Raw genomic sequence first — 56,517 nt, 5'->3', positions numbered from 1 at the left:
CCGCCCCCGACAGGCAGTGCTGGAGTCGGCACGTGGACAGCATCCCCGCCAACCGGCGGCTCTGGAACCAGATCAGCAGCGCCTACCAGCGCGAACACGACCCGCAGATCGGGGCCACCCCCCGGCTGTGGGGCATGTACTCCATCCCCGACGCGCACCTGAACGCCCTGGGCGACGTCACCGGCAAACGCGTCCTCGAACTGGGCTGCGGCGCCGGCCAGTGGTCCAGGGCGCTCGCCGCCGAGGGTGCCACTGTGGTGGGGCTCGACCTGTCCGAAGCGCAACTCGCCGCAGCGAGCCGCGCGATGGGAGCGGCCAGCTATCCGCTGGTGCAAGGCGCCGCCGAACGACTCCCCTTTGCTGCCGACAGCTTCGACCTGGTGTTCTGCGACTTCGGTGGGCTCAGCTGGGCACCCCCGCACCTGGCCGTCCCGCAGGCCGCGCGCGTCTTGCGCCCAGGCGGGCGCCTGGTGTTCAACGTCGCCAGCCCATGGTTCGAAGTCTGCTACGACGAAGCCGCCAGCCGCGTGACCACGACGCTGCAGAAGGAATACTTCGGGCTGAACACCATTGCCGAAGACGGCGACGCGACCAGCTATCAGCAAACCTACGGCGACTGGGTCAGGGTCCTGCGCGGCGCGGGACTCGTCATCGACGACCTCATCGAGCCGCGGCCCGAACCCGGAACACCCAACGGCTACAACGAAACCGACCCACCCGACTGGGCACACCGCTGGCCGGCGGAACTGCTCTGGGTAACCCACAAACCGTAAGTTCCGCCGCGCCAAGACGTGAAGGCATCCCCTCGCCGGGCAGGCCTAAGGGACCGCTGATCTCGCAGTGGCGCCTCGCTGACGACCAACTCTCGTCGACGGGACGCACGCCTTTTGCACCTCACGCTGCGGCCGTCAGCCGCCCCCGGAGTGACGGTTAGCGTTGATCGGGATCTCGTAGACGACCTCGCAATGCGCGGCGGGCACCACAATGTCCGCCGTCTCCACAGGGCGCCCCTGGTCGCTGTAGTACGTCCGCCGGATGTGCGTCACGAGCGCGGCCTTCTGGATGCCCAGGAGTGAAGCCTCCTCGGAGGTCGCATGCCTCGGCTCCGGCTGCTCCACGGCGTGGCTGACCGTGACCCCGATGGCCGCCATCCGGTTCACGACCCCCGCCCCGGCGTGCGGCCCTCCCTCGGGGAGTACGACGAGAGTGCCGGCGGTGAGGTCGTACGGCTCCCAACTCGTCGAAAGCTGCACCGACCTGCCGTCGGCCAGGAACTCGTACGACGTCCTGACGCAGAGGTCGCCCTCGGCAATGCCGAGCCGCGCCGCGATCTCCGCCGGAGCCGGCACCTTGGCCTCGGTACGGCTCTCCCAATCCCCTTGCCTGCCCAAAGCCTTCATGTCTGCTCGGAACGGCGACCCGTTAGGCCACTCGGCATCTGCCCCATCTCGGCCCGGAGGTGACGCGGTGAGGAGTTCGGCTTCCAGCGTCACGCCGGCGCCCGACATCGAGGCCAGGGGGCAGCGCAGGGATGACGACACGGGACGAACTGAGACTGCTCCCATGGGCGGGGCCTGACGGAAAGCCGTGCTACCTGAGCACCGATGACCAAGGCGGATACGTGTCGCGCCTGGCGGACCACATCGAGGCGTTCCAGCACGGGATGGCATCACAACTGCTGGAGCACGCACGTCAGGTACTCGACGACGACACCGAAGACCTGGAGGTGTTGCGCCTTCTCGCCTCCCAGTTGACCAGCGCCCTGCGGGACGTGCTGCGCGTAGCGACCAGTCGCGGACGCAGACCTGCCGCGCCTGGGCACCCCTAGGTGACTGAGCGGCAGCGTGCGTAGTACGGCGGGGAGCCTCGCAGACGGTCCGGGGCTCCCTGTTCTGGTCCGGCATGCACTTGGCACGCCCGTGTGGGGCTGGGCTTGGTGACCACCCCTCTCGGAGTTCGATCCGAGCCTGCTCCGGAGGCCATCATCGACGGGTGCGACGACCGGACAGGGGTGCTGGTGTACGCCCTCGTCCGGCGTTGTTGATGTCAGCCGTGGATGTCAGAAGCCTTCTGATCCGTAGCTCTGCAGAGATTGGTCAACGACGGTCACAGAGGTCGCCGCGAGGCCCGTCAGAGGCACTGCCGGTCATGGTCAGTTGCTGTGGTTGCTGTACTGCGCTGCTGTACTGCAGCCGCCGAACTCCTGCCTGATCTTCTAGGCACCCGTGTTTGCCACGAGTCAGACGTAATCGGCGAAGGCTCGCCGCACCGAGCCTGATAGACGGTCTGGGGCCACCCACCTCGTGATCTGACAGTGGCGGGTGATAGCTATGTGCCCCATGGACACCGAGCACGCTCGCCCCGAAGACCTGGCCATGCTCCGGGCGGCCTTTGACACCGGGGAGCCCCTGGGCTGGGAGGCAGTCCGCGCCTTCGAGACGGAACACGGAATCACGTTGCCCGAGCCCTACCGGACCTGCGTCGCGGAGATAGCCGACGGCTGCAGCTTCGGCCCGCCCGACTACGGCCTGGTGCCGCTGGCCGAGCTACCCGATGACTGGGGCGACGACCGCCCGGTCCGTGAGCTGGCCAAGCCGTTCCCGCTCACGGAGATGTGGCTGTGGGAAGAGGACGATATACCGGACGACGAACTGGGTCCGACGCTGGATCCCGTCTTCGACCACGGGTCGATCGTGCTGGGCACTGACGGCTGCGGCATGTACTGGCACTTGATCGTCGCAGGCCCCCACCGTGGACACGTCTGGAACATCTGCGGCGAGGGTGCCGGACCGTTTGGGTCCGAGTTCGGTTTCACCACCGGCGAGCCCGGCTTCGCCGGCTGGGTCCGTCACTGGGTCGAGGGCAAGCCCTGGTCTGATGCAATGTGACCTTGGATGGCGGTGTGCCACTCCGTTGCTCCGTTGGCAGCATCAGCTTGGGAAGCTGCGAGCATTTGGAGGCGCTTGCAGCGCTGACCTGGGCAGACGGCTGACCTGTGGCTTCATCGGCGGGTGTAGCTTTCACCGTAAATCCCCGCTGTTCCCCGCCAGTTCTGGTGCGGTTGTGGTGCGTGCACTCGTCATCCATGCTCCGGGGCCACCTACCGCTTCTGCGCGCTGTAGCGCTTCATCGGCGCAGTGATCCGTGCGTGGTCCGCCTGGCCGTTGAGCTCCACCACGAGATCGTCAGGACACAACTCGTAGAGATCGCCCCACCATCGACGTCGACGGTTGTCCCAGATCCGGTAACCACCCGGTACGCCCCGGGCGACGTATCGTCTCCTGCTCACGGTCCCCCGTTCCCGGCACAACCGCTGTCCGTCGGCGAGTCACCCCTGACGCGTGACCATACGCGGGCTGCGGCCAACCCGGCGAGGCAGTATGCAGCTGCTGACCCACACGCTATCCAACTGTGCTGGTGGGGTGTTGGTGTGCGTGCGGGAGCGTTCACCTGGGTTCATGGGCGGGTGGTCGGAGTGCGGGAGTGGGCCGCTGGTCTCGCCTGAACGTCCGTGAACGGCGGTGAATGAGACGGAAACTGAGACGGTGGCGACCGGCCGGGTACGTGCTCCTGCCCTGGTGAGCGCTCAAAGGTGACTCGCCACCTCGGCCTCGGTTCGACGTCGGGGCGAGCCGTACCGCCCGAGATGTGCCCATGGCCTGTCCTCCGCCACCTGACACGAGATCTTTGCTGGCCCGAAAAATCGAACACATGCTTGAATTTGGCCATGCGACCGTTTCCCGACGACCTAGCCCAGGCGCAGCAGGAGTGGAGTGCCACCTACCAGCAGCTTGCCGAGCGGCCCGCCCGTAGCGAGTTGCGCAGGCGTCTGTACCGGCTGTCGGCTCAGCTGTTCTTTCATCCCTACTGGCAGCAGCAGCGCCCGGGCCCTGCGGCGTGGCGGGAACTGCGTGATCTGGGACGCTCGGACGGGGACGTGAGTGAGCGGCTTCATCGATGACGCGCTGGAATGTGGGGCCGCATGCGCCGGATGATCCTGAAGGCATGTCCGACGCGATTCGCGTGGTCGTGCATCCGCCGTCTCCCACGGGGGGTCGGCGCGTACGCGTGGACGGCGAGACCCTCGGCCTGGCCCACAGCGTGGTCGACGTCGCGGAGTTTCTGCGCCGGGCCGGGCTGGAGATCGACCCGGCGGAGGTGGCAGGGACCCCGTGGATCGACTGGCGCGGAGTAGGGCCGGAACGCTGGAGCCCGGAGACGTGATGCCTTGCGCGGATCGCGCCGGGGCCATCACCTTCTGATCCGTAGTTCCACAGAGATCGGTCAATGAGGGACATAGAGGCTGCCATACGGTCCCTCAGGGTTGCTGTGGGTCATGGTCGGTTGCTGAGGTTGCTGTACTCCGCTGCTGTGCCATGTCACCGATCCACTCGGGACTCCGTCTGGCGGCTCCCCGGTTGCTGCCCGGCGTACGCCGGCTCGGGAGGCGATCAGGGCGGGTACTTGCCGGCGCCTCGCGTCGCTGACGCGGGTGGATAGTGACAGCCTGACAAGGGGAGGCACATCGTTTTCACACTTGTCCGGGGGGAGAGGAGCAGCGGCATGGCGAAGCCGGCTGATGACCTGCGGACGCTGAGTCGCGAGGCCTATGTCCATCTGTATCCGCTGGTGACGATGGACGTCACGCGTGAGCAGTGCGTAAGCGTTCCGGCGGATGTCAAACCCGGCTTCGGACCGCCGAACCAGTTCCACCACATCCGCGAATTCCCGTCCGCGGACTTCCGTATCGTGGTGCGCCCGAACTTCGACACACTGTATTCGGCGTCCTGGCTGGACCTGACCGGCGGACCGGTGGACGTGTCCATCGACGACACGGGAGACAGGTATTTCTTGATGCCGATGCTCGACACGTGGACCGATGTGTTCGCCGTGCCGGGCAAACGCACCACGGGTACCGGCACCCAGAGCTACACCCTTATTGCACCCGGTGAACAGGTGCGGGTGTACGCACACCTGATGCCGTCGAGCCAGGAGCGTAATCGTCGCGCCGTTGACATGATTTTGGCGCAGGATCATTGAGCCTGCGAGGGGTTGCCACTGATGCCGACTGATGGGCTTGCCGCCCCAGCTTCCCGCTCTCGGCGACGTGCCATAACTGCCTGCGTGTAGTCGGTGGGCGGCGGCAGTACGTCACCCCGAAGGAAGGCACCGAGGCACGCTATCCCCTCAAATGGAGCGCTGAAAGCGCCCTGCCGACGATCGCGGTACGTGCCTTCAGTTCCTTGAAAGGCCAACATACTTGCTACCAGGATGTCGCCAATACGCTCAGCCAGCGCGCGATCCGGAAGCCTAGGAAGTGCCAGCAAGATGCGGTTGTGGTGTTCGTTCGCTTGTAAACGATAGGGGCTCACGACGCCTTCCGGCGCATCCTGGTCCGGATAGCTCCTGGCTAGTTCGTGAAGCGAAACGAACTCACGGGAGATCGCCTCGACGGTTTCCCCAACAAGCCGTTCTCGCTGCTCTCTGCGGGCTATAGCTTGCTGGCTGCGCTGGGCGACTAGCGTTGCTGCTATTGATCCTCCTGCACCCACAAGTGCGCCAGCGAAGCCGGCTACGGCACCCACCCACACCGCTGCATCCACGGGAACATCCTGGCTGATGAACCGTCATCGGGCACCGGCATTCGACGAACCGGCTCGGTCGACGGCCCGCAGACGGCCCAGCGCCCTACACCAGGCCCCCTACCGGTGCGAAACGCGCAGGTGGCGGGCCTGTTCGCATATGGTCACTGCCAGTTCTCCGGGCTTGGGCATGGTTCTCCCGGTGTCTCAGATCCACTGGTGCGGCCCGCGACCGAAGATTCACGAGGCCGTGACGGCCGGTTCGGTCTCCTGCCGGCGCGGCCCGTGTGCTCCGTCAGGTAGTGGCGGTGGCGCGGATGGCCGCGATGTCGAACTGGAGGCGGACCTTCTCGCTCACCATGGCGCCGCCCTCGGCGAGCCTGGCGTTGTAGGTCAGGCCCCAGTCGGAACGGTCGATCGTGGTGGTGCCGTCGAAGCCGACGCGCTCGTAACCGAACGGGTCCGTCACATGGCCGATGTAGGTGAGCTCCAGGTCGACGGGGCGGGTGGTGTCCTTGATGGTGAGGTCACCGGTCATGCGGTAGACGTCCCTGCCCACGAGGTGCACAGCGGTACTGGTGAAGATCATCCGCGGGTAGGTCGCGGAGTCCAGGAAGTCGCGACCGACCAGGTGCGCGTCGCGTTGCTCGACACCGGTGTCGACGCTGGCGGTGAACAGAGCGATGTCGGCACGGGAGCGGGCCGGGTCGCGGCCGTCGAAGTAGAGGCGGCTGTCGTACTGCGTGAAGGCGCCGCGCACCGTCGTCACCATGGCGTGCCGCACGGAGAACCCGATCCTGCTGTGCGCGGGGTCGATCATCCACTCGCCGGTGAGGGCCTGCAGGGCGGGATCGGGCAGAACGCCGGCACCCGTATGCGCCGGAGCGGCGGGGCTCAGCGGGGCACCGGGGGCCACGGGCGCGGCGGGAGCCGCCGCGCGTCGGAGTGGAGAGCTGCGGCCGAAAAGGTTCATGACGCATGTAGTTATGTCAGGGCGACCGGCGCCCGCAAGGGCTGGTCAGGAAACCCGACCCTTCATCGGCAGACCTTCACAGGTGGGCCCATCTGCCGGGTGTCGACGCGACAGAGGGGCCCGCCGTCCGTGGACGACGAGCCCCTCTGTCCGGACAGCGCAGGTCAGGCCGACCCGACGAAGATCACCATCAGCAGCCACACCACCGGTGCCGTCGGCAGCAAGGAGTCGAGGCGGTCCATGATGCCCCCGTGACCCGGCAGCAGCGTGCCCATGTCCTTGATGCCCAGGTCTCGTTTGATCATGGACTCGCCGAGGTCGCCGAGGGTGGCGCTGGCCGCGACCGCGAGCCCCAGCAGCAACCCCTGCCACCAGGAGCCGCCGTCGATCAGGAACTGCATGCACAGGGCGCCCGCCCCCATCGCGAAGGTGACCGCCCCCACGAGACCCTCGCGGGTCTTGCCGGGACTGATGCGCGGGGCCAGCTTGTGCCGGCCGAAGCGCCAGCCGACGGCGTACGCACCCGTGTCGCTGACGACCGTCAGGAGCAGGAAGGTCAGCACGCGCTGCGGGCCGTCGTGGGCCGTGAGCATCATGGCGACGAACGTGGCCAGGAACGGCACGTAGAAGGCTGCGAAGACGCCTGCCGTGACGTCCCGGAGGTAGCCGTCCGGCGGTTCCGTCATGCGCCACACCAGGGCCGCGAGCGCGGTCAGCGCCATCGCCACCCAGGCTCCCTCGGCGCCCCGCACATACCCGGCGACGACCATCGCCGCGCCGCCGACCGCGAGCGGCACCAGCGGCGCCTTGATGCCCTTGCGTTCCTCCAGCCGCTTCGTCAGCTCCCACAGGCCCACCACGACGGCCACCGCTACGACACCGACGAACACGGCCTTGACGATGAACAACGAGGCGACGATCACGACGCCGAGCCCGACGCCGACCCCTATGGCCGCACCCAGGTCACGGCCCGCACTCTTCTTCTGAGGTGCGGGTGCCGGCTGCGGGGCGTCGGGCATGGGCTCCGTATTCTGCGGCGCCACCCACGGGGACGGCACCTGCGGCGTCTCGTCGCGGAACAAGGGGCCGCGTCGACGGGCGGCGACCCCCCGGTCGTCATCCTGGTCTCCGCCGGGCGCGGGTACCTCGGGCACGATGGGCATGGGGCGAGTCTGCTGGGCGTCATGCGCATCGTACGCGGGACCCGCCGGGCCGACGCCCTGGCCAGGCCCCTGCTCGGTGGGCCCCCAGTACCCGGCCTGTGGCGGCGCCCCCCAGGAAGAGTCGTTCATCAGACCTCGAGGAGCTCCGCTTCCTTGTGCTTGAGCAGCTCGTCCACCTGCGCGACGTACTTCGCGGTGGTGTCGTCGAGCTCCTTCTCCGCACGGCGGCCCTCGTCCTCGCCGACCTCGCCGTCCTTGACGAGCTTGTCGATGGCGTCCTTCGCCTTGCGGCGCACGGAGCGGATCGAGACCTTGGCGTCCTCGCCCTTGCCCTTGGCGACCTTGATGTACTCGCGGCGCCGCTCCTCGGTGAGCTCGGGGAACACCACACGGATGATGTTGCCGTCATTGCTCGGGTTGACGCCCAGGTCGGAGTCGCGGATCGCCTGCTCGATGTTGCGCAGCGCGCTCTTGTCGAACGGCGTCACCACGGCCATACGCGGTTCCGGCACCGAGAACGAGGCCAGCTGGTTGATCGGCGTCGGTGCGCCGTAGTAGTCGGCCACGATCTTGTTGAACATCGCCGGGTGCGCACGACCGGTGCGGATCGCGGCGAAGTCCTCCTTGGCGACCACGACGGCCTTCTCCATCTTCTCCTCGGCCTCGAGGAGGGTCTCTTCGATCACCACTTGCTCCTGCGTGTCTTGAGTAGGCCCGGCAACGGTCCTCATCGGTCTGCGGCCGGCTGCGTCGCGTCTTCTTCCTGCACGGTTCCCGACCGGCAGGACATTGTCCATCCCCCGGTCAGGGTCCCTCGCCCGGACGGGGTTCACCCCCGACGGGTCTGCCTCCGGTCACTCCCGGCCGCCTTGGTCACCCACGAGTGTGCCGATCTTCTCACCCTTGACGGCCCGGGCGATATTGCCCTCCGCCAGCAACTCGAAGACGAGGATGGGCAGCTTGTTGTCCCGGCACAGCGTGATCGCGGTCATGTCGGCGACCTTCAGGTCGCGGGTGATGACCTCGCCGTAGCTGAGCGAGTCGAACTTGACGGCCTCGGGGTTGGTCTTGGGGTCGGAGTCGTAGACGCCGTCCACACCGTTCTTACCCATCAGCAGCGCCTCGGCGTCGATCTCGAGGGCGCGCTGGGCGGCGGTCGTGTCGGTGGAGAAGTACGGCATGCCCATACCGGCACCGAAGATGACCACGCGGCCCTTCTCCAGGTGACGCACGGCGCGCAGCGGGATGTAGGGCTCGGCGACCTGGCCCATGGTGATGGCGGTCTGCACGCGCGAGTCGATGCCCTCCTTCTCCAGGAAGTCCTGGAGGGCGAGGCAGTTCATGACCGTGCCCAGCATGCCCATGTAGTCGGAGCGGGCCCGGTCCATGCCTCGCTGCTGGAGTTCCGCGCCGCGGAAGAAGTTGCCGCCGCCGATGACGACGGCGATCTGGGATCCGTCGCGCACCACGGCGGCGATCTCCCGGGCGATGGCGTGCACCACGTCCGGGTCGACGCCCAGTCCGGTGCCGCCGGAGAACGCCTCTCCGGACAGCTTCAGCAGGAACCGGCCGCGAACTTTGCCGTCGTCGCTCTTCTCGGCCTTGGTGGTCATGGAGATCTCCTCGTGGTGCACATACGAAGAAGGCCATTGCCGGTGGGGCGTGTTTCGCATCCCATGCGCGGCAATGGCCTCCTCGTCAGATCTGCTGTCGTCCGCCACACGCGTGTGCGGGTCGGCCTACGCGAGTGCGCAGACGACTGCTTTCGACCCTACCGGGGTCGCGCGTCGATCGCGGTCCGGACTCAGATGCCGACCTTGATGCGCGTGAAGCGCTTCAGGGTGACACCGGCCTCTTCCAGGACCTTCTGGACGGACTTCTTGTTGTCCAGCGCGTAGGGCTGGCCGAGCAGCGTGGCGTCCTTGAAGAAGCCGTTGAGGCGACCCTCGACGATCTTCGGCAGGGCGGCCTCGGGCTTGCCCTCGGCGCGGGTGGTCTCCTCGGCGATGCGGCGCTCGGACTCCACGACCTCGGCCGGGACGTCCTCCTTGGAGAGGTACTTCGGCGCGAAGGCGGCGATGTGCTGGGCGACGCCCTTGGCGACCTCGGCGTTCGGCTTGTCGAGCTCGACGAGCACACCGATCTGGAACGGCAGGTCGGGCATCGTGCGGTGCATGTACGCCAACACGTAGCCGTCGGCGAACTGCGCGAAACGGTCGAGGACGATCTTCTCGCCGAGGTTGGCGTTGGCCTCGTCGACGAACGCCTGCACGGTCTTGCCGGGCTCGATCTCGGAGGCGAGCAGGGCCTCGAGGTCGGCCGGGGAGGTCTTGGCGACGTGCTCGGCGATCGCCTGGGCGACGGCCTGGAACTTCTCGCCCTTGGCGACGAAGTCGGTCTCGCACTTCAGCTCGACGAGGACACCGGAGGAGTTGTCGTCGGCGATGATGGAGACCACGGCGCCGTTCTCGGCGGAGCGGCCCTCGCGCTTGGCGACGCCCTTCTGGCCCTTGATGCGGAGCGCCTCGACGGCCTTGTCGACGTTGCCCTCGGCCTCGTCCAGCGCCTTCTTGCAGTCCATCATGCCGGCGCCGGTGAGCTCACGGAGCTTCTTGACGTCGGCGGCGGTGTAGTTCGCCATGATTCTGTGAATCTCTTCTCGGAGTTCGAAGTCTCGAAGCGGCAGCCGCCGACCCGGGGGCGGGCGGCCACCGAAGATCTACGGGCTACGTAGATCTGCTGCCGGTGAAGATCCGCCGATGCGGATCCGTCGGCCTGAAGCAGATCCAAGGGCTTGCGGATGAACGGCGGGTGGCGCACACGGCGCCGCCCGCCCTCACATCAGCCGAACGGCCCTGAAGTTCAGGCCTGCTCGCCCTCGGCAGCCGGAGCCTCGGCGGCCGGAGCCTCGGCAGCCGGAGCCTCGGCCGGCTTCTCGGCCTCGGCGGCGGGGGCCTCCTCGGCCTTCTTCTCGCCCTCGAGCAGGTCACGCTCCCACTCGGCGAGCGGCTCGCCGGCGGCCTTCTCGCCCTTGCCCTCGGCGGCCACGCCGGAACGGGCGATGAGGCCCTCGGCGACCGCGTCGGCGATCACACGGGTGAGCAGGGTGACGGAGCGGATCGCGTCGTCGTTGCCCGGGATCTTGTAGTCGACCTCGTCGGGGTCGCAGTTGGTGTCGAGGATGGCGACGACCGGGATGTTGAGCTTCCGGGCCTCACCGACCGCGATGTGCTCCTTCTTGGTGTCCACGATCCAGACGGCGCTCGGCACCTTCTGCATCTCGCGGATACCGCCGAGGGTCTTCTCCAGCTTGGCCTTCTCGCGGGAGAGGACGAGGAGCTCCTTCTTGGTCAGACCGGAGGACGCGACGTCCTCGAAGTCGATCTGCTCCAGCTCCTTCAGGCGCTGCAGACGCTTGTAGACGGTCGAGAAGTTGGTGAGCATGCCACCCAGCCAGCGCTGGTTGACGTACGGCATGCCGACGCGGGTGGCCTGCTCGGCGATGGCCTCCTGCGCCTGCTTCTTCGTGCCGACGAACATGACCGTGCCGCCGTGGGCGACGGTCTCCTTGACGAACTCGTAGGCGCGGTCGATGTACGACAGCGACTGGAGCAGGTCGATGATGTAGATGCCGTTGCGCTCGGTGAAGATGAAGCGCTTCATCTTCGGGTTCCAGCGACGGGTCTGGTGACCGAAGTGGACGCCGCTCTCCAGCAGCTCCCGCATCGTGACGACGGCCATGGCCGTTCTCCTTGTGTTTTCTCGGTTGTCCCTGACGCCCGCGTGCGCCGTGCCGCGAAGGACCGAGGAGGCGCTGACACCGGCCCCTGAGGGCCCGTTGTCGGGGCGTGCGAAGTCGACCCGGTGACCCGGATCGCCACAAGAAGTGTACGGGACCGCCGGGGCAGCGGGTGACGCCGCTGTCCACAACCGGGCAGTTGTCCACAGGTTCCGGCAGGCCCGGCCCGTCGTCCGGCACGGTACTCCCATGCGAACGAAACGATCTGTGCGGACATGGCCGACGGCACTGCTACTGGTCACGGCGGCGGTCCCGGCCTCGGCGGCGTGGGCGGGCGGCTGGCCTTCCGCGGCGGTGCCGACGCCGCCCGCGGACCGTCGACAGCGGTGCCTGCGGCGGCCCGGGGACCCTCGCCGGGCGCGCCCGCGCCGGACCCCGGCGGTTCGGTGCCGACCGTGGGCCGGCTGTGGCCGGTGGGTGTGCGCCCCACGGTGGTACGGGGCTGGGAACCCCCGGCGACTCCGTACGGCCCGGGCCACCGCGGCGTGGACCTCGCGGCAGCCGCGGGCGATCCGGTACGGACGGTCGCCGCCGGCCGGGTGACGTTCGCGGGCCGGGTGGCGGGACGGGGCGTGGTCTCGGTCGACCTGACGGGCACCGGCGACCCACCCCTGCGCACGACGTACGAGCCGGTGCGCGCGTCGGTACGGGAAGGGGACGAGGTGGCCCCGGGCGACGTCCTGGGCGTGCTGGAACCGTCGACGGCCCACTGCCCGGGCCCCTGCCTGCACTGGGGCCTGCGCCGAGGGGACACGTACCTGGACCCGCTGTCGCTCCTGCCACCGTGGCTCCTGCGCGCGGGGCCGTCTCGGTTGCTGCCTGTGGAGGGGGTGCCTGTGCCGGAATCGGTGCCTGTGCCGGAATCCGTGTCTGTGTCGGTGCCGTAGGCGGGGCTGTGGGCGGGGGCTTGGGAGGTGGGGGTGGGCGGGGGGGGGGGGGGGGAGGGGGAGGGGAGGGGGAGGGCCCCAAGAGGTGAAATTCAGCCCCGAACGCCGCGCAGCGCCATCGCCACCGCAACCTCCGTGATCGCCGCCGGATCCTCCGCCGCGCCCAGTTCGATCCGCCGTACCGCCGCGTCGACCACACCTTGGAGCAGCATCGCGGCCAGTCGGGGTTCGCGGTGGCCCATGTCGCGCAGGGCTTCGACGATCATCGCGACGAGCCCGCCGTGCGCCGCCCTGATCCTCTCGCGGGCTCCGGCGTCGAGTTCGCTGGCCGAGATGGCCACCACGGCCCGGTGCCGCCGGTCCCCCACGAGCGCGAGCTGCCGTCGTACGTACGCTTCGATCTTGGCCTCGGGGCCTTCAGCCGACGCCATCGCGGCCTCGACCTCCGCGGCCCATACGGGGAAGTCGACCGCGCAGAGTTCCTCGACGACGGCCGCGCGGGAGCGGAAGTACTCGTAGACGGAGGAGCGGGCGAGGCCCGTGCGCTCGGCGAGGGCCGGGAAGGTCAGTGCCTCCGTGCCTCCCTCGGACAGCAGGGACCGTGCCGCGTCCAGCAGGGCGGCTCGCTGCATCGACCGGTGCTCGGCCACGGAGGCCGCTCGAATCCTTGGCACGTCCCCCACTGTACGGACGGACCGTCGGCGACGGCAGTCACTCGGGTCACACGCGCCGTTGACGGGTTCGCGCCTCAGCGGCCGAAGGCGGCCAGCTTGGCGCGCAGCTGCAGGACCGACTTCGTGTGGATCTGGCTCACCCGGCTCTCGGTCACGCCGAGCACGTTGCCGATCTCGGCGAGGGTGAGCCCCTCGTAGTAGTAGAGCGTGACCACGGTCTTCTCCCGCTCGGGCAGCGTGTTGATGGCTCGGGCCAGGAATCTCCGCAGTTCCCGGTCCTCGGCCACCTCGACCGGGTTGTCGGCGGCGGTGTCCTCCAGCGTGTCCATGAAGCTCAGCCCGTCGCCGTCCTCACCGCCCACGTGCAGCAGTTCCTCCAGGGCCACCACGTTCGCGAGTGACAACTGGCTGAAGACGGCATGGAGCTCTTCCACGCCGATGCCCATCTCCGCGGCCACCTCCGCCTCGGTCGGGGTCCGCCTCAGGCGCGCCTCCAGGGTCGCGTACGCCCGCTCCACGCTGCGTGCCTTCTGCCGTACCGATCGTGGGATCCAGTCCAGCGCCCGCAGTTCGTCGATCATGGCGCCCCGGATCCGGGTGATCGCGTACGTCTCGAACTTGATCTCCCGGTCGATGTCGAACTTCTCGATCGCGTCGATCAGCCCGAAGACCCCCGATGACACGAAGTCGGCCTGGTCCACGTTGGCCGGCAGGCCCACGCTCACCCGGCCGGCCACGTACTTCACCAGCGGTGAGTAGTGCAGGATCAGCTGCTCCCGCAACCGCTCGTCCCCCGTCTCCTTGTACGACCGCCACAACTCGTCGAGTGTCGAGGGAGCGGGCGGGCGCACGCTGCCGCCGTCACGGGCGGCTGGGGGATGCGCCGCCCGGTCGGACCCGGAGGTGTGCTGGGGCATTCGTTGCCTTGTGCCGTTCTGCCGTGAACTGGTGATGCCTGGGTGGGCTGTCGGTCTGGTGTCGAGATGGCCTGTCTGAGTCGGAACCTCGTGAGCGTAGCGTGACTGTGGTGTCGCAGTGTGCGAAGGGCAACGGATCACCCGTGCGCGAACGGGCCGTGTGGGGCGGTTGCCGCGGGTGCCGTGGTAGCCCCCTGTGATCGCCGGAAAGGGTCAACTGCGGGAAACGCCAAGGCTGTCGGGGGTCGCCCGGACGGCCGACACACGCTCGGTCAGCATCAGAGGTGATCTTGTCGACCGGCTGTGATGGCCTGGCGTGTCAACTTCCAGCCATCGCCGTGTCGTTCGACGAATCCAAGTGATCGGAGTTCGTACAGTCTCCCGATCGCGTCGTCCTGGGTCGTCAGAGCGCCGCGGGCGATCTCGGCCGCGGACGCGGTGCCGCGTGCGGGCAGGGCGGCCAGGATCCGTCGGGCGGCGGGTTCCAGCAGGTCGCGGGGCAGGACGGGGCCCCGTCGGTCCGGGGCCAGTGCCCCCATGTCACCGACCAGTTCCACGACGTCGGCTGCGTCGGTGACGAGTAGGGCTTCGCCGCGCAGCAGTTCGTGCACTCCGGCCGAGAGTCCGCTGGTGACGGGGCCGGGGACGCCCATGACGAAGCGGCCGAGCCGCCCGGCGGCACGCGCGGTGACCAGGGAGCCGCTGCGGTGGGCGGCCTCGACGACGACGGTGCCGCGGGTGAGTGCGGCGATGACCCGATTGCGGACGATGAACCGGCTCGGTGTCGGGTGTTCCCCGGGCGGCAGTTCCCCCACGACCAGCCCCTGGTCCGCGATCCTGCCGATCAGGCGGCTGTGTCCGCGTGGGTAGGGGCGGTCGACGCCGCAGGCGAGGACGGCGACGGTGGCGCCGCCGGCCCCGAGGGCGCCCCGGTGGGCGGCGCCGTCGACGCCGTAGGCGCCCCCGACACGACGACCCAGCCGCGTTCGGCGAGGTCGGCGGCGAGGGTGCCCGCGATGTGTGCGCCGTACTCGGTGCAGGCCCGTGCGCCGACGAGCGCGACGGACTTCAGGGCCCACATCCGCAGACTGGGGCCCCCTCGCACCCACAGCCCGATGGGGCGGCCGTCTCCGAGGTCGTCGAGCTGGGCCGGCCACTCGGCCGTCCCGGGGCACACGAATCTCATGCCGGCGTCTCGGGCGGCGGCCCAGTCCCGTTCCGGTTCGGCTCGTGCGGCGCGCGCGAGCAGTCCTGCCCATCGTTTGTCCGTGACTCCTGGCAGCCGCCTGCCGCCTTCGCGCAGTCGTCGGGCCAGCTCTTCGGGGCCGCGTTCCCGCAGCCAGCGGCCGGCCACCTCGTCTCCGGGTTCGATGATCCGGGTGAGGAGGATCCGGGCGAGGGATGCGGCGTCGAGGGTGTTGTCCTCGTTCATGCCGATGCTCCGATCGTCATCGGCACGCCCCGCGGAATGCCGGTGCGCAGTTGCAGGGCCAGGGCGACGTCGGTGGCGTTGGGCCGGTCGTGGCCCACGAGGTCGGCGATCGTCCAGGCCACGCGGAGCACGCGGTCGAGTCCCCGGGCGGTGAGCACGCCCCGTTCGAGGTTGCGCTCGGCTTCGTCCATGGCGCCGGGCGCGGCGTGCCAGCGGCTGCGGAGTTCGCGTCCCGGCACTTCGCTGTTGGTCCGCCAGGGGGTGTCCGCCAGGTGTGTCGCCGCTCGCTGTCTGGCGGCGTGGACCCGGTCGGCGACGGTCGCCGTGGTCTCGCCCCGGGCTCCGCGGTCGGTGAGTTCGGCCCGGGTGACGGGGTCGACCTCGACGCGCAGGTCGACCCGGTCGAGGAGGGGGCCGGAGAGCCTGGCCTGGTAGCGGCGGATCGCCGAGGGCGGGCATTCGCAGTGGGTGTCGCGCTGGGAGAAGCGTCCGCAGGGGCAGGGGTTGGCGGCGAGCACCATGAGGAACTTCGCGGGGAACCGTACGACGCCGGCGCTGCGGGCGATCACGACGTGCCCGGACTCCAGGGGTTGTCGCAGGGCGTCCAGGGCGTGGCTGCTGAACTCGGGGGTTTCGTCCAGGAAGAGGACCCCTCGGTGGGAGAGTGACACGGCGCCGGGCCGGGCGACGCCGGGGCCGCCTCCGACGAGGGCCTGCATGGTGGCCGAGTGGTGCGGGGCGCAGTAGGGGGCGATGTCGATCAGGGGTTTGCCGGGTGGGAGCAGGCCGGCCACGGAGTGCACCGCTGTGACTTCCAGTGATTCCTGCCTGCTGAGCCTGGGCAGGATGGCGGGCAGCCGTTCGGCGAGCATGGTCTTGCCGGCGCCGGGCGGGCCTTCGAGGAAGAGGTGGTGGCCGCCGGCCGCGGCCACCTCGACCGCGGTGCGCGCCGAGTTCTGGCCCACGACGTCGGCGAGGTCGTGGCCGGTGTCGTGCTGTGCGGCGCCCACGCTGTGCATGCCGGTGGCGGCTCCGGTGCCCGGGACGCGCAGGCCGGCGAGGAGGGGATCGGGGCGGCCCTGCTCGTCGTGCTCCTCGTCGGGTACGGGTTCGTCGGTGAGGACGGCGATGAGTTGCCGCAGGCTGCGGACGCCGAGTACGGACACGCCGGGTACCAGTGAGGCTTCGGCGGCGGCGCATTCCGGTACGACCACCTGTTCGTAGCCCGCGTCCGCGGCGGCCAGGACCGCGGGCAGGATGCCGCGAACCGGCCGGACCCGTCCGTCCAGGCCGAGTTCGCCGATCATGACGATGTCGGCGAGCACCCTGGGGTCGATGCGTTCGGCGGCGCCGAGCACCGCGCAGGCGACGGCGAGGTCGAATCCGCTGCCGGCCTTGGGCACGGAGGCGGGGCTGAGTCCGACGGTGAGCTTTTTCTGGGGCCATTCGCCGCCCGAGTTGACCACGGCGGCCCGGACGCGGTCCCGGCTCTCCGTGAGGCTCTTGTCGGGCAGGCCGACGAGGGTGAATGCCGCGACGCCCGGTTCGAGGTCGGCCTGGACCTCGACGACCACGCCTTCGACGCCGACCAGTGCCACGGAGCATGTGCGTGCGAAGCCCATGTCAGGCCACCCCTCGCGCATGCTGGACGGCGGGTGCGCCGCGCTGCGGGAGCAGGACGCCGATGAGGTCGATGCGGACGCCTCCCGGTGGGGCGCCGCCGTGGGCCTGGATCCAGCGTTCGGCGAGGTCGCGCAGCCGCTGCGCCTTCTGGGGGGTGACGGCGGCCATCGGGTGCTCGAAGGAGCCGCCCCTGCGGGTCTTCACCTCGCAGACGACCAGGACGTCGCCGTCCCTGGCCACGATGTCGATCTCGCCGCTTCTGCCGTCGCGCCAGTTGCGCTGCAGGATGGTCATCCCGGCGGCCGTGAGGCGCCGGGCGGCCACGTTTTCTCCGTACCGGCCGAGTGCGTTGCGTGCCTGGTGTGTGTTCATGTCGGCACCACCTCCGGCGCCAACCGTCACGCATCGGGCTCCACCGGATGGATCTTGGTGGATTACTCGGCGGTTGTGGAGAACTCCGTCACCCACACGGGTGTGTCACGGGCGTGTTGCTCAGCCGCCCGGCAGTTCCAGGTCGCTCTTGTTCAGCTCCTCGATGTTCACGTCCTTGAATGTGAGGACGCGTACCTGCTTCACGAAGCGGGCGGGGCGGTACATGTCCCACACCCAGGCGTCCGCCATGGACACCTCGAAGAACACCTCGCCCTGGACCGAGTGCACCTGCATCTCGTAGTCGTTGGTGAGGTAGAAGCGCCGTTCGGTCTCGATCACGTATTTGAACAGACCGACGACATCGCGGTACTCCCGGTAGAGCTTGAGCTCCATCTCGGTCTCGTACTTCTCGAGGTCCTCGGCGCTCATGGCATGTTCCCCTTCAGCCGTGCGATCCCCCCATTGTGCGCCACTCCTGTGAGGCCCTAGACGATTTCCGTGTCCAGGGTCACAGGTTCGGCGGGAGGACCTTCGTCGAGCAGTGTGCGCAGCAGCTCGGCGAGTCTCTTCGGATACACCGTCTCATGTGCCGCGGCCAGTTCCCCGCACGTCCACCACCGTGCTCCCACGACGCTGCGCTTTTCCAGTTCCGTGAGGTTCGGCGCGGCCGTGGCCGTCTGGGTGGTACGGGCGAGGTAGTACCACTCGTCCTGGTCCCAGCGGCGGCCCGCGAACGGGAACGAGCACCTGCGCCGCCACAGTACGGGGCCCAAATCGACCTGCGTGATACCGGTCTCCTCGGCCACTTCCCGCAGCGCGGCCTGCTCGCGCGTCTCGTCGCCCTCGACACCGCCGCCGGGGGTGAACCACCAGTCGTCCGCGGGGTCCTCCGGCTCGTGGCCGTGCAGCAGCAGGATGCGGTCGTCGGGGTCGAGCAGCACCACCCGGGCCACCTTGCGCGGCCCGTCGGCGCCCGGCTCGTCGGGCGAGGCGGGCGCGGGCGAGGATGCCTCAGCGGGCACGGGCGGCTCCGTCCGCACCGCGGTGCCGCGCCCCGTCGCGCGAGCCCCGCGATCGGCCCGTAGGCCGCGCCTCCCAGTACCAGGACCGCGCCCGCCACGATCACGCCGAGGATCAGCCGCAGCGGCCCGGGCGACGAGAGGGCGCCCAGTGCCTCGAAGCCCGTCGGGCGGGCCAGCATGCCGTTCATCGGCCACACCACGGCGTCCACACGGGCGTCCACCGCGTTGCGCGGCACCGTGCCGTTGAAGGCCTCAGTGAGGTGGGCGGAGGAGTCCAGGGAGCCGCTGCGCTCGTCGCCGAGCACGAACAGCCGGTCCTTGGGGACCGTGATCGTGGGGATCGTCTTGTACTCGGCGGGCTCGCCCTTGGTGAGGTAGGACTCGTCGATCTGCTTGCCGTTGACGGTCAGCTTGCCGTCGGTGCAGCAGCCGACGGTGTCGCCGCCGACCGCCACGACCCGCTTGACCAGCGGCATGTTGCCCCAGGCCGTCTGGCGGAAGATGACGACGTCGCCGCGCTTGACGTCGGCGCCGTCGACGCGCTGTGCGAGGACCCGGTCACCGGCGGCGATGGTGGGCGACATGGAGCTGGTGGGCACGGTGTAGGGCTGGTAGACGATCGCGCCCCAGACGAACCCACCGAGGAAGAGCACACAGCCGAGGGCCACGGCCAGCCCCGACAGCCTGCTGCCGAGCCGTCCGCGGCCCTTGTCCGCACGACCAGTCCCGCTCATTCCCACAGCTCCCAGGTCGGAGAATCGATCCCGCGGCCACAGCCGGGCCGCGGAAGATCGGCGATCTGGGACGGCACCCTACCCGGCGGTACCGCTGCCGGAAACCCGCGGGTTTCCCTCGGTAAGGCGTGCGGTGAGGCGGCGCCTGCGCCACATCACCAGCGGCACGGCGCCGATCAGGCCGAGGGCCGAGGGGGCCACCGTGTTCAGGCCCTGGTCGAAGGTGTCCGGGATCGGCAGCGTGTCCCAGCGGGTGGGCGGCCAGGCGATCACGATGGCGCGGCCCACGACGTTCCCCACCGGCACGAAGCCCCGGTACTTGTCCTGCTGGTGGTAGCGGGAGTCGAGCGAGTTCTGCCGGTGGTCGCCCATGACCCAGATTTTGCCCGGGGGAACCGTGACCTTGAACTGGCCGCCCTGGTCGTCGACGCTGCACGGGGTGTTGCCCGGGTACACGTACGGCTCGTTGAGCGGCTTGCCGTTGACGAGCAGCGGGCCGGTGTTCTTGCACTCGATGGTGTCGCCGGCGACGCCGATGACCCGCTTGATGAGGTCCTTCTCCTCGGCGGACGGCATCAGGCCGATCCAGCTCAGCGCCGTCTGCAGGGCGTTCGGCGTGCTGGTGGGCTCGCCCGCCAGCCAGTTGTCCGGGTCGTGGAAGACCACGACCTCGCCGCGCGAGGGCTTGGAGCCGAACCACGGGGTCAGCTTGTCGACGAGGACGCGGTCGCCCTGCTGGAGGGTGTTCTGCATCGAGTCCGAGGGGATCGAGAACGCCTGCACCAGGAACGTCTTGATCAGCAGCGCGAGCACCAGCGCGATGCCGATGAGGAGCGGGAGCTCCTTCCAGAAGGAGCGCTGCTTCTTGGGGTCGCCGCCCTGTCCGCCGCTCTCCTGCGCGCCCTGCGCCGGGGAGTCACTCCCGGTGCCGGCGTGCTCTTCCGCGGCCGGGGCAGCCGCCTCGTCGGGTCGCTCCGGCCTCTCCTCGGGACCCTCGTGTCCGGACCGTGCGCCGACCGCCAAATCCCCCACATCCACTCCTCACTCCGTACCGCCGCCGGCGCCCCTGTCGACGCAGGCCCACCACTCCCATAACGAGCGGGAGTTCCGCAGGGCTCGGGAGGGGGATCAATCCGTATCGATCCGCGGAGGCCACCCTATGCGACGGACCTGGTGCGCCGACCGCACCGCCCGGCACCGACGCGTAAGTGTCCGGCTCCTTCAATCGGGTCCAGTGCCCAATGGGCCAGGCGATAACCATGGCGCGGCCCACGACGGACTCCTCCGAGACAGTACCGCCGTACGGCTCGTTGCGGTGGTAGCGGGAGTCGGCCGAGTTGGCCCGGTGGTCGCCCATCACCCACAGACGACCCGGTGGCACGGTCTCCGAGAACGAGAAATCAGAAGGTTTGTTCCCCGGGTGAATGTACGGCTCGTTCAGCGGCACGCCGTTGACCGTGACCCGCCCTTGCGTGTCGCAGCACTGGACGGTGTCTCCGCCGACCGCGACGACCCGCTTGATGAGGTCCTTGTCGTTGTCGGACGGCAGCAGGCCGATCCAGGTGAGCCCTTCCTTGACCTGCTTGACGACGATGGGGTCGTGCTTCTGGGGCGTCTTCTCGCCCGCGAGCCAGTCGCCGGGGTCCCGGAAGACGACGACGTCCCCGCGCTGCGGCTTGGAGCCGAACCACGGGGTCAGCTTGTCGACGAGGACACGGTCGCCGATCTGGATCGTGTTCTCCATGGAGCCCGACGGGATGACGAACGCCTGCACGAGGAAGGTCTTCAGAACGAGCGCTATGAGGACGGCGACACCGACCAGGAGCGGTATCTCCTTGACGGCGGAACGCCTCCTCTTGCGCTTCACCTTGCGCTGGAGCTTGCGCCGCTCGGCACGGCTGCGTCCGGTGGGGGCCGAGCCGGCGGCGCGTCGCGCGCCGGTGGGCAGCAGGTTCTGCGTGGCGGTGTCGGACGGCGCACCGCGCGGTTTGCCGCGGTTACCCATGCGCACCGCCCGCTGTCTGCGGCGGGTTCGTCTCCGGGACGCTCGCGCCGGGCGCGGGCACGCGCGCGTAGGCCCCGGGGCGGGTGATGTGCCTGAAGTGCGCGGAGGGCCAGATCACCCAGTCGGCCCGGCCGATCACGGCGTTGACGGGGACCATGCCGCCGCCAGGCGAGCCGAGGTGGTCCCGGGAGTCGCTGGAGTCCCTGCGGTGGTCGCCGAGGACGAAGAGCGTGCCTTCGGGCACGACGATGTCGAAGGGGACGTCGGACGGGCTGTTGCCGGGGTACAGAAACGACGACTCGTCGACCGACCGGCCGTTCACCTCGAGCCTCCCCTCCTTGTCGCAGCAGACCACGTGGTCTCCCCCTACACCCACTACCCGTTTGACGTAGTCGGCGTTCCCGAAATACCCGGTGCCGTCGAACACGACGACATCTCCCCGCTGCGGCTCGGATCCGAAACGGTACGCCAACTTATCTACGAGAACGCGGTCCCCGATCCTCAATCCGCGCTCCATCGAACCGCTCGGTATGTCGAACGGCTGCATCACAAACGTGCCGAGGGTGAGGAGGAACAGCAGGCAGACCAGCACGGTGAGGGTGATCCGGCCACCGGGCAGCCGGCCGGCGACACGGGACACCAACGCGGAGCGCGACCGCTCCTCCGGCCCCCCTGTGTCCGAGGTCTCCTCGGACTTGGCGGGGTGGGAGGAGCGGTCGCGCTCCGCATGCTGTGCTTCGGTGTCCATCGGGGCCAGATGCTATCCGGCCCACTTGTGAACTCCCTCAGGCGCTCAGTTCTCGCGCTTCTCCTTGATCTTCGCGGCCTTGCCGCGCAGGTCGCGCAGGTAGTACAGCTTGGCGCGACGAACGTCACCGCGGGTGACGAGCTCGATCTTCTCGACGATCGGGGTGTGCACCGGGAAGGTGCGCTCGACGCCGACGGAGAAGGAGACCTTGCGGACCGTGAAGGTCTCGCGCACGCCGGAGCCCTGGCGGCGGATCACGACGCCCTTGAACTGCTGCACACGGGAGCGGTTGCCCTCGATGACGCGGACGTGGACGTTGACGGTGTCACCGGGACGGAAGGCCGGGATGTCGGAGCGCAGCGATGCGGCGTCGACGGTGTCGAGCAGGTGAGACATTTCGTCTGCTTTCTTCGCCGATGCCACAGGTCATCGGCGGTACGTAGTTTTTCGGCAAGAGAGTGGTGGCCGTCGTCGGGGCGGGCGTCGTGTCCCCCTGTGGCAGGGGCGCACGCCGGACGCCGGGCAACAGCGCACTATTCTTCCACGCCGTCCGGCCTGCGCCAAAATCGGCCGTGGGGATGGCCCTCCGGGTCCGGCGCCCAGCCCAGGATGGAGAGCATCTCGCGGTCCTTCTTGTCGAAGGCGGCGGGCTCGCAGCGCTCGATCAGGTCGGGCCGGTTGGCCGTAGTGCGCTTCAGGGCCTCGTCTCGGCGCCAGCGGGCGATCTTCCCGTGATGGCCGCTGAGCAGCACGTCGGGGATGCCCCGGCCGCGCCAGGCCGGCGGCTTGGTGTAGACGGGGCCTTCGAGGAGGTTGGCCATCGCGCCGGGGGCGAAGGAGTCGTCCCGGTGGGACTCGGCGTTGCCGAGGACACCGGGCAGGAGCCGGGCCACCGCCTCGGTGACGACGAGGACCGCCGCCTCGCCGCCGGCGAGGACGTAGTCCCCGATGGACACCTCGTACACCGGCATCCGGGTGGCGTACTCGTCGACGACGCGGCGGTCGATGCCCTCGTAGCGGGCGGGGGTGAAGATCAGCCACGGGCGCTCGGAGAGTTCGACGGCGAGCTTCTGGGTGAAGGGGCGGCCGCTGGGGGTCGGCACGATCAGCGCGGGCTCGTGGGAGCCGGTCTCGTAGCCGTCGGCGAGTATCTCGTCCAGGGCATCGCCCCAGGGCTCGGTCTTCATCACCATGCCGGGGCCGCCGCCGTACGGCGTGTCGTCGACGGTGTTGTGCCGGTCGTACGTCCAGGACCGCAGGTCGTGCACGTGGACGTCGAGTTGTCCACGCGCGCGTGCCTTGCCGACGAGGGAGACGTTCAGCGGTTCCAGGTACTCGGGGAAGATCGTGACGACGTCGAGTCTCATGCGCCCTCGTCCCTCGACGAGACGATCTCGGCGCGGTCGTCGATCAGCCCGGGCGGGGGGTCGATGACGGCCCGCTGCTGTTCGAGGTCGATCCGGGTGACGATCTCCTCCACGAACGGGATCATCACCTCGGTCCCGTCCGGGCGCTCGACGACGAACAGGTCCTGTGTGGGCAGGTGCGAGATCTCGGTGATGCGGCCGACCTCGACGCCGTCCTCGGTCACCACGTCCAGGTCGATGAGCTGGTGGTCGTAGTACTCGTCCTCGCCCTCGGGCAGCTCGTCGGGGTCGACCTCGGCGATCAGCAGGGTGTTGCGCAGCGCCTCGGCGGCGTTGCGGTCCCTCACACCCTCGAAGCGAAGGAGCAGACGGCCGCTGTGCACCCGGCCCGTCTCGATGGTCAGCGGTCCGGCCGAGGCGGGGTCGGTGGCCAGTACGGCGCCGGGGGCGAGCCTGAGTTCGGGCTCATCGGTACGGACCTCCACGGTGACCTCGCCCCTGATCCCGTGGGCGCGGCCGATCCGTGCGACTACCAGCTGCACTGTGCTTGATCTCCTGTCATACGACTACGGGCCGGGGACGGCCCAGTGGCCCTCCCCGGCCCGAGCCGGTGCTGCGTAGGTTCAGCGAACGTGGTCCACGTCGACGAGGTCGACCCGGACGCCGCGGCCGCCGATGGCGCCCACGACGGTGCGCAGAGCACGTGCGGTGCGGCCGTTGCGGCCGATCACCTTGCCGAGGTCGTCGGGGTGGACCCGCACCTCGAGCACACGCCCGCGACGCAGGGTGCGCGAGGCCACCTGCACATCGTCAGGGTTGTCGACGATGCCCTTCACGAGGTGCTCGAGAGCCTCCTCGAGCATGCTCAGGCCTCGGTCGACTCAGACGCAGAGGACTCGGCCGGGGCCTCGTCCTTCTTCTCGGCCTTCTTCTTCTGGGTGATCGCCTCGCCCTTGCCCTCGTCCTCGCCGCTGATGGCCTCGAACGACGGACGCGCGGCCTTGGTCTCCGGCTGCAGCAGCGGCGCCGGGGCGGGCTCGCCCTTGAACTTCTGCCAGTCGCCGGTCTTCTTGAGGATGGCGAGCACGGGCTCGGTCGGCTGAGCGCCGACGGAGAGCCAGTACGCCGCACGCTCGGCGTCGACCTCGATCACCGACGGGTTGTACGTCGGGTGGTACTTGCCGATCTCCTCGATCGCCCGGCCGTCACGACGGGTGCGGGAGTCGGCGACGACGATGCGGTAGTGAGGCGAACGGATCTTGCCCAGACGCTTCAGCTTGATCTTGACTGCCACGGGAGTGGGTTCTCCTGGATTTGACGTGGTTGGGCACGGCGAAGTGGCCGCGTGGGGTTGCGGTACCCGAGTGCCCGATGGACGCGTCAGCCGGAGGAGAGAGGGGTCCTGTGCGGCTGTCGAGTACAGCTAGCCATTGTGCCATACCCTGCGGGTCGCTTCTGGCCGAGGGGGCGGTGTGCACGTGTGCGGGCATGCCGAAGAGGCACCCGGCGCCGGGGTCCCCCGGGCGTTGGTCACGCCACCCGGCGCTCACGGATGCCTGAGCAAGCGAGGTACGGCCGCCACGAGCAGCCGTCGGCTCAGCTTGCCGCCGCTCCCACCGGCTCGGGGATGCGGAAGGGTTTTCCGCAGCCGCCGCACACGATCGGGGCCTGGGCCAGGACCGAGGGGACCACACGGACGTTGCGGCCGCAGTCGCAGACCGCCTTGACGCGGACGCCGCCTCCGGAGGAGCCGTGGCGAGCGGCCGGGCCCCGGAAGGTGCGGGCGGTGTCGGCGGCCGTCGCCTGCGAGTGGGCCTTGAGCGCGCGCTGGAGCCGCTCGATCGTCGGGCGGTAGCGCCGCTTCGCCTCGGGGTTGAGCGTGACCAGGGAGAAGCCGCTGCTCGGGTGCGGCTCCTCGGGGTGGTCCAGGCCCAGCTCCTCGGCGATCGCGAGGAATCTGCGGTTGTGGTAGCGGCCGGCACGGGAGGTGTCGCGTACTCCGCGCGCGGCGGCGATGCCGTGGACTGCTTCATGGAGCAGTCGTTCGAAGGAGAGTTCGTGCCCGCAGGCGGACGACGACTCTCCGATCAGTGACTCGGGCGCGGCAAGATCGGGCAGCTCGGGGTGGTACCGCTGAATGTCGGCCCACGCCTGCGCCAGCTCTGCGGCGAGGACAGGTGGTGTCGTGCTCACGTAATGACAACGAGCCTGAGGCCCCCCGTGTTCCTATTCCGGGGCATCCCAAATAATTTGCACGTACCCGTCAGTTGCCGCTGATGCGTCCTGACGAGGGCGGGTGCGCCGAACTGCGGAGAAGCCGCACAGCTCATCCCAAGGTGGTGCGTAGCGACGCCTACGGCCCGGCGCGTAGAGAAACTCCGCATGCCGGGGCCGCTGTGGTCCTCGGATACGCAAGAGGCGTTTCGGCCGCTCTTGCGCCACCGTCCGCTGTCTCAGTAAGCGCGCGCCACGACGGCGACGTTACCGGGTGCGTCGTCGGCGTCGGGAACCGACCCGTCCTCGGCGACCAGACACCGTACGGTCACCGCGTGCTCGGCCAGCCCGGCCTCGCCGTCCTCGCCGAGCACCGCCCACGGGATACGCGCCCAGCAGCCCGCGGTGGCCGCCTCGACGGCCTCCTCGAATGTGGACACGTCCGCCGTGCGGGACTCCCGGCGCTCGCGCGACTGCTCCAGCAGCAGCGCCTGGTCCTCCTCGAGGATCCCCGGCAGCATCCCGGCGAGCGCGTCGACCGGGACCGGCTCCTTGCCTCCGGGGATGCGGCGGGACAGCATCACGGTGCCGTGCTCCAGGTCACGCGGCCCGATCTCGACGCGTACGGGCACGCCCTTGAGCTCCCAGTCGACGGCGCGGCGACCGAAGGGGATGCCGGTGCGGTCGTCCACGTGGACGCGGAGGCCCGCCGCCCTCAGCCGGTCGCCCGTCTCGCGGACCGTGGCCAGAACCGTCTCATCGCCCTTGATCGCGAGCACGACCACCTGGATGGGGGCGAGGCGTGGCGGGACGCGCAGACCGTCGTCGTCGCCGTGCGTCATCACCAGGGCGCCGATCATGCGGGTGGTGGAGCCCCAGGAGGTCTGCCAGACGAGTTCCTGTCTGCCGTCCTTCGCCAGGTACCGCGTGTGGAATGCCCTGGCGAAGTTCTGGCCCAGCTCGTGGCTGGTGACCATCTGCAGGGCCTTGCCGTCCCCCATCATGCTTTCGAGGGTGAGGGTGTTGATCGCGCCGGCGAAGCGCTCCCTGGCCGTCTTGCGGCCGGACATGAAGTCCGTCGCGAGGACGTTGCGCAGGAAGTCCCCGTAGACGTCGCGGTGGATACGGGCCGCGAAGTCCCGGGCCTCCTCGTAGGTGGCGTGCGCCGTGTGGCCCTCCTGCCACAGGAACTCGGAGGTGCGCAGGAAGAGCCGCGGCCTGAGTTCCCAACGCACCACGTTCGCCCACTGGTTGATCAGGAGCGGAAGGTCACGGTAGCTCTGGATCCACTTGGAGAAGTACTCGTTGATGATGGTCTCGGAGGTGGGCCGGACGACCGCCGGCTCCTCCAGTTCCTTGCCGCCGCCGTGCGTGACCACGGCGAGTTCGGGCGCGAAGCCCTCGACGTGTTCGGCCTCCCTCGTCAGATACGACCGGGGGATCAGCAGCGGGAAGTAGGCGTTCTGAGTGCCCGTCTCCTTGATGCGGGCGTCCATCTCCTGCTGCATCCGCTCCCACAGCCCGTAGCCGTACGGTCGGATCACCATGGTGCCGCGCACCGGCCCGTTGTCCGCCAGTTCGGCCTTGTTCACGATGTCCTGGTACCAACGGGGAAAATCCTCCGCCCGGGGCGTGAGGACGGGCGCCTTTGCCATGGCGCGATGGTACGGGGGCACCCGTGTGCCCGGTGAATCATTTCTCGCCCGGGGGCGGGCCAGGGGCGCGCGGACGGCGCACACCGAGTACCCCACGACCCCTGGACGCCACGACGGGCGCGGAGTTTCCTGGCATACGGAGGCCATACGGGGGCCACGGGGGCCGAGTGCGAGGGCACGTCACGGGGGACGGCATCGTCAGACAGCGGCAACTCACGGCGGATTGGGGCGCTTTCGATGACACCTACGCCCGTGCGGCAGCACCTTTCCCACGCGGGCGCGGTTCCTCGCGTGGACCGGGGTGCACGCGCGCGTGACTGGGCGGAGATTCAGGAGCGGATGCTGGTCCCGCTCTACGAGGCCGTCTACGAGCGGCTGGAAGTGGATTCCGGGACGCGGCTGCTGGGGCTCGGATGCGGTACGGGGCTGGCGCTGCTGATGGCCGCCTCCCGGGGCGCATCGGTCACCGGCGTGGACTGCGGAGCGTGCGAACGGCTGGCGCTCGCGCGCGAGCGGTTGGGGCCCGCACCCTGGGGCACGCGCGCGTGTGCCGGTGCCCGGATCGTGGAGGGCTCGCCACGGGACGCGGCGCCCGCCCCCGATGAGCCGGCGTACAACCTGGTGACCGCGTTCGAGCCGATCGGCTGTGCGGCCGGTGACGCCGAGACCCTTGAGGAGCAGCTGGTGGCCGCGGCGCCTTTCACGGAGCACGGGACGCCCGTGGTGCTCGCCGGATGGGGTCCGCCGGAACGGTGCAGCACCGCGTCCGTCCTGCGTGTCGCCGCCAAACTGGCCGATCCGGAACGTGGCGGGGGCGGTTGGCGGCCGGCCCGGCGCGACGATCTTGAGGAGGCCGCGCAGCGCTGCGGGCTCAGGCCGGACGGGTCGGGGCGGGTCGCCTGCCCCTTCGGGTACGCCGACATGGACAGCGCGCTGCGGGGGATGCTGTCGACGGGGTTGTTCGACGCGACGGACCAGGAGCAGGTCGACAAGGAACTGGCGGAGGCGCTGCATCCGCACCGGCGTGCGGACGGCACGGTGTGGATGCCGAACGTCTTCCGCTACCTGATCGCACGCACCCCCTAGACCACGCGCCGGGGGCGCCCCTCCTCAGAGGGGCGCCCCCGGCGTCGTACGCGTCGAACGCGGGTCAGCCCATGAACTTCTTGAACTCGTCCGGCAGCTCGAACTCCTGACCGCTCTGCTGAGGCAGGCCGAAGGCGCCCCCGCCCTGCGCCGCGGCGGCGCGGCGTGCGGCCTCCTCCTGTTCCTGCTGCTTGCGCTTCATCGGGTTGCCGGAGCGCTGCTTGCCCTTGGCCTTCTTCTGCTGCTTCTTGGCACGGCCGGGGCCGCCGCCCATGCCCGGGATCCCCGGCATGCCGGGCATGCCGCCGCCCTGGGCCATGCGGGACATCATCTTGCGGGCCTCGAAGAACCGCTCGACGAGGTTCTTCACCGCGCTGACCTCGACACCGGAACCCTTGGCGATACGGGCGCGGCGCGAGCCGTTGATGATCGTCGGGTCCTGGCGCTCGCCCGGGGTCATCGACTTGATGATCGCGGCGGTGCGGTCGACGTCGCGCTCGTCGATGTTGTTGATCTGGTCCTTGATCTGGCCCATGCCCGGCAGCATCCCGAGCAGCTTGGAGATGGAGCCCATCTTCCTGACCTGCTCCATCTGGGCCAGGAAGTCGTCCAGGGTGAAGTCCTGGCCCTTCTTGGACGCCAGCTTCGAGGCCATCTTCTCGGCCTCTTCCTGGCTGAACGTCTTCTCCGCCTGCTCGATCAGGGTGAGCAGGTCACCCATGTCGAGGATGCGGGAGGCCATCCGGTCCGGGTGGAAGGCGTCGAAGTCGTCGAGCTTCTCGCCGTTCGACGCGAACATGATCGGCTTGCCGGTGATCTGGCGGATCGACAGGGCCGCACCACCGCGGGCGTCACCGTCGAGCTTGGAGAGCACCACACCGTCGAAGCCGACACCGTCGCGGAAGGCCTCCGCGGTGTTCACGGCGTCCTGGCCGATCATGGCGTCGACGACGAAGAGGATCTCGTCGGGCGAGACCGCGTCCCGGATGTCCGCGGCCTGCTGCATCATCTCCTGGTCGATGCCCAGGCGGCCCGCGGTGTCCACGATCACGATGTCGTGGACCTTCTGCTTCGCGTGGTCGATGGAGTCCTTGGCGACCTTGACCGGGTCGCCGACGCCGTTGCCCGGCTCCGGTGCGTAGACGGCGACGCCGGCGCGCTCGGCGACGACGCTGAGCTGGTTGACCGCGTTCGGGCGCTGGAGGTCGGCGGCGACCAGGAGCGGGGAGTGCCCCTGCTCCTTGAGCCACCTGCCGAGCTTGCCCGCGAGCGTGGTCTTACCGGCGCCCTGCAGACCCGCGAGCATGATCACGGTCGGGGGCTGCTTGGCGAAGCGCAGGCGGCGGGTCTCGCCGCCGAGGATGGTGACCAGCTCGTCGTTGACGATCTTGAGGACCTGCTGGGCGGGGTTCAGCGCGCGGGAGACCTCGGCGCCGAGGGCGCGCTCCTTGACGTTCTTGATGAAGGAGCGGACCACGGGCAGGGCCACGTCGGCTTCGAGGAGCGCGATGCGGATCTCACGCGCCGTGGCGTCGATGTCCGCCTCGGAGAGCCTGCCTTTTCCGCGGAGGCTTTTGAAAGTCGCGCTAAGGCGGTCGGAGAGGGTGTCGAACACGGCGGCGTCGGTCCTCGGGGTCGGGGTCGTCTTGGGCTGCCCTCCAGGGTATCCGGCCGCGCGGGGAAAACGTCCCCGCCCGCCGGCCTCACCCCCGCAACGTCTCCTCCAGGGCCCGTGCCACCGACACGGCGTCCTCCGCCGGCAGCGACGCGCCCGTGCCCGTCGTCACGTAGAAGGCGTCCACGGCGTTGGCGCCCAGCGTGGAGACGTGGGCGCTGCGCACCCGCACCCCCGCCTTCTCCAGTGCCCGCCCGATCCGGAACAGCAGCCCCGGTGCGTCCTGGGCGCGGACCTCGATCACCGTCGCGTGGCGGGAGGCCGCCGGGGCGACCGTCACGCGCGGCGGCGGGGGCACCACGCCCCGACGGCGCGGGTAGGCCGCGTCGCGCTCCGCCAGGCGGGCCGAGATGTCCAGGGAGCCGTCCAAGGCCCGTACGAGGTCGGCGCGCAGCCGGGCCGCCTGGGGCAGGGAGCCGTACTCCGCCGCGACCCGCCAGTCGAGCAGCAGCACCGAGCCGTCCATGCCGTCCGGCAGGTCCTGGGCGCGCAGCTCGGCGGTGCGGACGGTGAGGCGGTGCATGGCGAGCACCCCGGACACGGCGGGCAGCACGCCCGGCTGGTCCGGCACGGCGATGAGGAGTTCCACACCGAGGGGTTCCGGTTCGCCGGACGGCTCCTCGGCGGGCGGCTCGGTCTGTGCGCGCAGTGCCAGGACCGGGCCGCCGGTGCGGTACGCCTCGACGGCGAGCCGTTCCTGCTCGGCGGTGGGCGCGGCGGCCTCGGGGTCGGCGGGCTCGTCGCCGGCCAGTACCGCGGAGACCCGTTTCACCAGGTCGGTCACGAGCGCGCTGCGCCAGGTCGACCATGCCGCGGGTCCGGTGGCGAGCGCGTCCGCCTCGGTGAGGGCGTGGAGCAGCTCCAGGGTGCTCTGGGAGCCGACGGCCTCGGCGACGGAATCGACGGTGGCCGGGTCCTCCAGGTCGCGCCGGGTCGCGGTCTCGACGAGGAGCAGGTGGTGGCGTACGAGGGTGGCGAGGACGGCGACGTCGTCGCGGTCGAAGCCGATGCGTCCGGCCACGTCACGCGCGATGGTCTCGCCGGCGACGGAGTGGTCGCCGGGCCAGCCCTTGCCGATGTCGTGCAGGAGCGCGGCGACCAGGAGGAGGTCGGGGCGGCCGACGCGGCGGGTCAGCTCGGAGGCGCGCACGGCCGTCTCGATCAGGTGCCGGTCGACGGTCCACAGGTGCACGGCGTTGCGCTGCGGGCGGCAGCGCACCCGCTCCCAGTCGGGCAGCAGGCGGGTGATCAGGCCCTCGGCTTCCAGGGCCTCCCAGACTTCGACGGTCGGGCGGCCGGAGCCCAGCAGGGTGACGAGCTGCTCGCGCGCCTCGGCGGGCCAGGGCGTGGGCAGGGGGCGCGCGGAGCCGGCCATGCGCCGCACGGCGTGCAGGGAGAGCGGGAGGCCCGCCTGGGCGGCGGCAGCGGCGGCGCGCAGCGGGAGCACGGGGTCGCGTTCGGGGCGCGCGCGCGCGCGAGGACGACTTCGCCGTCCTGCTCCACCACGCCCTCGGCCAGGGGGACCGCTCGGCGACCGGCTTGCCGCCGGCCAGCATGGCGCGCAGCCTCGGCCGCACGGCGCGCGAGCGCAGTACACGCCCCACTTCGCGCCAGGTGACGTCGCTCGCATACGAGATGACGCGCGCCGCCTCGTACACCTGCCGCAGCAGCGTGTCGGCGTCCAGCAGGCCCAGCTCGGTGGCGACCTGGTCCTGCTCCTGCAGTGCCAGCCGGTCGGTGGCGCGCCCGGTGGTCAGATGCAGCGCGTCGCGTACGTCGAGGAGCCTGCGCCGGGCGTCGGCCAGGCCCTCGCGCGGGGCGTCCGCGAGCCAGGAGGCGGCGACCGCCCTCAGGGCCGTGGCGTCGCGCAGCCCGCCCCGGGCCTCCTTGAGGTCCGGTTCCAGCAGGTACTGCAGCTCGCCCTGCCGCTCGGCCCGCTCGGCGCACAGCTCCTGGAGTTCGGGGAGACGTTTCGGCGCCTGGTTGCGCCAGTCGGCCAGCACGGCCGTCCTCAGGCCCGCGGTGAGCCCGAGGTCGCCCGCCAGGTGCCGGGCGTCCAGCAGGCCGAGCTGCACCTTGAGGTCCTCACCGGCGGTCTTGCGGGCCTCCGCCGGGGTGCGCACGGAGTGGTCGAGGGCCAGACCGAGGTCCCACACGGGGTACCAGATGCGGTCGGCGAGGGCCGCGACCGCCTTGCTGTCGCTCCCGTCGTGCAGCAGGAGCAGGTCGAGGTCGCTGCGCGGGGACAGCTCGCCGCGGCCGTACCCGCCGACGGCGACCAGGGACACGCCGCGCACTCCCTCGGCGCCCGCGGCGAACAGCTCCGCGAGCCAGCCGTCCGTCAGGTCGGACAGAGCGGCACGGCGCGGCGGCCCGGACTGCGCCCCCCGTGAGGAGGCGCAGCCGGGCCGCCGCGTAGCCGCTGGGTCCCGAGCCCTCTGCTTCCGTACGTACGTCCGTACTCGTCACCCAGCGACTCCTGTTCCGTGCGTGTCTAGAGCGCGTCGGGTCCGCGCTCGCCGGTCCGGACCCGTACGGCCGTCTCGACCGGGATGGACCAGACCTTGCCGTCACCGATCTTGCCGGTGCGGGCCGCCTTGACGATGACCTCGATGAGCTGTTCGGCGTCGTCGTCCTCGGCCAGCACCTCGATACGGATCTTGGGTACCAGGTCGACCGTGTACTCGGCGCCGCGGTAGACCTCGGTGTGTCCCCGCTGCCGACCGTAGCCGCTCGCTTCCGTGACCGTCAGTCCGTGGACCCCGAAGGCCTGGAGGGCCTCCTTGATCTCGTCGAGCCGGTGCGGCTTGACGACGGCGGTGATGAGCCTCATGCGTCCACCTTCCTGGTCTCCGTGGCGGCCAGGGCCGAGGCGACGGTCCCGGTGACACCGCCACCCGCGCCGCTGAAGTCGTACGCGGTCTCGGCGTGCTCGGCCTGGTCGATGCCCGAGACCTCCTCGTCCTCGGTGACCCGCATGCCGATGGTCTTGTCGAGGAGGAAGGCGAGGACCGCGGAGACGATCAGGGAGTAGGCGAGGACCGCGCCGACGCCGGCGCACTGCTTCCACAGCTGGGTGAAGCTGTGGTCCCCGTAGAAGACGCCCGTGGCGGTGGACTGGCCCTTGCCGGTGGCGAAGAAGCCGATCAGCAGGGAGCCGATGATGCCGCCGACCATGTGGACGCCGACGACGTCGAGGGAGTCGTCGTAGCCGAACTTGAACTTCAGGCCCACGGCCGCGGCGCAGGCGACACCGGCGATGGCGCCGACGGCGATCGCGCCGAGCGGGGAGACCGCACCACCGGACGGGGTGATCGCGACCAGACCGGCGACCGCGCCGGAGGCGGCTCCCAGCGTGGTGAACGCGCCGTGGCGGATCTTCTCGTAGGCGAGCCAGGCCAGCATGGCGGCGGCCGTCGCGACCTGCGTGTTGACGAACATCAGCGCGCCGACGCCGTCGTCGTTGCCGAGCCAGGAGCCCGCGTTGAAGCCGAACCAGCCGAACCACAGCAGACCCGCGCCGAGCATGACCAGCGGAAGGCTGTGCGGACGCATCGGGTCCCTCTTGAAGCCGACGCGCTTGCCGATGACGAGGATCACGCCGAGCGCCGCCGCACCGGCGTTGATGTGGACCGCGGTACCGCCGGCGAAGTCGATCACACCGAGCTTGAAGGCCCAGCCGTCGGAGCCCCAGACCCAGTGGGCGACCGGGACGTAGACGAGCGTGAGCCACAGCGCGATGAAGAGCGACCAGGCCGAGAACTTCACACGGTCCGCGAGGGCGCCGCTTATCAGGGCCGGCGTGATGATCGCGAACATCATCTGGAAGACCATGAACACGAAGATCGGGATCGTGTACCCGGGCCAGAGCTCCGTCAGGCCGATCTTGCGGAGGCCGAACCAGTCGGAGTCCCAACCGATGAAACTGTTGTTCGTGCCGAAGGCGAGGGAGAAGCCGTAGAGCACCCACAGAATGGTGACGATGCCCATGCTGATGAAGCTCATCATCAGCATGTTGAGGGTGCTCTTGACGCGGACCATGCCTCCGTAGAAGAAGGCCAGGCCCGGGGTCATGATCAGCACCAGGGCGGAAGCGATGAGCATGAAACCTGTGTTGGCGGACGACAGCTTGGGTGTGTCCGCCGCAAGCATGATGGCGGCTGGTGCCATCGGCGTCTCCTCGTCGGTTGGTACGGCCCCGTGCGGGCGAAGCCGGAGAGCGGTCCGGTCATAAGGGCGTGGGGGTTATGGGCCACGAGATTGACGCAGCGCCGTTTCGGTCGAAGCCCCTCGATGTTTCACCGCAGTGACGAAGGCGCCCGGCGTGTTACGCGTTGATGAACTGCCGGATGTCGGCCACGCTGATCGTTATCGTGGCGCAACCTTCAGATGGTGGGCGGCGCAACCATCGGCCGAATGAAACCGCGACCACCAATTGATCAACCCCCACGGCGAGCAACCACCTCCGCGAGAGCGGCGCCGGCTCAGGCGCGAAAAACAGCCCGGCCGCGGCGGCCATCCGATGACCTGGCATGGGGGAGCCGAGTCGGGCGGTTCGGGATGGCGGCCGCGGCCGGAGTCCTCGGGGCCTTCGGGCCCTGGGAGCCTGGGGCTCGGGGAGGGTTCAGACCGCTTCGGCGGTCTCGGGCAGGTGGGTGGCGAGGTGGTCGGTGAGTTCGACGATCTCCCTGAGATCACCGAAATCGCGTACAGCCGTGTCGACGGTTTTTCGAATACGAGTGTTGACACGTTCCGAGCGCACCTTTTTGGCGACCTCCAGGGCCCGCTTGGTGAGCACCGCGCTCTGCTCGGGCTCGCGCTGGAGAAGATGCACGGTGGCCATGCCGATCAGGTTGAGCGCGTACGACCGCTGATGCTCGCCGTCCTCCGCGAACCGGTCGACGGCCTTCCGCATCAGGGGCTCGGCGAGGGAGGCGTAGGTGGGGCTGCGGCCCGCGACATAGGCGAGGTCACGGAAGGAGTGGGAGTTCTCCGCGTACAGCTCGGCCTCGGAGAAGAAGCGGATCCAGTCGGGGTCCGGCTCGTCCCAGTCCTCGGCGTCGGCGAAGGTGTCCTCGGCCATCCGGACGGCACGCTTGCACCTGCCGGGCTGCCCCATGTTGGCGTAGGCGCGGGCCTCCATCGCATACAGCATCGCCTGGGTGCGCGGGCTCGCACAGTCACGGCTGCCGTACTGGGCGAGGTGGATGAGCTCCAGGGCGTCCTCGGGCCGGCCCAGGTGGATCATCTGGCGGCTCATGCTGGAGAGGATGTACGAGCCGAGCGGCTTGTCGCCCGCCTCCTTGGCGGCGTGCAGGGCGAGCACGAAGTACTTCTGCGCGGTGGGCTGCAGTCCCACGTCGTAGCTCATCCAGCCGGCCAGTTCGGCCAGCTCGGCTGCGACCTTGAACAGGCGCCTGGCGGTGGCCTCGGGCTGCGGTTCCTGTAGCAGGTCGGTCACCTCGTGCAGCTGGCCGACGACCGCCTTGCGGCGCAGTCCGCCGCCGCACTGGGCGTCCCACTTGCGGAACATCACCGTGGTGGTCTCGAGGAGGTCCAGCTCGGGCTGGGAGAGCCGGCCGCGGGCGCGCCCGGACGGCGAGGCGGGCGGGGTGCCCTCGCGCAGGGAGGCGGGGCTCGGCACCAGCCAGCGCTGCACGGGCTCGATGAGGGACGGGCCAGCGGACAGGGCCAGCGAGGTTCCGAGGAAGCCGCGCCGCGCCAGCATCAGGTCGCTGCGCGAGAACTCGCTGATCATGGCCACGGTCTGCGGGCCCGTCCAGGGCAGGTCGATCCCGGACACCGAGGGTGACTGGTGGGCGGGGCGCAGTCCGAGGTCCTCGACGGCGACGACACAGCCGAAGCGCTCGGAGAACAGCTCCGACAGGATGCGCGGGATCGGCTCGCGCGGGTTCTCCCCGTCGAGCCAGCGGCGCACCCGGGAGGTGTCCGTGGAGATGTGGTTCGCTCCCAACTGGCGTGCCCGGCGGTTCACTTGACGCGCCAGCTCGCCCTTGGACCAGCCGCTGCGCACGAACCACGAGGCGAGCAGCTCATTGGGGCGCTTGTCAGCGTTCGCTGCGCTTCCGTCACTGCCGCCCACTGGAACGCCCCCATCCCTCAGACCACTTGTCGCTGTGCGCGCCAAGCACTACCAGAATGCCGGTGCCCACGGTCCCGCGTCCGGCGGTTCTCACCCCTCGGACGGGAACCGACTTGCCTCCGGCATACCCACGAGCGCATGCGTTCCCAGGAACCGTGCACTCAAAGTAGTCCTACGATCACCCGTCCAGCCATGGCGTACACAGAAACGCCACCATTCGCCACCCCTTCGAATGAACCAAGGGCGGGCTCCGCACGATTCACTTGACACATGACAGCCGGAATCGGGTGGAGGCGTGCACTCACCGGCGCGCACGGACCGCGCACCACCCCGGGATGCAACCGGGCGCTGCCCGGAGCTCCGCGGAGACGACCGATGAGCGGGAACACAGAGTCACATTCCGCATTCGCGGCGTAACCACCGGCGCGCTGGACCCGTTGGAGGGGGCATGGGCTTCACGATCGGCGGCACGCGGGGCATCCGCGACATCCGCTCCGGTGCTCGGCGCCGGGGCCGCTCGTCGGAGTGCACGGCCGTGGCCGAGTACACGGGACTGTGGGGCTGGGACGTGGTGCCCGGCGCACGGGCGGTCGCCGGGCAGTGCTCCTGCGGCAAGTCGGACTGCGGCGCGCCCGGCGCGCACCCGCTGGACTTCGCGCCCGGCGTGGGCGCCGGAGCGACACTCGACGAGGTGACCGAGGCCTGGGCCGAGGTGCCGGGCGCCGCGGTGATGCTGCCGGTCGGCCGGGCGTTCGACGTGATCGAGGTCGCCGAGTCGGCCGGGCGGCGCGCCCTGGTCAGGCTGGAGCGCATGGGCCTGCCGCTCGGCCCGGTGACGGCGACGCCGGAGGGCCGCGCGCACTTCTTCGTCGCCCCCGGGTCAGCCGCGCAGCTGCCGGGCCTGCTGTACCGGATGGCGTGGGACGACACCGCCCTCGACCTGCACGCCCTGGGCCCCGGCGCGTACATCACGGCCCCGCCCTCCGACCGCGGCGGCCTCGGCCCGGTCCGCTGGCTCCGCTCCCCCGCCCTGGACTCCGCGACGAGCCCCCCGTCGGCGCGCCTGCTGATCGGCACGCTGGCGTATGTGGCGCATCGCTCCCCCGTCTAGGCCGGCCGATTCGAGAAGGCCGGCTCCCCCCGATGCGGAAGAGCCCCGTTCCAGCTGCACCATGGAACGGGGCCCTTCCTCCGTACGGTCACGCACGCACCGCGTGCGTCGGCGCGCTCAGTCCCCGATAAGCGCATCCACGAACGCTTCCGGCTCGAACGGCGCCAGGTCGTCGGCACCCTCGCCGAGGCCGACCAGCTTCACCGGTACACCCAGCTCGCGCTGGACCGCCACCACGATGCCGCCCTTGGCCGTGCCGTCGAGCTTGGTCAGCACGATGCCGGTGATGTCCACGACCTCGGCGAAGACGCGGGCCTGGACGAGGCCGTTCTGCCCGGTCGTGGCGTCCAGGACGAGCAGCACCTCGTCGAGCGGGGCGTGCTTCTCCACGACGCGCTTGACCTTGCCGAGCTCGTCCATGAGGCCGGTCTTGGTGTGGAGGCGGCCTGCGGTGTCGATGAGCACGACGTCGTAGCCCATCTCCTTGCCTTCCTTCACTGCGTCGAAGGCCACGGAGGCCGGGTCGCCGCCCTCCGGGCCGCGCACGGTGTAGGCGCCTACCCGCTCGCCCCAGGTCTGCAGCTGGTCGGCGGCGGCGGCACGGAAGGTGTCGGCGGCGCCGAGGACGACGGTGCGGCCGTCGGCCACCAGGACCCGGGCCAGCTTGCCGGTGGTGGTGGTCTTGCCGGTGCCGTTGACGCCCACGACCATCACGATGCCGGGCTTGCTGGACTCGGGCTCGGTGCGGACCGTGCGGTCCATGTCGGTGCCGACCAGCGTGAGCAGCTCCTCGCGCAGCAGACCGCGCAGCTCCTGGGGCGTGCGGGTGCCGAGCACCTTCACACGCTCGCGCAGCCGCTCGACCAGCTCCTGGGTGGGCTGCACGCCGACGTCGGCGGTGAGCAGCGTGTCCTCGATCTCCTCCCAGGTCTCGTCGTCGAGGTGTTCCCGGGACAGGAGGGTGAGGAGCCCCTTGCCGAGCGCGTTCTGCGAACGGGACAGACGGGCGCGCAGGCGGACCAGACGGCCGGCGGTGGGCTCGGGGATCTCGATCGGGGGCGCCTCGACGACGGGCGGCTCCTCGACGGCGACGGGAGCCCCACCGCCCGGAAGATCCACCTCCTCTATCGTCCGGCGTTCCTCGTCGCGCGGCGTCTCGGCCTCGTCGCCGACGTGCGGCTCGGCCGGAGGGGCGGTGATGTCGGGCGTCGTCGGGGGCGGCGGGGGCAGCGGCTTCCGGCGCCGGCTGCCGACGATGAGCCCGCCGAGCGCGCCGAGCACGACCACGGCGATGACTACAGCAAGGATGACGGTTTCCATAACGCGTCCAGTATGCGCGACCGGGCACCGCCCCGTTCGGCGGCGGCTCCGGGGCTGCACACCCTGGTTGTCTGACGCCCCGTCAGCTAACCTCCTCCCCGCACACCCGCCCGGCGAAGGTGAAGGGGGCCTTGTCATGGCCGTCTCGGTCGTACGGTTCAACCTCGTCGAGCCCGGTGCGACCCCCGCCTCACTCCGCGCCCGCTACCGGGCCGCGGTGGAGATGGCCGCGTACGCCGACGACCGGGGGTCACCACCGTGCAGACGGAGGAGCACCACGGGGCGGCGAACAATTGGCTGCCGTCGCCCTTCGTCTTCGCCGGTGCCGTGCTCGGGGCGACCCGGCGGCTCGCGGTCACCGTCTCGGCGGTGATCGGGCCGCTGCACGACCCGCTGCGGCTGGCCGAGGACATCGCCGTGCTCGACCTGATCAGCGGCGGGCGGCTGGTGACCGTCGTCGGGATCGGGTACCGGCCCGAGGAGTACGCCTCCTTCGGTGTCGACTTCGAGCGGCGCGGAAGCCTCCAGGACGAGCTGCTGGAGACGGTGCTGAGGGCGTGGACCGGTCAGGAGTTCGCCTACCGGGGCCGCACCGTACGGGTCACCCCGCGCCCCTACACCCGGCCGCACCCCCTGTTGCTGGTCGGCGGCTCATCGAAGGCGGCGGCCCGCCGCGCCGCCCGGTTGGGCCTGCCGTTCTTCCCGAGCGCGCACCTGCCGGAGCTGGAGGCCTACTACAAGGAGCGGCTCGCCGAGTACGGCAAGGAGGGCTGGACGATGATGCCCGCGGAGAGGACGCCGCTGCTGCACCTCGCGGAGGATCCGGACCGGGCATGGTCCGCGTACGGGAAGCACTTCCTGCACGAGGCGCGGACGTACGCGTCCTGGCAGTCCGGCGGCCGTGGTGTCCGCTCCGCGGTCAGGTCGGCGGCCACGACGGTGGAGGAGCTGAGGGCGGAGGGCGTGTACCGGATCGTGACGCCGGAGGAGTGCCTGGGCCTGGGCCTGGACAGCCACGTCCTGCATCCGCTGGCCGGCGGGATGCCGGTGGACGAGGGCTGGCGCAGCCTGCACCTGTTCTGCGAGAGGGTGCTCCCCGGGCTGGAGAGCTGAGCCTCGTGCACAGGGGTCCGGCAGAACACCGCCGCCCGGCTCGGGCAGTGGCCGAGCCGGGCGGCGGCAGGGTCCGAGGAGAGGGGCAGCGGGGACTTGGCCCTTCTCCTCGAGTTCGAGGAGCCTCTTGTCGGGCTCAGCCCATCTCCTCCAGCGCCTTGCCCTTCGTCTCCTTCACGAACTTCAGGACGAACGGGATGGAGAGCGCGGCGAAGACCGTGTAGATCACGTAGGTGCCGGACAGGTTCCAGTCGGCGAGCGAGGGGAAGCTCGCGGTGATGGCCCAGTTGGCGATCCACTGCGCGGCGGCGGCCACGCCCAGGGCGGCGGCGCGGATCCGGTTCGGGAACATCTCGCCGAGCATGACCCAGACCACCACGCCCCAGGACAGGGCGAAGAAGAGGACGAACACGTGGGCGGCGATCAGGGCGACCCAGCCCTGGGTGCTCGGCAGCTTTCCGTCGACCAGGTGGAACGAGAACGCCCAGGCCTCCAGTGCGAGGCCGACGGCCATGCCGATGGAGCCGATGAGCGCGAGCGGCTTGCGGCCGATGCGGTCCACGAAGATCATCGCGATCACGGTGCCGACGATGTTGATGATCGAGGTGGTGAAGGAGTAGAAGAACGAGTCCGTCGGGTCGACGCCGACCGACTGCCACAGCGTCGAGGAGTAGTAGAACGCGACGTTGATGCCGACGAACTGCTGGAAGACCGACAGGCCGATGCCGACCCAGACGATCGGCTTGAAGAAGAAGCCGCCGCCGAGCAGGTCCTTGAAGCTGGACTTGTGCTCGCTCTTCATGGCCTGCTCGATCTCGGTGACGCGGGCGTCCAGGTCGGTGCCCTGGCCCTCGACCTCGGCGAGGATCTCCCGGGCGCGCTCACGCTTGCCGACGGAGATCAGGAAGCGGGGGGACTCGGGGATGGCGAAGGAGAGCAGGCCGTAGAGGAGGGCCGGGACGACCATGACGCCGAGCATGACCTGCCAGGCCTCCAGGCCCATCAGCTTGCCGCGCTGGTCGCCGCCGGCGGCGTTGAGCAGGCCCCAGTTGACCAGCTGCGAGATGGCGATGCCGACGACGATCGCGGCCTGCTGGAAGGAGCCGAGCCGGCCGCGGTAGGCGGGCGGGGCGACCTCGGCGATGTAGGCGGGGCCGATCACGGAGGCCATGCCGATGGCGAAGCCGCCGATGACACGCCAGAGGGCGAAGTCCCACAGGGCGAAGGGCAGGGCGGAGCCGACCGCGCTGACGACGAAGAGAACCGCCGCGATCTGCATCACCCGGATGCGGCCGAGGCGGTCCGCTATGCGGCCTGCGGTCGCGGCGCCGACGGCACAGCCGATCAGGGCGATCGCGATCACCTGGGCCAGCGCTGCGGAGCCGATGTCATAGCGGTCCCGGATGGCCTCGACGGCGCCGTTGATCACGGAGCTGTCGTAGCCGAAGAGGAAGCCGCCCATCGCGGCGGCCGCCGCGATGAAGATGACGTGCCCGAGATGATCGGGGTGAGCCGTACCGGCTCCTGTCCTGGATGCCTGCGCTGTGCTGGTCACGTGTACTCCTCGAGCCACCGGCAACGCTGCCGGGGGTGGGTGAGCCCTCTCGGGTATGGCTGGCGTTGCAAGTACCCGGGGAGTACTCGTTAACGCCGCTCATATCTGAAGATAAAAGCAACGTTGCAGAGACTATGCCTTCAAGTTTCGAAGTCAATAGCGCGAATCTGTGACCTTTGAGGCATGCGTAGGAGAGGTTGCGTTCAAGTGTTGAAGATGTGAAAACGTGCAGGTGGCAACTGGTGTAGGGGGCAGCCGTCTAGCGGAGCCGCTGCGAGATGACCTTCGACACACCGTCGCCCTGCATGGAGACGCCGTACAGCGCGTCGGCGACCTCCATCGTCCGCTTCTGGTGCGTGATCACGATGAGCTGAGAGGCCTCCTGCAGCTCCTGCATGATGCGGATCAGCCGCTGCAGGTTGGTGTCGTCGAGCGCCGCCTCGACCTCGTCCATCACGTAGAACGGGCTGGGCCGGGCCTTGAAGATCGACACCAGCAGGGCGACGGCCGTCAGCGACCGCTCGCCGCCGGAGAGCAGGGAGAGCCGCTTGACCTTCTTGCCCGGGGGCCGCGCCTCGACGTCCACGCCCGTGGTGAGCATGTTGTCCGGGTCGGTCAGGACCAGCCGGCCCTCGCCGCCGGGGAACAGCCGGCTGAAGACGCCCTCGAACTCGCGGGCCGTGTCCCGGTAGGCCTCGGTGAACACCTGCTCGACGCGCTCGTCCACCTCCTTCACCACCTGAAGCAGGTCGGCGCGGGTCTTCTTCAGGTCGTCGAGCTGCTCGCTGAGGAACTTGTGGCGCTCCTCCAGCGCGGCGAACTCCTCCAGGGCGAGCGGATTGACCTTGCCGAGCTGCTGGTAGGCGCGTTCGGCGGCCTTGAGCCGCTTCTCCTGCTCGGCACGCACGAACGGACGGGGCTGATTGCGCGGATGCTCCGGGTCCTCGGGCAGCTGCTCGCCCTCGGCGGGCGGGGACGGCGGTACGAGCTGGTCGGGGCCGTACTCGGTGACCAGGACCGTCGGCTCGACGCCCAGCTCCTCCAGCGCCCTGGTCTCCAGCTGCTCTATGCGCAGCCGCTTCTCGGCGCCGAGCACCTCGCCGCGGTGGACGGAGTCGGTGAGCTTGTCCAGCTCGGCCTTGAGGTCGCGGCCGTGCGTGCGGGCCGCCGCCAGCTCCTCCTCCCGGCGTGCCTTGACCGCCTCGGCGGCGGCGCGCTCGGCCTCCGCCCGGCTCAGGGAGACCTCGACGTGGGCGAGGAGCTGCCGGGCGCCGGAGGCGACGGCCTCGGCGACGGCCGCCTCGTGGCGCAGCCGCGAGCGCCGCTGCTCGGCACGTGCGCGTGCCTCACGTTCGGCGCGTGCGGCCCGGTCCAGGGAGTCGGCGCGTCCGGCCAGGCCCTTGACGCGTTCCTCATGGGTGCGGACCTGGAGGCGGGCCTCCATCTCGGTCTGCCGCGCGTTGGCGCCGTCGGCGGCGAGGCGGTCGCGTACGGAGGTGTCGGGCTCCTCCTCGACCGGCATCTCCTCGGCGACGGCGAGCCGCTCGGCGAGTTCCTCGACCTCCTGCAGGGCCTTGTCGAGCGCCTCCTGGGCGCGCGCGGCGGCGGCCACGCTGCGCTCGGCCTCCCCGGCGGCCCCGCGCGCCTGCCCGGCGAGCCGCCCAGCTGCTGGGCGACCTGGGACTTCTCCCGCTCGGCGGCCCTGCGCCGCTCCCCCAGTTCCTCGACGAGCGCGGCACACTCCTTGCGCCGCTCTCCCGCGAACCGCTGCGCCTCGGCCAACTCCTCGCACCGCACGGCGAGTTCCTCCAGCTCCGCGGCGGCCTCGTCGACGGAGGCCTGCACCTCGAGCAGGCTGGGCGCCCCGGCGGACCCCCCGTGCGCGAAGTGCGCCCCGAGGAGATCGCCCTCGGCGGTGACGGCGGTCAGCTCGGGTCGCGCCCCGACCAGCTCCTCGGCGTCCTCGAGGGTGCCCACGACGACGATGCCGCGCAGCAGCCGGCGTACGGCGGGCATGAGGTCGGCGGGACCGCGGACGAGATCGGCGGCGAAGGGATGCCCGTCGGCACCGCCGCTGCCGCGCACGTCCGCCGGCTCCTGAGGCGCCCCCGCCACCAGCAGCGCCGCCCGTCCCCCGTCCTGCTTGCGCAGCAGGCGGAGCGCGTCGGCGGCCGAGGCCGGGTCCGTGACCGCGAGGGCGTCCGCCGCCGTGCCGAAGGCCGCCGCGAGGGCGGCCTCGTGGCCCGGGGTCACGGTCAGCAGTTCCGCGGCCGGGCCGAGCAGGCCGGCCAGGCGGTCCTTCGCGTTCAGCAGGGCGCCGGTGCCGTCCTTGCGGCGCAGGCCCATGGCCAGGGCCTCGTGCCGGGCCTGGGTGGCGGCGCGCCCTCGTTCGGCCGCCGTGGCCGCCTCGCGTGCGGCGGTGAGGGCGGTCTCCGCCTCGGCGAGCGCGGCCTTGGCCGTCTCGTGCCGCTCCGCGAGGTCCGCGTCGCCCGCGTCCAGGCCGTCGACCTCGGCCTTCAGCGCCTCGTACTCCTCCTGGGCGGCAACGGCGCGCTGCTGTGCCTCGTCGCGCGCGGCGGCCAGCCGGTCGATCTCGGCCTGGGCGGCGGCCGCGCGTGAACGGGCGGCGCCCACCTGCCCGTTCAGTCGGGCGAGCCCTTCACGCCGGTCCGCGATGGCGCGCGCCACGTCCTTCAGGCGCCGTTCCTCGAGCGCCAGTTCGCGCTCCAGCTCGGCGCGGTGCGCGACCGTGTCCTCCAGAGCGCGCTCGGCGGCCTCCAGGGCCGCTTCGAGTTCGGCCTCCTGTTCGCGGATGCGGGCGGCCTCGCGCTCCATGTCCTCGGGGTCGCGTCCGCGCCGCTCCTCCGGCGGCTGGGAGGTGGCGCTCTTGACCCGGGCGTCGGCCAGCGAGATCGTGCCCCGCACCCGCTCCGCGAGCTGTGACAGCTCGTACCAGGTCTGTTGGGCCCGTTGCAGACGCGGCGTCAGCTGCCGTACCTCGTCCTCCAGGAGCGCCTCACGCTGCAGGGCCTTCTTCAGCTCGGCCTCGGCGGCGTCCTTGCGTTCCTTGAGCGCGGCCTCGTCGGCGATCTCGGCCTTCAGGGCCTCCCGGAACCGGACGAGGTCGTCGGCCAGCAGGCGCAGCCTGGCGTCGCGCAGGTCAGCCTGGATCACGGCCGCCCGGCGGGCCACCGCCGCCTGCCGGCCGAGCGGTTTCAGCTGGCGGCGCAGCTCGTCGGTGAGGTCCTGGACGCGGGCGAGGTTCGTCTGCATGGCGTCCAGCTTCCTGAGCGCCTTCTCCTTGCGCTTGCGGTGCTTGAGGACGCCCGCGGCCTCCTCGATGAAGGCGCGGCGGCCCATGGGGTCGGCGTGCAGCACGGAGTCGAGCTGGCCCTGGCCGACGATCACGTGCATCTCGCGGCCGATGCCGGAGTCGGACAGGAGTTCCTGGATGTCGAGGAGACGGCAGGTGTCGCCGTTGATCTGGTACTCGCTGCCGCCGTTGCGGAACATGATCCGCGTGATGGTGACCTCCGAGTACTCGATCGGGAGGGCACCGTCGGAGTTGTCGATGGTCAGCGACACCTCGGCGCGGCCGAGCGGCGGGCGGCCGGTGGTGCCGGCGAAGATGACGTCCTCCATCTTGCCGCCGCGCAGCGACTTGGCTCCCTGCTCGCCCATGACCCAGCTGAGCGCGTCCACGACGTTGGACTTGCCCGAGCCGTTCGGGCCGACGACGCACGTGATGCCCGGCTCGAACCGGAGCGTGGTCGCCGAGGCGAACGACTTGAAGCCGCGGAGGGTCAGGGCCTTGAGGTGCACGCCGCTGGACTCTACCGTCCGGGTCTGTCTCACTCCATGAACCCGCGGTTTCACCCCTGAACGCGCAGGGCACACCATCCGTTAAAGACAGCGAAGGGGTGCGCGGGGGCAAGAAAGAAGGGACGCCGAGGCGTCCCTTGCAATTCTGACAACATCAGCGGTGGGTACGGGCAGCCCGACCACTGCGTGTGCCGTGGCGTGATGCAGTGATCAGGTGAGCGCAGGCTCCGCCTGGTGTGCGTCGACGCTCTCCATGATCCTGTCATGAGAAGCGGCAGCCGAGGACAGCGCGTCGTTCTCCGCCTGGATCCGTCCGAGCTCGGCTTCGAGTTCCTGGACGCGCTGCTGAAGCCGTCGCATCTCGGCGAGGAGTCGCGGGTCGGAGCCGCCGACGTAACCGAGAAGCGCCTTTGCCATGATGGATGGTCCTCCACAATGAGTGACCGACCGATGCGGTGTGGGTCGTGAGGGATTCGCACCCGCGGTGCCCGGCATGGTGAGTTCTACGCCGTGCTTCCATGCCAAACAGCTAAGGTGCGCGGGGCTTTCAGCGTCTCACCAAAAAGTTTGACGGTCAACACGATCACGCCCTGCGCCGGCGGGCAAACCAGGGGCGCGCGGCCCTGAGGGGCGGCGCTGCGGCTTCTTCGGGCCCCTGCGGGCGTGGAGATCATCCTTACCCGCGGAGCCTGCCACGACAAGCCGTTCTTGGCAACCACCAGCACCTTTCCGCTCGGGGCAGATGCCGGTGGCACGTCCCCGCGCTTTGCGGCGGGGGTCTTCGGGCTCCGGCTCAGCGGATCGCGAAGCCGTCGTAGCCGCCGCGGGGCGTGTCCCAAATCTCAGTGACTCCGTCCACACGCCCGGGTGTGTCGTCGCCCCGGAGCCACTCCAGCAGACGCTCGCACCCCTTCCGGGGCCCCTCGGCGACCACCTGGACCCGTCCGTCGTCCAGATTGAGAGCGAAACCGCTCAGGTCGCCGATCTCCAGCGCCTTGGCCCGGGTGAACCAGCGGAAACCCACCCCTTGGACACGTCCGCGCACCCACGCCACCAGCCGTGCGTCGTCGTTCATGGGTGCACGCTAACCGGCCAATGTCCCTCCCGGCACATCCGCCCCGTGCGCGATGCGGTACCGTCCCCACCCATAACTCTCACGTGAAACTCACACGATCGTGTGAGTTGCGCCGACCGCAAGACCAGGAAGGCCAGCAATGGGACGCCACCGACGCTCCGCCGCCGGACGCGCCGCCACGGGGGGCCGCGCCAAGAGGGTCACAGAGAGCTACGACACTCCGCCGGAACGCTACGGTCCGGAGAACCTCTACGGCTTCGCCGCGGTCCTGGAGGCCGAGCGGCGCGCGACCCGCTCGCACCGCAGGAAGAAGGCCGCGACGCCGGTGCGCACGGGCCTGCTGGGCGTCTCCGCCGCCGTGGCGCTGGGCACCGTGGCGGTCGCCACCGGGGTGCTGCCCGGCGGGAACCACTTCTCGGTGAGCGGTGACTCCGGCGATGCGCAGGCCGGCGGCACCACCCCGTCGGGCTTCGCCACCCAGCAGGGCGGCACGAGCGGCACCGCGGACTCCCGCGGGTCCTCGTCCACCAGCCGTGACGCCGACCGCTCGCCCACGCCGGCGGCGACCGCGACCCCTCCGCCCCCTCGGCGTCCTCGGCGGCGCCGACGACCCGGCCCACGGGGACACCGTCCCCCACAGCGACAGGGAGCACGGCGACGGCCGCGCCGCCGTCCGAGCAGCCCACGAAGAAGCCGGGGACTATCCCGGCCCAGAAGGTGACCTCCGAGGCCGCCGCCGAGGCCGAGGTGCTCAAGCTGGTCAACCAGGAGCGGGCCAAGGTGGGCTGCTCCCCGGTGACCCCGAACGGCCCGCTGCGCAAGCTGGCGGAGGCGTTCAGCGAGGACATGGCCGCGCGGAACTTCTTCGACCACACCGACCCCGACGGCAAGGACCCGTGGCAGCGGGCGGCCGCGCTGCGCATAACGGACCTGGGCGGCGAGAACATAGCCCGCGGCCAGGCCACCCCGCAGGACGTCATGGACGCCTGGATGAACAGCCCCGGCCACCGGGCGAACATACTGAACTGCGACTTCACGACGCTGGGCGTCGGAGTGCACTTCGGTTCCGGCGGCCCCTGGTGGACGCAGGACTTCGGCTACTGACGCACTCCTGTACTACCGCAGCCGTACAGCAGTACGCGCGTGCCCCCGCCCGGGGTGTCCGGGGCGGGGCACGGCTGTGTGCGGGCGGCTCAGGCGGCCGCGCGGCCGAGCGTGAAGACGCGCGCCGCCTCCGCGACGCGGCGGCCGAGGTGCCGGGCGGTGGCGATGTCGGCCTTGTGGACGGCCTCCGGACCCTCGTCGTTGTTGGTCTGGGCGGCGGCACCGGCGAAGACGCCGAGGCGGTTGAGGTCGTGCTCGGAGCCGGTGCTGACGTTCCAGCCGGGGTGCAGACCGAGGTTGACCCAGTTCATGCCGTGCTGCGCGGCCAGGATCTGGAAGAACTGCAGGGTGTGCAGCTTGTCGCCGCTCTTGGACCCGGAGTTGGTGAAGCCGGCGGCCAGCTTGTCCTTCCAGTCCTGCCCGAACCACCGCTTCGAGGACGCCTCGGCGAAGACGTGGAAGGTGCCGGACGCGGTGCCCATGTAGGTCGGCGAGCCGAAGACGATCGCGTCCGAGGCGTCGAGGGTCGCCCACTGCTCTTCGGTGATCTCGTCGACCTTGATCAGGTGGACCTGGGCGCCGGCGTCCGCGGCGCCGTCCCGTACGGCTTCGGCGAGGACGGCGGTGTGGCCGTAGCCGGAGTGGTAGGCGATGGAGACAACAGGGGTGGTCACGGTTCGCTCTCCTCAGAGGTCATGAAACGGCGGCCACGACAAAGCGCGCAGCTCACCGGCGGTGACCCAAGGAAAGCACTAACTTTTGGTTAGTGCAACCTGGTGGTTAGCGCTGCACTCGCGTACGCTTGGAGCATGAACAGCACCCAGGAGCGCGCGGAGGAACAGGACCTCGCCTACAACGTGTTCGCCAAGGCATGCCCCTCGCGCGGCACGCTGGAGCACGTCACGGGCCGCTGGGGCGGACTCACGCTCGGCGCGCTGTACGAGGGCTCGATGCGCTTCAACGAGCTGCGCCGCCGGGTCGACGGCGTGAGCGAGAAGATGCTGTCCCAGACCCTGCATGCGCTGGAGCGCGACGGTCTGGTGCACCGCGAGGCCCAGCCGACCAACCCGCCGCGGGTGGACTACGAACTGACCCCCCTGGGCCGCGAGGTCGCCGAGCGCCTGCTGGCCCTCATCCACTGCGTGGAGGGCCGGATGGACGATGTCCTGGCGGCCCGCGAGCGTTACGACGATACGCGCGGCGCCCTCTGACAGCTCGGGCAGAAGTAACTGGAGCGGTTCATCCACGGGCGGCGGCGCAGGGGCGTGGTGCAGCGCCGGCAGGGCTCGCCCTCGCGGCCGTATGCGTCCAGCGACCGGTCGAAGTAGCCCGACTCGCCGTTGACGTTCACGTAGAGGCTGTCGAAGCTGGTGCCGCCGACGGCGAGCGCCGCGTTCATCACGTCCCTGATGTGACCGAGGAGTTCCGCGGTACGGGGGCGCGTGAAGCCGGCGGTGGGGCGCTCGTAGTGGATGCGGGAGCGCCACAGCGCCTCGTCCGCGTAGATATTGCCGACGCCGCTGATCAGCGACTGGTCGAGCAGGGCCCGTTTGATGGTGGTGCGCTTGCGGCGCAGTGCCTGGTGGAAGGCCTCGTCGTCGAAGAGCGGGTCGAACGGGTCGCGGGCGATGTGCGCGATGACGTCGGGCAGCCCGTCGGGGGCGGTCTCATGCAGCGAGAGGCCGCCGAAGGTGCGCTGGTCGACGAAGCGCAGCTCGGTGGCGAGGGCGTCGTCGAAGCGGACCCGGATCCTGAGGTGCTTCTCGTCCGGCGACTGGTGCGGTTGGACGAGGAGCTGACCGCTCATGCCGAGGTGGGCGAGGATCGCCGTACCCGTGGTGTCGACGGGAATCCAGAGGTATTTCCCGCGGCGGCTGGGGGTGCCTATGCGCTGCCCCTTCAGCCGGTGCGCGAAGTCGTCACCGCCGGCCAGGTGACGGCGGACGGACCGCGGGTGCAGCACCTCCACCTCGGCCACCGTCCGGTGGGCCACCCAGCGCTCCAGCCCGCGCCGCACGACTTCGACCTCGGGCAACTCGGGCACGGACTCCTCCGAAGGGGTGAACAGGGGGCGACGTCCGCAGCGTACCTCTTGGTCCGGAACGGGTGACGCCCCGTCCGGAACGGCGGGACGAAGGCGCCGACGGCCAGTGCGTACCGGCACGGAAGGGCCGGCGCGGCGCACGCGGGAGCGGACGCCGGCCGTACCGCTCGCCCGGCGGGGTATTGCCTCAGCGCTCCTGCGGCGACGTCGCGGAGATCGCCGAGATCGCCGAGATCGCGGAGATCGCCGAGATCGCGGAGTTCGCGGACATCACGGAGACGCGGACATCGTCGCAGCGTCTTCGGGCGTTCCGAAGCGTCTTCGGGAGTTCGAAGCGTGTTCGGGCGTCTCAGCACGCCTCCCGGCTCGGCCGTTCCATGAAACGGCCCCTGCCCCGGCACAGGTGCCGGGGCAGGGGCCGTGATGAAGGAATCAGGCCGTGGAATCAGGCCGTAGCCGTGTCGCTGGCCGGAGCCGCGGCGGCGGTCTCGGTGGTCCCGTCGGGGGCCCCCGCCTCCGCCGCCGCCTTGGCACGCTCGTCCGCAGCGGCGCGGATGGAGCGCCAGGCCGACTCCGCGGCCTGCTGCTCCGCCTCCTTCTTGCTGCGGCCGGTGCCGGTGCCGTACGAGACGCCTCCGACGCGGGCGGCAGCAGTAAAGGTCTTCTCGTGGTCCGGGCCGGTCTCCGTGACCAGGTACTCGGGAACGCCGAGCCCCTCGGTCGCGGTCAGCTCCTGGAGGCTGGTCTTCCAGTCCAGGCCGGCGCCGAGATTCGAGGACTTCTCGATCAGCGGGTCGAACAGACGGTGCACCAGCTCCGCCGCCGATTCCAGCCCCTGGTCGAGATAGACAGCACCGATCACCGCTTCGAGGGTGTCGGCGAGGATGGACGCCTTGTCCCGGCCGCCCGTGCCCTCCTCGCCCCGGCCGAGCCGGATGAAGGAGCCGAGGTCGAGCCCGCGGCCCACCTCCGCCAGCGCACGTGAGTTGACCACCGCGGCCCGCAGCTTGGCCAGCTGGCCCTCGGGCAGGTCGGGGTGGGTGCGGTACAGCGTGTCGGTGACGACGAGGCCGAGCACGGAGTCCCCGAGGAACTCCAGGCGCTCGTTCGTCGGCAGACCGCCGTTCTCGTACGCGTAGGAGCGGTGGGTCAGCGCACGCACCAGAAGGGCGGACTCGACCTTGTAGCCGAGCCGCCCTTCCAGAAGCGTGTGGGACGAGGCTGTGTTGTCCGCCTTCTTCCTGGCGTTTGGGTCCGCCTTGGCGTCAGACATCAGACCTCTCACCAGCCGCTCAGACCTCGAGGACCTGGCGCTTGTTGTAGGTGCCGCACGACGGGCACGCGATGTGCTGCTGCTTGGGCTCGTGGCAGCGCTCGCACGCGACCAGGGTGGGGACCGCAGCCTTCCACTGCGACCGGCGGTGGCGCGTGTTGCTGCGCGACATCTTCCGCTTCGGAACAGCCACGGCTACTTCTCCTGCTTCTCGTCGACGCCCGCTTCGGCGCCGCTCGTATCGTCCTTGTCGCCACTCTGGGATGAGTCGGCGAATCCCTGCAGTGCCGCCCAACGGATGTCGACGGCGTCGTGGTGGTGGTCCGGGTCGTCCGCGAGCCGTGCCCCGCACTCGGAGCACAGGCCCGGACAGTCTTCCTGGCACACCGGCTGCATCGGCAGTGCGAGCACCACCGCATCGCGCAGCAGAGGTTCGAGGTCGAAGAGTCCGTCCTCGAGGAAGAACCTGTCCTCGTCGTCCTCGGCGTCGTCGCCCGGTTCCGCGATCACACGGCCCCGGTCGTCGGCGTCAGGGTACGAGAACAGTTCCTGGAAGTCCGCTTCGAGCTCCAGCTCGACCGGCTCCAGACACCTTACGCACTCCCCCTCGGCCGTGGCACGGGCGGTGCCCGTGACGAGCACCCCTTCCATGACCGACTCCATACGGAGTTCGAGCTCCACCGGGGCGCCTTCCGGCACTCCGATGACCCCGCGGATACCGAAGTCCTTCGGGGCGTCGACCGTGCGGGTCAGGCGCTGAAGCGCACCAGGCCGCCGACCCAGCTCGTGCGTGTCGAACACGAGGGGGTTGCGGTGGTCGAGGCGGGCGTTCAGGGCCATTCCTGCTTTCGGTCTTCGAAGCTCGGGGGACGCTGCCCTCCGGTGTTCCCGGGCAGCGGTGATCGCGGACGTCTACGAAACAGCGTGTGCGTACGCGCGACCGAAGAGCCAGGATACTGGACCTTCCGCTCTCGGCCCAATCCGGTCCGCCCGAAGGGGTTCCGGGCCGCATGCGTCGAAGCGCTCAGTGACCGCCGCGTTCCTGTTCGTAGGCCCGCAGCTGCTCGGCGCTGATCATGCTGGTGTCGAAGAGGCTGGTCTCGTCGAGGGCGCCTGTCCCGCCGTATGCCTGCTGGCTCTGCCCCTGGTCGTACGCGGCCTGCTGCTGGTGCTGGTCGTAGGCCCCGGCCTGGGGGTAGGCGGCGTACGGGTCGGCCTGCTGGTAGCCGTAGGCGTCCTGCTGGGCGTACGTCTGCTGGTAACCGTACTGGTCGGGCTGCTGGTAGCCGTACGGGTCCTGCGCCTGTGCGTAGGCCGGCTCCGTCTGCTGGGCCGGGATCGCGGGCGCCGGGTCCGGGGTGTCGGCGAGGGCCGCGAGGTCGGCGAGGTAGTCGGCGTCGCTGGTGTGCTGGACGGTGGTGGTGTCGCCGGCCAGCGCGCCGAGGTCGTCGGTGGCGATCCGGCCGTGCAGCTTCTGGCGGCCCTTGCCGACGGCATCCAGGGTCTTGGCGAGGACGGCCTCGAAGGCGCCGAGCTTGGCGTCCACGTACGCGTCGGCGTCGCGGCGCAGGGTCTCCGGGTCGTGGCTGCGCTCGGGGGCGTCCTCGTCCTCGTAGCCGTTCTCGTCGAGGCCGGGACCGGTGCCGAGGAGCTTCTCGCGGCCGCGGCCGACCGAGCCCAGCGTCTTGGTGAGGACGACCTCGAAGTTGGCGAGCTTGGAGTCGACATAGTCGTCGGCCTCGGCGCGGATCTCCTCGGCCTCCTGGCGGGCCTCGGCGAGGATCCGGTCGGCCTCCGCCTGGGAGCGGCGGGCGACCTCGGTGTCGGAGATCAGGGAGCCGCGCTGGGCGTGCGCGCTCTCGATGATCCGCTCGGCCTCCTGGCGGGCCCGCTCCACCATCTGCTCCCGGTCGCCGATCAGCTCCTGGGCCTCGGCCAGGGAGTCGGGCAGCGCCCGGCGGACCTCTTCGAGCATCGCGAGCAGTTCGGCGCGGTTGACCACGCACGACGCCGACATGGGCATGGACCGGGCGCTGGTGACCATCGCGACGATCTCGTCGAGCTTCTTCTGCACGTCCACCGTGTGCTCGCCACTCTCTACGGATGTGTTGGAGACGGACGGATCGACTGTACGGCCCCTGCCGCCCCACCCGACACCGGATGACGGTCCGTCAGGTTCTCGGGGGTCCCGCCAAGGACCGCTCAGTCCTTCTTCAGGCGCTGGTCGAGGGCCTGAAGGACGATCGGGGGCACCAGGTGGGAGACGTCTCCGCCCCAGGCCGCGACCTCCTTGACGAGCGAGGAGGACAGGAAGCTGTAGGTGGGGTTGGTGGGGACGAAGAGGGTTTCGACACCGGAGAGGCCGTTGTTCATCTGGGCCATCTGCAGCTCGTAGTCGAAGTCGCTGACGGCGCGCAGGCCCTTGACGATGGCGGGGATGTCGCGCTGCTTGCAGAAGTCGACGAGGAGGCCGTGGAAGGACTCCACGGTGACGTTCCCGAACTCGGCGGTGACCTGACGGATCAGGTCGATCCGCTCGTCGATCTCGAACAGGCCCTTCTTGGCCTTGTTGATCATCACCGCCACGTACACCTCGTCGTACAGCTTGGAGGCGCGGGCGATGATGTCGAGGTGTCCGTTGGTGATCGGGTCGAACGACCCGGGACAGACGGCGCGGCGCACTTGTGATCCCTCGCTCTCCAGTCCGGTCATCGTGCGTCTTCGCACGTAGAGGCGGCGCGACCGTACCAAAACGTGCCCTCGCCGTAGCGACGGGCCCGGATCGCGTCGAAGCCGTCAGGCCACCGGAATTCCCCGCCTCTGGTGCTGCGCTCCACGGTGACGAGGGCATCGGCCGCGAGCCAGCCCCCCGAGCGGAGTGTGAGCAGAATCTCGCGAAGATCGTCGTCGGACACGGCGTACGGCGGGTCGAGGAAGACGATGTCGTACGGGTCCGCCGGCGCCGATGTCCGGATGATCTGTTCCGCTTTGCCCGCCCTGACTTCGGCACCGGGCAGGCCGAGCGCTCTGACGTTCTCACGGACGGTGCGGGCGGCGCGGGCGTCGGCCTCGACAAGCAGGGTGTGGCCGGCGCCGCGGGACAGGGCCTCCAGGCCGACGGCGCCGGAGCCGGCGTACAGGTCGAGCACCCGTTCGCCGTCCAGCGGGCCGCCGAGGAGGGCCTGCCAGGTCGAGAAGAGACCCTCGCGCGCCCGGTCGGAGGTGGGGCGGGTCCCGTGCCCGGGCGGAACGGCGAGCCGGCGCCCGCCGGCGCGACCGGCGATCACGCGGGTCATCTCTTCGGTCCTTGTCGGTCTTGTCGGTCTGCGTGCGGTGACGTCTTCAGTCTCTCAGCCACGCCAGGCCCCGAGCACGCCCGCCCGGGGAGCGACGAGGTCACCCCTTCTCCAGGTACTGCTCCCTCTCGTCGTCCAGCAGGGCCTGAAGTGCCGTGCGCAGCCCGGGCAGGTGCTCCAGGCCCGGGTCGGCCGCCACCACCGCCGCGGCCTCCTCGCGGGCCTGGGTGATGATCTCCTCGTCGTCGATGACGGCGAGCATGCGCAGCGAGGTGCGGGCGCCGGACTGGGCCTGGCCGAGAACGTCGCCCTCGCGGCGCTGCTCGAGGTCGAGCCGGGAGAGTTCGAAGCCGTCGAGCGTGGACGCGACCGCGGTCAGCCGCCTGTGGGCCGCGCTCGCCTCCGGCATCTCGGAGACCAGGAGGCACAGCCCGGGCGCCGAGCCCCGCCCGACCCGGCCGCGCAGCTGGTGGAGCTGCGAGACCCCGAAGCGGTCGGCGTCCATGATCACCATCACGGTGGCGTTCGGGACGTTGACGCCCACCTCGATGACCGTCGTCGCGACCAGGACGTCGGTCTCGCCGGCGGCGAACCGGCGCATCACCGCGTCCTTGTCGTCGGGCTGCATCCTGCCGTGCAGCACCTCGACCCGAAGGTTCTTCAGCGGCCCCTCGGCGAGCCGGCCGGCCACGTCGAGCACCGCGAGCGGCGGTCGCTTCTCCGCCTCGTCCTCCGGCGACTTCCGCGCCTTCCCGGGGTCTTCCTCCTCGTCACCGATCCGCGGGCAGACCACGTAGGCCTGGTGCCCGCCCGCCACCTCTTCGCGGACCCGCTCCCAGGCGCGTGCCAGGAAGTGGGGCTTGTCCGCGGCGGGCACCACATGGCTGGCGATCGGCGACCGCCCGGCCGGAAGCTGGTCGAGGACGGAGGTCTCCAGGTCGCCGAAGACGGTCATGGCGACGGTCCGGGGAATCGGCGTGGCGGTCATCACCAGCAGGTGCGGTGGCTGCTTGCCCTTGCCGCGCAGGGCGTCGCGCTGCTCCACCCCGAACCGGTGCTGCTCGTCCACCACCACCAGACCGAGGTCGTGGAACTGCACCTTGTCCTCGATCAGGGCATGGGTGCCGATCACCACCCCGGCCTCCCCGGTGGCGAGATCGAGCAGCGCCTGCCGTCGCGCGGCCGCGCCCATGGACCCGGTGAGCAGCACCACCTTGGTGGCCTGCTCGGCCCCGCCGAGCATCCCCGACTCGGCCAGTTCGCCCATCATCTCGACGATCGACCGGTGGTGCTGCTGGGCGAGCACTTCCGTGGGCGCGAGCATGGCGGCCTGCCCGCCCGCGTCGACGACGGCGAGCATCGCGCGCAGGGCGACCAGGGTCTTGCCGCTGCCGACCTCGCCCTGGAGCAGCCGGTGCATCGGGTGCTCCGTCGCCAGGTCGGCGAAGATCTCCTTCGAGACCTTCTGCTGGCCTTCGGTGAGCGTGAAGGGCAGGCGCTCGTCGAAGGCAGCCAGGAGGCCGTCCGGCTTGGGTCTGCGGGCCACCGCCGGGAGTTGGGTGTCCGCGTGGCGGCGGCGGGCCAGGGCCACCTGGAGGACGAACGCCTCGTCCCACTTCAGGCGGGAGCGGGCGTCGGCGATGTCCGCCTTCGTGTGCGGGCGGTGGATCTTCAGCAGCGCCTCGGGGAGGGAGATCAGGCCGCGGCCCGCGCGCAGCGACTCCGGCAGAGGGTCGATCGCCTCCTGGGCGCTGGGCAGCACCGTCTGCACCGCCTTGGCGATCTTCCAGGACTCCAGCTTGGCCGTGGCCGGGTAGAGCGGGATCAGTGCGCCCGCCCAGCTGTCCACCGCTTCGGCCACGTCGTCGCCGCGCAGCAGTTCGTAGGCCGGGTGGGCGAGTTGGAGCCTGCGGTTGAAGACCGAGACCTTGCCCGCGAACAGCGCGCGGGTGCCCGGCAGGAGTTCCTTGTGGGGCTTGTGCACGCCGTTGCCGAAGAAGACGAGTTGGAGGCGGCCGCTGCCGTCGGTGATGGTCACCTCCAGGCGCTGGCCCTTGCCGCGGGGGGTCTTGGCCGAGGCGAACGTGTGCAGGCGGGCGTCGGCGACCTGGGCGACCACCGTGACGTGCTCGTCCATGGGGAGGTCGGCGAGGTGGGTGAGCTGTCCGCGCTCCTCGTATCTGCGCGGGTAGTGGTGGAGCAGGTCGCCGACGGTGTGCAGGCCGAGGTGCTCGGCCATCACCTTCGCGGTGGCGGGGCCGAGCACTGACTTCAGTGGCTGTTTCAGCGGTTCTTGCAGTGCGGGCACGAGATCCATTGCACACCACTGCACTGACAATGCCGTATACGTCTTGCAAAACCGCTGGTCAGCGGGGTGGTTCCGGGCCTACGATGTCCCACCCCCGGCTCGCTCCGCGGTCACCGCCCCACCGGGACCGCCCGACCCCGCGCCGTCGAACGTCCCCCACCCGCGGCGCCGTGACGATGGATTCCCAGACCTCACAGTCCTCACAGGCCTCACAGTCACCCACGTCGGCCCATACCTTCCAGGTCGACCTGCGTGGTCTGGTGGACCTGCTCTCCCATCACCTCTACTCCAGCCCCAAGGTCTACCTGCGCGAGCTGCTGCAGAACGCGGTGGACGCGATCACCGCCCGCCGCGCCGAGCAGCCCGACGCGCCCGCCACGGTCCGGCTGCACGCGGACGGCGGCGCGCTGCGCGTGGAGGACTCGGGCATCGGGCTCACCGAGTCCGATGTGCACAACCTCCTCG

Annotated in this window: 51 protein-coding genes and 7 pseudogenes (1 of these 58 only partly in view); 13 read left to right on the top strand and 45 right to left on the bottom strand. The window is 70.2% G+C overall.

The annotated features are described in order from the left end of the window. Window positions 1-32 precede the first annotated feature (32 nt). Window positions 33-773, top strand: coding sequence for a class I SAM-dependent methyltransferase (locus tag N8I84_RS28480; protein WP_263232298.1), 741 nt, complete (start codon window positions 33-35; stop codon window positions 771-773). A 135-nt stretch (window positions 774-908) separates the two neighbouring features. On the opposite strand, the pseudogene N8I84_RS28475 reads toward N8I84_RS28480, so the two are convergent. After that, window positions 909-1,433: pseudogene (locus tag N8I84_RS28475) on the bottom strand (UTRA domain-containing protein); the annotation flags it as partial. 98 nt (window positions 1,434-1,531) lie between these two features. On the opposite strand from N8I84_RS28475, the gene N8I84_RS28470 reads away from it, so the two are divergent. Both N8I84_RS28470 and N8I84_RS28465 read left to right on the top strand, forming a co-directional pair. Continuing rightward, complete coding sequence (locus N8I84_RS28470) at window positions 1,532-1,828, top strand: hypothetical protein (RefSeq protein ID WP_263232297.1); 297 nt, start codon at window positions 1,532-1,534, stop codon at window positions 1,826-1,828. A gap of 511 nt (window positions 1,829-2,339) precedes the next feature. Further along, window positions 2,340-2,888, top strand: a complete 549-nt coding sequence (locus N8I84_RS28465) for an SMI1/KNR4 family protein (RefSeq protein WP_263232296.1) — start codon at window positions 2,340-2,342, stop codon at window positions 2,886-2,888. Window positions 2,889-3,100: 212 nt separating this feature from the next. Here N8I84_RS28465 and N8I84_RS28460 read toward each other — a convergent pair whose 3' ends face one another. After that, complete coding sequence (locus N8I84_RS28460; protein ID WP_263232295.1) at window positions 3,101-3,289, bottom strand: hypothetical protein; 189 nt, start codon at window positions 3,287-3,289, stop codon at window positions 3,101-3,103. A 438-nt stretch (window positions 3,290-3,727) separates the two neighbouring features. Here N8I84_RS28460 and N8I84_RS28455 point away from each other — a divergent pair, with 438 nt between their 5' ends. From N8I84_RS28455 to N8I84_RS28445, 3 genes are all read left to right on the top strand, one after another. Next, window positions 3,728-3,961, top strand: coding sequence for a hypothetical protein (locus N8I84_RS28455; RefSeq protein WP_263232294.1), 234 nt, complete (start codon window positions 3,728-3,730; stop codon window positions 3,959-3,961). Between the two features lie 44 nt (window positions 3,962-4,005). Then, entirely contained in the window at window positions 4,006-4,224 is a 219-nt protein-coding gene (locus N8I84_RS28450) for a hypothetical protein (RefSeq protein WP_263232293.1), read from the top strand. A 339-nt stretch (window positions 4,225-4,563) separates the two neighbouring features. Next, window positions 4,564-5,040: a DUF1254 domain-containing protein gene (locus tag N8I84_RS28445; RefSeq protein ID WP_263232292.1), complete on the top strand. Its 477-nt coding sequence runs from the start codon at window positions 4,564-4,566 to the stop codon at window positions 5,038-5,040. 837 nt (window positions 5,041-5,877) lie between these two features. Here the strand turns inward: N8I84_RS28445 and N8I84_RS28440 are convergent. The 6 genes from N8I84_RS28440 to rpsB all read right to left on the bottom strand — a co-directional run bounded on the left by N8I84_RS28440 (window position 5,878) and on the right by rpsB (window position 11,459). After that, the gene (locus N8I84_RS28440) at window positions 5,878-6,555 is read right to left on the bottom strand and encodes a YceI family protein (RefSeq protein WP_263232291.1); all 678 of its coding nucleotides are present in this window, start codon (window positions 6,553-6,555) and stop codon (window positions 5,878-5,880) included. 164 nt (window positions 6,556-6,719) lie between these two features. Continuing rightward, complete coding sequence (locus N8I84_RS28435) at window positions 6,720-7,847, bottom strand: phosphatidate cytidylyltransferase (RefSeq protein WP_263232290.1); 1,128 nt, start codon at window positions 7,845-7,847, stop codon at window positions 6,720-6,722. Further along, a complete protein-coding gene (gene frr / locus N8I84_RS28430) occupies window positions 7,847-8,404 on the bottom strand; it encodes a ribosome recycling factor (RefSeq protein WP_044388432.1) in 558 nt (185 codons plus the stop codon). The genes N8I84_RS28435 and frr overlap by 1 nt, the downstream gene beginning before the upstream one ends. Window positions 8,405-8,572: 168 nt before the next feature. Next, window positions 8,573-9,331: a UMP kinase gene (gene pyrH, locus N8I84_RS28425; RefSeq protein WP_103839950.1), complete on the bottom strand. Its 759-nt coding sequence runs from the start codon at window positions 9,329-9,331 to the stop codon at window positions 8,573-8,575. Between the two features lie 191 nt (window positions 9,332-9,522). After that, complete coding sequence (tsf, locus tag N8I84_RS28420) at window positions 9,523-10,359, bottom strand: translation elongation factor Ts (RefSeq protein WP_263232289.1); 837 nt, start codon at window positions 10,357-10,359, stop codon at window positions 9,523-9,525. A gap of 221 nt (window positions 10,360-10,580) precedes the next feature. Next, complete coding sequence (rpsB, locus tag N8I84_RS28415; protein ID WP_263232288.1) at window positions 10,581-11,459, bottom strand: 30S ribosomal protein S2; 879 nt, start codon at window positions 11,457-11,459, stop codon at window positions 10,581-10,583. Between the two features lie 273 nt (window positions 11,460-11,732). Here rpsB and N8I84_RS28410 point away from each other — a divergent pair, with 273 nt between their 5' ends. Then, window positions 11,733-12,404: a murein hydrolase activator EnvC family protein gene (locus N8I84_RS28410; protein ID WP_263232287.1), complete on the top strand. Its 672-nt coding sequence runs from the start codon at window positions 11,733-11,735 to the stop codon at window positions 12,402-12,404. Between the two features lie 92 nt (window positions 12,405-12,496). On the opposite strand, the gene N8I84_RS28405 is transcribed toward N8I84_RS28410, so the two are convergent. From N8I84_RS28405 to proS, 18 genes and pseudogenes are all read right to left on the bottom strand, one after another. Then, complete coding sequence (locus tag N8I84_RS28405; RefSeq protein WP_263234915.1) at window positions 12,497-13,054, bottom strand: TetR/AcrR family transcriptional regulator; 558 nt, start codon at window positions 13,052-13,054, stop codon at window positions 12,497-12,499. 98 nt (window positions 13,055-13,152) lie between these two features. Continuing rightward, the gene (gene whiG / locus N8I84_RS28400; RefSeq protein WP_200422628.1) at window positions 13,153-13,995 is read right to left on the bottom strand and encodes an RNA polymerase sigma factor WhiG; all 843 of its coding nucleotides are present in this window, start codon (window positions 13,993-13,995) and stop codon (window positions 13,153-13,155) included. 278 nt (window positions 13,996-14,273) lie between these two features. Further along, window positions 14,274-15,427 (bottom strand): annotated as a pseudogene (gene dprA / locus N8I84_RS28395) (DNA-processing protein DprA). Then, window positions 15,424-17,049, bottom strand: coding sequence for a YifB family Mg chelatase-like AAA ATPase (locus N8I84_RS28390; protein ID WP_263232286.1), 1,626 nt, complete (start codon window positions 17,047-17,049; stop codon window positions 15,424-15,426). The pseudogene dprA and the gene N8I84_RS28390 overlap by 4 nt, the downstream one beginning before the upstream one ends. Before the next feature lies 1 nt (window position 17,050). Then, the gene (locus N8I84_RS28385; RefSeq protein WP_200422625.1) at window positions 17,051-17,452 is read right to left on the bottom strand and encodes a YraN family protein; all 402 of its coding nucleotides are present in this window, start codon (window positions 17,450-17,452) and stop codon (window positions 17,051-17,053) included. A 90-nt stretch (window positions 17,453-17,542) separates the two neighbouring features. After that, a complete protein-coding gene (locus tag N8I84_RS28380; RefSeq protein ID WP_003965949.1) occupies window positions 17,543-17,851 on the bottom strand; it encodes a DUF2469 domain-containing protein in 309 nt (102 codons plus the stop codon). A 56-nt stretch (window positions 17,852-17,907) separates the two neighbouring features. Further along, complete coding sequence (locus N8I84_RS28375) at window positions 17,908-18,444, bottom strand: NUDIX hydrolase (RefSeq protein ID WP_390898953.1); 537 nt, start codon at window positions 18,442-18,444, stop codon at window positions 17,908-17,910. A gap of 11 nt (window positions 18,445-18,455) precedes the next feature. After that, window positions 18,456-19,178 (bottom strand): annotated as a pseudogene (lepB, locus tag N8I84_RS28370) (signal peptidase I); the annotation flags it as partial. 78 nt (window positions 19,179-19,256) lie between these two features. Beyond that, window positions 19,257-20,210 carry a signal peptidase I gene (lepB, locus tag N8I84_RS28365; protein ID WP_263232285.1) on the bottom strand — a complete coding sequence of 318 codons (954 nt, stop codon included), beginning with the start codon at window positions 20,208-20,210 and terminating at the stop codon, window positions 19,257-19,259. Further along, on the bottom strand, window positions 20,095-21,183 hold the full coding sequence (lepB, locus tag N8I84_RS28360) for a signal peptidase I (RefSeq protein WP_263234913.1): 1,089 nt from the start codon (window positions 21,181-21,183) through the stop codon (window positions 20,095-20,097). Before lepB (N8I84_RS28360) ends, lepB (N8I84_RS28365) begins: the two co-directional genes overlap by 116 nt. Next, the gene (gene lepB, locus N8I84_RS28355; RefSeq protein ID WP_263232284.1) at window positions 21,176-21,931 is read right to left on the bottom strand and encodes a signal peptidase I; all 756 of its coding nucleotides are present in this window, start codon (window positions 21,929-21,931) and stop codon (window positions 21,176-21,178) included. The genes lepB (N8I84_RS28360) and lepB (N8I84_RS28355) overlap by 8 nt, the downstream gene beginning before the upstream one ends. 45 nt (window positions 21,932-21,976) lie before the next feature. After that, entirely contained in the window at window positions 21,977-22,327 is a 351-nt protein-coding gene (rplS, locus tag N8I84_RS28350; RefSeq protein ID WP_200422620.1) for a 50S ribosomal protein L19, read from the bottom strand. 137 nt (window positions 22,328-22,464) lie between these two features. Further along, on the bottom strand, window positions 22,465-23,298 hold the full coding sequence (gene trmD / locus N8I84_RS28345; protein ID WP_263232283.1) for a tRNA (guanosine(37)-N1)-methyltransferase TrmD: 834 nt from the start codon (window positions 23,296-23,298) through the stop codon (window positions 22,465-22,467). Further along, window positions 23,295-23,840, bottom strand: coding sequence for a ribosome maturation factor RimM (gene rimM, locus N8I84_RS28340; RefSeq protein ID WP_263232282.1), 546 nt, complete (start codon window positions 23,838-23,840; stop codon window positions 23,295-23,297). Before rimM ends, trmD begins: the two co-directional genes overlap by 4 nt. Window positions 23,841-23,921: 81 nt before the next feature. Continuing rightward, entirely contained in the window at window positions 23,922-24,161 is a 240-nt protein-coding gene (locus N8I84_RS28335) for an RNA-binding protein (RefSeq protein WP_007384965.1), read from the bottom strand. A gap of 2 nt (window positions 24,162-24,163) precedes the next feature. Next, entirely contained in the window at window positions 24,164-24,592 is a 429-nt protein-coding gene (gene rpsP / locus N8I84_RS28330) for a 30S ribosomal protein S16 (protein ID WP_200422617.1), read from the bottom strand. A gap of 302 nt (window positions 24,593-24,894) precedes the next feature. Further along, on the bottom strand, window positions 24,895-25,491 hold the full coding sequence (locus tag N8I84_RS28325) for a hypothetical protein (RefSeq protein ID WP_200422616.1): 597 nt from the start codon (window positions 25,489-25,491) through the stop codon (window positions 24,895-24,897). Between the two features lie 260 nt (window positions 25,492-25,751). Continuing rightward, complete coding sequence (gene proS / locus N8I84_RS28320; RefSeq protein WP_263232281.1) at window positions 25,752-27,167, bottom strand: proline--tRNA ligase; 1,416 nt, start codon at window positions 27,165-27,167, stop codon at window positions 25,752-25,754. Window positions 27,168-27,404: 237 nt separating this feature from the next. Here proS and N8I84_RS28315 point away from each other — a divergent pair, with 237 nt between their 5' ends. Further along, window positions 27,405-28,253, top strand: coding sequence for an SAM-dependent methyltransferase (locus N8I84_RS28315; protein WP_263232280.1), 849 nt, complete (start codon window positions 27,405-27,407; stop codon window positions 28,251-28,253). A 64-nt stretch (window positions 28,254-28,317) separates the two neighbouring features. Here the strand turns inward: N8I84_RS28315 and ffh are convergent, their stop codons facing one another. The 5 genes and pseudogenes from ffh to nsdA all read right to left on the bottom strand — a co-directional run bounded on the left by ffh (window position 28,318) and on the right by nsdA (window position 36,031). Then, on the bottom strand, window positions 28,318-29,868 hold the full coding sequence (gene ffh / locus N8I84_RS28310) for a signal recognition particle protein (RefSeq protein WP_263232279.1): 1,551 nt from the start codon (window positions 29,866-29,868) through the stop codon (window positions 28,318-28,320). An 88-nt stretch (window positions 29,869-29,956) separates the two neighbouring features. Further along, a pseudogene (locus tag N8I84_RS28305) lies at window positions 29,957-32,397 on the bottom strand ([protein-PII] uridylyltransferase). A gap of 25 nt (window positions 32,398-32,422) precedes the next feature. Continuing rightward, on the bottom strand, window positions 32,423-32,761 hold the full coding sequence (locus tag N8I84_RS28300) for a P-II family nitrogen regulator (RefSeq protein WP_103839971.1): 339 nt from the start codon (window positions 32,759-32,761) through the stop codon (window positions 32,423-32,425). After that, entirely contained in the window at window positions 32,758-34,098 is a 1,341-nt protein-coding gene (locus N8I84_RS28295) for an ammonium transporter (RefSeq protein ID WP_263232278.1), read from the bottom strand. Before N8I84_RS28295 ends, N8I84_RS28300 begins: the two co-directional genes overlap by 4 nt. 454 nt (window positions 34,099-34,552) lie before the next feature. After that, window positions 34,553-36,031: a transcriptional repressor NsdA gene (nsdA, locus tag N8I84_RS28290; protein ID WP_263232277.1), complete on the bottom strand. Its 1,479-nt coding sequence runs from the start codon at window positions 36,029-36,031 to the stop codon at window positions 34,553-34,555. Window positions 36,032-36,479: 448 nt separating this feature from the next. Here nsdA and N8I84_RS28285 point away from each other — a divergent pair, with 448 nt between their 5' ends. Continuing rightward, window positions 36,480-37,142 (top strand): bifunctional DNA primase/polymerase, encoded by a 663-nt coding sequence (locus tag N8I84_RS28285; protein ID WP_263232276.1) that lies wholly within the window; start codon window positions 36,480-36,482, stop codon window positions 37,140-37,142. Between the two features lie 117 nt (window positions 37,143-37,259). Here the strand turns inward: N8I84_RS28285 and ftsY are convergent, their stop codons facing one another. Beyond that, on the bottom strand, window positions 37,260-38,462 hold the full coding sequence (ftsY, locus tag N8I84_RS28280; RefSeq protein WP_263232275.1) for a signal recognition particle-docking protein FtsY: 1,203 nt from the start codon (window positions 38,460-38,462) through the stop codon (window positions 37,260-37,262). A gap of 136 nt (window positions 38,463-38,598) precedes the next feature. On the opposite strand from ftsY, the pseudogene N8I84_RS28275 reads away from it, so the two are divergent. Then, window positions 38,599-39,575: pseudogene (locus N8I84_RS28275) on the top strand (LLM class flavin-dependent oxidoreductase). Between the two features lie 136 nt (window positions 39,576-39,711). Here the strand turns inward: N8I84_RS28275 and N8I84_RS28270 are convergent. The 4 genes and pseudogenes from N8I84_RS28270 to N8I84_RS28255 all read right to left on the bottom strand — a co-directional run bounded on the left by N8I84_RS28270 (window position 39,712) and on the right by N8I84_RS28255 (window position 46,027). Then, on the bottom strand, window positions 39,712-41,130 hold the full coding sequence (locus N8I84_RS28270; RefSeq protein ID WP_263232274.1) for a sugar porter family MFS transporter: 1,419 nt from the start codon (window positions 41,128-41,130) through the stop codon (window positions 39,712-39,714). 259 nt (window positions 41,131-41,389) lie between these two features. Then, window positions 41,390-44,952, bottom strand: a pseudogene (smc, locus tag N8I84_RS28265) (chromosome segregation protein SMC). A gap of 210 nt (window positions 44,953-45,162) precedes the next feature. Beyond that, window positions 45,163-45,369 (bottom strand): hypothetical protein, encoded by a 207-nt coding sequence (locus N8I84_RS28260; protein ID WP_200422604.1) that lies wholly within the window; start codon window positions 45,367-45,369, stop codon window positions 45,163-45,165. A 376-nt stretch (window positions 45,370-45,745) separates the two neighbouring features. Next, the gene (locus N8I84_RS28255) at window positions 45,746-46,027 is read right to left on the bottom strand and encodes an acylphosphatase (protein ID WP_263232273.1); all 282 of its coding nucleotides are present in this window, start codon (window positions 46,025-46,027) and stop codon (window positions 45,746-45,748) included. A 139-nt stretch (window positions 46,028-46,166) separates the two neighbouring features. On the opposite strand from N8I84_RS28255, the pseudogene N8I84_RS43185 reads away from it, so the two are divergent. Next, a pseudogene (locus N8I84_RS43185) lies at window positions 46,167-47,131 on the top strand (CAP domain-containing protein). Window positions 47,132-47,220: 89 nt separating this feature from the next. Here the strand turns inward: N8I84_RS43185 and N8I84_RS28245 are convergent. Then, window positions 47,221-47,805 carry a flavodoxin family protein gene (locus tag N8I84_RS28245; protein ID WP_263232272.1) on the bottom strand — a complete coding sequence of 195 codons (585 nt, stop codon included), beginning with the start codon at window positions 47,803-47,805 and terminating at the stop codon, window positions 47,221-47,223. Between the two features lie 135 nt (window positions 47,806-47,940). Here N8I84_RS28245 and N8I84_RS28240 point away from each other — a divergent pair, with 135 nt between their 5' ends. Then, window positions 47,941-48,342, top strand: a complete 402-nt coding sequence (locus N8I84_RS28240; protein ID WP_263232271.1) for a winged helix-turn-helix transcriptional regulator — start codon at window positions 47,941-47,943, stop codon at window positions 48,340-48,342. Here N8I84_RS28240 and mutM read toward each other — a convergent pair. The 8 genes from mutM to recG all read right to left on the bottom strand — a co-directional run bounded on the left by mutM (window position 48,315) and on the right by recG (window position 56,061). Beyond that, entirely contained in the window at window positions 48,315-49,175 is an 861-nt protein-coding gene (mutM, locus tag N8I84_RS28235; RefSeq protein ID WP_263232270.1) for a bifunctional DNA-formamidopyrimidine glycosylase/DNA-(apurinic or apyrimidinic site) lyase, read from the bottom strand. The genes N8I84_RS28240 and mutM overlap by 28 nt on opposite strands. A 445-nt stretch (window positions 49,176-49,620) precedes the next feature. After that, a complete protein-coding gene (rnc, locus tag N8I84_RS28230; RefSeq protein WP_263232269.1) occupies window positions 49,621-50,448 on the bottom strand; it encodes a ribonuclease III in 828 nt (275 codons plus the stop codon). A gap of 19 nt (window positions 50,449-50,467) precedes the next feature. Continuing rightward, complete coding sequence (gene rpmF / locus N8I84_RS28225; protein WP_003951102.1) at window positions 50,468-50,641, bottom strand: 50S ribosomal protein L32; 174 nt, start codon at window positions 50,639-50,641, stop codon at window positions 50,468-50,470. A gap of 2 nt (window positions 50,642-50,643) precedes the next feature. Beyond that, window positions 50,644-51,288: a YceD family protein gene (locus tag N8I84_RS28220; RefSeq protein WP_263232268.1), complete on the bottom strand. Its 645-nt coding sequence runs from the start codon at window positions 51,286-51,288 to the stop codon at window positions 50,644-50,646. Window positions 51,289-51,472: 184 nt separating this feature from the next. After that, window positions 51,473-52,528 carry an ATP synthase F0 subunit B gene (locus N8I84_RS28215; protein ID WP_263232267.1) on the bottom strand — a complete coding sequence of 352 codons (1,056 nt, stop codon included), beginning with the start codon at window positions 52,526-52,528 and terminating at the stop codon, window positions 51,473-51,475. 122 nt (window positions 52,529-52,650) lie between these two features. Further along, the gene (coaD, locus tag N8I84_RS28210) at window positions 52,651-53,130 is read right to left on the bottom strand and encodes a pantetheine-phosphate adenylyltransferase (protein ID WP_200422737.1); all 480 of its coding nucleotides are present in this window, start codon (window positions 53,128-53,130) and stop codon (window positions 52,651-52,653) included. A 26-nt stretch (window positions 53,131-53,156) separates the two neighbouring features. Further along, window positions 53,157-53,744, bottom strand: coding sequence for a 16S rRNA (guanine(966)-N(2))-methyltransferase RsmD (gene rsmD, locus N8I84_RS28205; protein ID WP_263232266.1), 588 nt, complete (start codon window positions 53,742-53,744; stop codon window positions 53,157-53,159). A 100-nt stretch (window positions 53,745-53,844) separates the two neighbouring features. Beyond that, window positions 53,845-56,061 (bottom strand): ATP-dependent DNA helicase RecG, encoded by a 2,217-nt coding sequence (gene recG / locus N8I84_RS28200; protein WP_263232265.1) that lies wholly within the window; start codon window positions 56,059-56,061, stop codon window positions 53,845-53,847. 167 nt (window positions 56,062-56,228) lie between these two features. Between recG and N8I84_RS28195 the strand changes: the two genes are divergently transcribed. Next, on the top strand, window positions 56,229-56,517 hold the start of the coding sequence (locus tag N8I84_RS28195) for an HSP90 family protein (RefSeq protein ID WP_263232264.1). The gene runs 1,568 nt beyond the window's last position; 289 of the gene's 1,857 nt are visible here — the first part of the coding sequence; it begins with the start codon at window positions 56,229-56,231; its stop codon lies beyond the right edge, outside the window.

Source organism: Streptomyces cynarae, from assembly GCF_025642135.1.
Classification (GTDB): domain Bacteria; phylum Actinomycetota; class Actinomycetes; order Streptomycetales; family Streptomycetaceae; genus Streptomyces; species Streptomyces cynarae.
This window is presented reverse-complemented; position numbering and strand designations above follow the sequence as displayed.

Bases quoted from the DNA above. Each gene is read 5' to 3' on its own strand.
- N8I84_RS28470 (WP_263232297.1), top strand. From the start codon at position 1,532: ATGACGACACGGGACGAACTGAGACTGCTCCCATGGGCGGGGCCTGAC.
- N8I84_RS28465 (WP_263232296.1), top strand. From the start codon at position 2,340: ATGGACACCGAGCACGCTCGCCCCGAAGACCTGGCCATGCTCCGGGCG.
- N8I84_RS28455 (WP_263232294.1), top strand. From the start codon at position 3,728: ATGCGACCGTTTCCCGACGACCTAGCCCAGGCGCAGCAGGAGTGGAGT.
- N8I84_RS28450 (WP_263232293.1), top strand. From the start codon at position 4,006: ATGTCCGACGCGATTCGCGTGGTCGTGCATCCGCCGTCTCCCACGGGG.
- N8I84_RS28445 (WP_263232292.1), top strand. From the start codon at position 4,564: ATGGCGAAGCCGGCTGATGACCTGCGGACGCTGAGTCGCGAGGCCTAT.
- N8I84_RS28440 (WP_263232291.1), bottom strand. From the start codon at position 6,555: ATGAACCTTTTCGGCCGCAGCTCTCCACTCCGACGCGCGGCGGCTCCC.
- N8I84_RS28435 (WP_263232290.1), bottom strand. From the start codon at position 7,847: ATGAACGACTCTTCCTGGGGGGCGCCGCCACAGGCCGGGTACTGGGGG.
- pyrH (WP_103839950.1), bottom strand. From the start codon at position 9,331: ATGACCACCAAGGCCGAGAAGAGCGACGACGGCAAAGTTCGCGGCCGG.
- tsf (WP_263232289.1), bottom strand. From the start codon at position 10,359: ATGGCGAACTACACCGCCGCCGACGTCAAGAAGCTCCGTGAGCTCACC.
- rpsB (WP_263232288.1), bottom strand. From the start codon at position 11,459: ATGGCCGTCGTCACGATGCGGGAGCTGCTGGAGAGCGGCGTCCACTTC.
- N8I84_RS28410 (WP_263232287.1), top strand. From the start codon at position 11,733: ATGGCCGACGGCACTGCTACTGGTCACGGCGGCGGTCCCGGCCTCGGC.
- whiG (WP_200422628.1), bottom strand. From the start codon at position 13,995: ATGCCCCAGCACACCTCCGGGTCCGACCGGGCGGCGCATCCCCCAGCC.
- N8I84_RS28390 (WP_263232286.1), bottom strand. From the start codon at position 17,049: ATGGGCTTCGCACGCACATGCTCCGTGGCACTGGTCGGCGTCGAAGGC.
- N8I84_RS28380 (WP_003965949.1), bottom strand. From the start codon at position 17,851: ATGAGCGCCGAGGACCTCGAGAAGTACGAGACCGAGATGGAGCTCAAG.
- lepB (WP_263234913.1), bottom strand. From the start codon at position 21,183: ATGGGTAACCGCGGCAAACCGCGCGGTGCGCCGTCCGACACCGCCACG.
- lepB (WP_263232284.1), bottom strand. From the start codon at position 21,931: ATGGACACCGAAGCACAGCATGCGGAGCGCGACCGCTCCTCCCACCCC.
- rplS (WP_200422620.1), bottom strand. From the start codon at position 22,327: ATGTCTCACCTGCTCGACACCGTCGACGCCGCATCGCTGCGCTCCGAC.
- trmD (WP_263232283.1), bottom strand. From the start codon at position 23,298: ATGAGACTCGACGTCGTCACGATCTTCCCCGAGTACCTGGAACCGCTG.
- N8I84_RS28335 (WP_007384965.1), bottom strand. From the start codon at position 24,161: ATGCTCGAGGAGGCTCTCGAGCACCTCGTGAAGGGCATCGTCGACAAC.
- proS (WP_263232281.1), bottom strand. From the start codon at position 27,167: ATGGCAAAGGCGCCCGTCCTCACGCCCCGGGCGGAGGATTTTCCCCGT.
- N8I84_RS28315 (WP_263232280.1), top strand. From the start codon at position 27,405: ATGACACCTACGCCCGTGCGGCAGCACCTTTCCCACGCGGGCGCGGTT.
- N8I84_RS28300 (WP_103839971.1), bottom strand. From the start codon at position 32,761: ATGAGGCTCATCACCGCCGTCGTCAAGCCGCACCGGCTCGACGAGATC.
- N8I84_RS28295 (WP_263232278.1), bottom strand. From the start codon at position 34,098: ATGGCACCAGCCGCCATCATGCTTGCGGCGGACACACCCAAGCTGTCG.
- N8I84_RS28285 (WP_263232276.1), top strand. From the start codon at position 36,480: ATGGGCTTCACGATCGGCGGCACGCGGGGCATCCGCGACATCCGCTCC.
- ftsY (WP_263232275.1), bottom strand. From the start codon at position 38,462: ATGGAAACCGTCATCCTTGCTGTAGTCATCGCCGTGGTCGTGCTCGGC.
- N8I84_RS28260 (WP_200422604.1), bottom strand. From the start codon at position 45,369: ATGGCAAAGGCGCTTCTCGGTTACGTCGGCGGCTCCGACCCGCGACTC.
- N8I84_RS28255 (WP_263232273.1), bottom strand. From the start codon at position 46,027: ATGAACGACGACGCACGGCTGGTGGCGTGGGTGCGCGGACGTGTCCAA.
- N8I84_RS28240 (WP_263232271.1), top strand. From the start codon at position 47,941: ATGAACAGCACCCAGGAGCGCGCGGAGGAACAGGACCTCGCCTACAAC.
- rnc (WP_263232269.1), bottom strand. From the start codon at position 50,448: ATGTCTGACGCCAAGGCGGACCCAAACGCCAGGAAGAAGGCGGACAAC.
- N8I84_RS28220 (WP_263232268.1), bottom strand. From the start codon at position 51,288: ATGGCCCTGAACGCCCGCCTCGACCACCGCAACCCCCTCGTGTTCGAC.
- rsmD (WP_263232266.1), bottom strand. From the start codon at position 53,744: ATGACCCGCGTGATCGCCGGTCGCGCCGGCGGGCGCCGGCTCGCCGTT.
- recG (WP_263232265.1), bottom strand. From the start codon at position 56,061: ATGGATCTCGTGCCCGCACTGCAAGAACCGCTGAAACAGCCACTGAAG.